General features: G+C 65.8%; 53 protein-coding genes (2 of these 53 only partly in view). 39 read left to right on the forward strand and 14 right to left on the reverse strand.

What is annotated here, in order from left to right:
- The 4 genes from AC07O3_RS16220 to AC07O3_RS16235 form a co-directional block, all read right to left on the reverse strand.
- A protein-coding gene (locus tag AC07O3_RS16220) for a DMT family transporter (protein ID WP_435467331.1) crosses the window boundary here: on the reverse strand, nucleotides 1–436 show its 5' portion. Its footprint begins 542 nt before the window's first position; 436 of the gene's 978 nt are visible here — the first part of the coding sequence; the start codon lies at nucleotides 434–436; its stop codon lies beyond the left edge, outside the window.
- Entirely contained in the window at nucleotides 433–1,290 is an 858-nt protein-coding gene (locus AC07O3_RS16225) for a 3',5'-nucleoside bisphosphate phosphatase (RefSeq protein WP_093058607.1), read from the reverse strand. Before AC07O3_RS16225 ends, AC07O3_RS16220 begins: the two co-directional genes overlap by 4 nt.
- A gap of 97 nt (nucleotides 1,291–1,387) precedes the next feature.
- Complete coding sequence (locus tag AC07O3_RS16230; protein ID WP_495339795.1) at nucleotides 1,388–2,440, reverse strand: transporter; 1,053 nt, start codon at nucleotides 2,438–2,440, stop codon at nucleotides 1,388–1,390.
- Nucleotides 2,441–2,449: 9 nt separating this feature from the next.
- Complete coding sequence (locus tag AC07O3_RS16235) at nucleotides 2,450–4,081, reverse strand: inorganic phosphate transporter (RefSeq protein WP_495339796.1); 1,632 nt, start codon at nucleotides 4,079–4,081, stop codon at nucleotides 2,450–2,452.
- A gap of 145 nt (nucleotides 4,082–4,226) precedes the next feature.
- On the opposite strand from AC07O3_RS16235, the gene ppk2 reads away from it, so the two are divergent.
- Together ppk2 and AC07O3_RS16245 are read left to right on the forward strand one after the other, a co-directional pair.
- On the forward strand, nucleotides 4,227–5,153 hold the full coding sequence (gene ppk2 / locus AC07O3_RS16240) for a polyphosphate kinase 2 (protein ID WP_093058610.1): 927 nt from the start codon (nucleotides 4,227–4,229) through the stop codon (nucleotides 5,151–5,153).
- Between the two features lie 77 nt (nucleotides 5,154–5,230).
- Nucleotides 5,231–6,274, forward strand: a complete 1,044-nt coding sequence (locus AC07O3_RS16245; protein WP_093077229.1) for an extracellular catalytic domain type 1 short-chain-length polyhydroxyalkanoate depolymerase — start codon at nucleotides 5,231–5,233, stop codon at nucleotides 6,272–6,274.
- Nucleotides 6,275–6,286: 12 nt separating this feature from the next.
- On the opposite strand, the gene AC07O3_RS16250 is transcribed toward AC07O3_RS16245, so the two are convergent.
- Nucleotides 6,287–7,216, reverse strand: a complete 930-nt coding sequence (locus AC07O3_RS16250) for an AraC family transcriptional regulator (protein ID WP_093058612.1) — start codon at nucleotides 7,214–7,216, stop codon at nucleotides 6,287–6,289.
- A 124-nt stretch (nucleotides 7,217–7,340) separates the two neighbouring features.
- Between AC07O3_RS16250 and AC07O3_RS16255 the strand changes: the two genes are divergently transcribed.
- The 9 genes from AC07O3_RS16255 to AC07O3_RS16295 all read left to right on the forward strand — a co-directional run bounded on the left by AC07O3_RS16255 (nucleotide 7,341) and on the right by AC07O3_RS16295 (nucleotide 16,841).
- Entirely contained in the window at nucleotides 7,341–7,727 is a 387-nt protein-coding gene (locus AC07O3_RS16255; protein WP_495339797.1) for a hypothetical protein, read from the forward strand.
- A gap of 64 nt (nucleotides 7,728–7,791) precedes the next feature.
- Nucleotides 7,792–9,255 (forward strand): MFS transporter, encoded by a 1,464-nt coding sequence (locus tag AC07O3_RS16260; RefSeq protein WP_495339798.1) that lies wholly within the window; start codon nucleotides 7,792–7,794, stop codon nucleotides 9,253–9,255.
- Between the two features lie 53 nt (nucleotides 9,256–9,308).
- Nucleotides 9,309–9,632 carry a nucleotide pyrophosphohydrolase gene (locus AC07O3_RS16265; RefSeq protein WP_093058615.1) on the forward strand — a complete coding sequence of 108 codons (324 nt, stop codon included), beginning with the start codon at nucleotides 9,309–9,311 and terminating at the stop codon, nucleotides 9,630–9,632.
- 123 nt (nucleotides 9,633–9,755) lie between these two features.
- Complete coding sequence (gene urtA, locus AC07O3_RS16270; RefSeq protein ID WP_093058616.1) at nucleotides 9,756–11,024, forward strand: urea ABC transporter substrate-binding protein; 1,269 nt, start codon at nucleotides 9,756–9,758, stop codon at nucleotides 11,022–11,024.
- 92 nt (nucleotides 11,025–11,116) lie between these two features.
- On the forward strand, nucleotides 11,117–12,664 hold the full coding sequence (gene urtB / locus AC07O3_RS16275) for an urea ABC transporter permease subunit UrtB (protein ID WP_093077223.1): 1,548 nt from the start codon (nucleotides 11,117–11,119) through the stop codon (nucleotides 12,662–12,664).
- The gene (gene urtC / locus AC07O3_RS16280) at nucleotides 12,661–13,881 is read left to right on the forward strand and encodes an urea ABC transporter permease subunit UrtC (RefSeq protein ID WP_495339799.1); all 1,221 of its coding nucleotides are present in this window, start codon (nucleotides 12,661–12,663) and stop codon (nucleotides 13,879–13,881) included. The genes urtB and urtC overlap by 4 nt, the downstream gene beginning before the upstream one ends.
- Nucleotides 13,878–14,756: an urea ABC transporter ATP-binding protein UrtD gene (gene urtD / locus AC07O3_RS16285; protein WP_093058619.1), complete on the forward strand. Its 879-nt coding sequence runs from the start codon at nucleotides 13,878–13,880 to the stop codon at nucleotides 14,754–14,756. Before urtC ends, urtD begins: the two co-directional genes overlap by 4 nt.
- Nucleotides 14,757–14,768: 12 nt before the next feature.
- Nucleotides 14,769–15,461, forward strand: coding sequence for an urea ABC transporter ATP-binding subunit UrtE (gene urtE / locus AC07O3_RS16290; protein ID WP_015866784.1), 693 nt, complete (start codon nucleotides 14,769–14,771; stop codon nucleotides 15,459–15,461).
- A 132-nt stretch (nucleotides 15,462–15,593) separates the two neighbouring features.
- The gene (locus tag AC07O3_RS16295; protein WP_093077219.1) at nucleotides 15,594–16,841 is read left to right on the forward strand and encodes an MFS transporter; all 1,248 of its coding nucleotides are present in this window, start codon (nucleotides 15,594–15,596) and stop codon (nucleotides 16,839–16,841) included.
- Here the strand turns inward: AC07O3_RS16295 and AC07O3_RS16300 are convergent.
- Entirely contained in the window at nucleotides 16,831–17,511 is a 681-nt protein-coding gene (locus tag AC07O3_RS16300) for an anti-sigma factor family protein (protein WP_495339800.1), read from the reverse strand. The genes AC07O3_RS16295 and AC07O3_RS16300 overlap by 11 nt on opposite strands.
- A complete protein-coding gene (locus tag AC07O3_RS16305) occupies nucleotides 17,498–18,070 on the reverse strand; it encodes a sigma-70 family RNA polymerase sigma factor (protein WP_495339801.1) in 573 nt (190 codons plus the stop codon). The genes AC07O3_RS16300 and AC07O3_RS16305 overlap by 14 nt, the downstream gene beginning before the upstream one ends.
- Nucleotides 18,071–18,236: 166 nt before the next feature.
- Between AC07O3_RS16305 and AC07O3_RS16310 the strand changes: the two genes are divergently transcribed.
- From AC07O3_RS16310 to AC07O3_RS16405, 20 genes are all read left to right on the forward strand, one after another.
- Entirely contained in the window at nucleotides 18,237–19,481 is a 1,245-nt protein-coding gene (locus tag AC07O3_RS16310; RefSeq protein WP_495339802.1) for a YVTN family beta-propeller repeat protein, read from the forward strand.
- An 85-nt stretch (nucleotides 19,482–19,566) separates the two neighbouring features.
- A complete protein-coding gene (locus tag AC07O3_RS16315; RefSeq protein WP_495339803.1) occupies nucleotides 19,567–20,577 on the forward strand; it encodes an aldo/keto reductase in 1,011 nt (336 codons plus the stop codon).
- A gap of 72 nt (nucleotides 20,578–20,649) precedes the next feature.
- Nucleotides 20,650–22,134 (forward strand): efflux transporter outer membrane subunit, encoded by a 1,485-nt coding sequence (locus AC07O3_RS16320; protein ID WP_495339804.1) that lies wholly within the window; start codon nucleotides 20,650–20,652, stop codon nucleotides 22,132–22,134.
- A 4-nt stretch (nucleotides 22,135–22,138) separates the two neighbouring features.
- Nucleotides 22,139–23,365 carry an efflux RND transporter periplasmic adaptor subunit gene (locus tag AC07O3_RS16325; protein ID WP_495339805.1) on the forward strand — a complete coding sequence of 409 codons (1,227 nt, stop codon included), beginning with the start codon at nucleotides 22,139–22,141 and terminating at the stop codon, nucleotides 23,363–23,365.
- The gene (locus tag AC07O3_RS16330) at nucleotides 23,362–26,532 is read left to right on the forward strand and encodes an efflux RND transporter permease subunit (protein WP_495339806.1); all 3,171 of its coding nucleotides are present in this window, start codon (nucleotides 23,362–23,364) and stop codon (nucleotides 26,530–26,532) included. Before AC07O3_RS16325 ends, AC07O3_RS16330 begins: the two co-directional genes overlap by 4 nt.
- A 51-nt stretch (nucleotides 26,533–26,583) precedes the next feature.
- Entirely contained in the window at nucleotides 26,584–27,306 is a 723-nt protein-coding gene (locus tag AC07O3_RS16335; protein WP_097198403.1) for a heavy metal response regulator transcription factor, read from the forward strand.
- Nucleotides 27,303–28,700 carry a heavy metal sensor histidine kinase gene (locus tag AC07O3_RS16340; protein WP_495339807.1) on the forward strand — a complete coding sequence of 466 codons (1,398 nt, stop codon included), beginning with the start codon at nucleotides 27,303–27,305 and terminating at the stop codon, nucleotides 28,698–28,700. Before AC07O3_RS16335 ends, AC07O3_RS16340 begins: the two co-directional genes overlap by 4 nt.
- Nucleotides 28,701–28,816: 116 nt before the next feature.
- Nucleotides 28,817–29,755, forward strand: a complete 939-nt coding sequence (locus AC07O3_RS16345; protein ID WP_093178105.1) for a VTT domain-containing protein — start codon at nucleotides 28,817–28,819, stop codon at nucleotides 29,753–29,755.
- A gap of 99 nt (nucleotides 29,756–29,854) precedes the next feature.
- The gene (locus AC07O3_RS16350; protein WP_258353452.1) at nucleotides 29,855–31,084 is read left to right on the forward strand and encodes an MFS transporter; all 1,230 of its coding nucleotides are present in this window, start codon (nucleotides 29,855–29,857) and stop codon (nucleotides 31,082–31,084) included.
- A 44-nt stretch (nucleotides 31,085–31,128) separates the two neighbouring features.
- The gene (locus AC07O3_RS16355; RefSeq protein ID WP_495339808.1) at nucleotides 31,129–32,115 is read left to right on the forward strand and encodes a hypothetical protein; all 987 of its coding nucleotides are present in this window, start codon (nucleotides 31,129–31,131) and stop codon (nucleotides 32,113–32,115) included.
- Between the two features lie 59 nt (nucleotides 32,116–32,174).
- Nucleotides 32,175–33,566, forward strand: coding sequence for a cache domain-containing protein (locus AC07O3_RS16360; RefSeq protein WP_258353454.1), 1,392 nt, complete (start codon nucleotides 32,175–32,177; stop codon nucleotides 33,564–33,566).
- Nucleotides 33,563–34,204, forward strand: a complete 642-nt coding sequence (locus AC07O3_RS16365) for a response regulator (RefSeq protein ID WP_495339809.1) — start codon at nucleotides 33,563–33,565, stop codon at nucleotides 34,202–34,204. The genes AC07O3_RS16360 and AC07O3_RS16365 overlap by 4 nt, the downstream gene beginning before the upstream one ends.
- Before the next feature lie 324 nt (nucleotides 34,205–34,528).
- On the forward strand, nucleotides 34,529–34,777 hold the full coding sequence (locus AC07O3_RS16370; protein ID WP_495339810.1) for a hypothetical protein: 249 nt from the start codon (nucleotides 34,529–34,531) through the stop codon (nucleotides 34,775–34,777).
- A gap of 610 nt (nucleotides 34,778–35,387) precedes the next feature.
- Nucleotides 35,388–37,463, forward strand: coding sequence for a DUF2254 domain-containing protein (locus AC07O3_RS16375; protein ID WP_495339811.1), 2,076 nt, complete (start codon nucleotides 35,388–35,390; stop codon nucleotides 37,461–37,463).
- A gap of 228 nt (nucleotides 37,464–37,691) precedes the next feature.
- A complete protein-coding gene (locus tag AC07O3_RS16380) occupies nucleotides 37,692–38,315 on the forward strand; it encodes a DUF938 domain-containing protein (RefSeq protein WP_495339812.1) in 624 nt (207 codons plus the stop codon).
- Between the two features lie 16 nt (nucleotides 38,316–38,331).
- Complete coding sequence (locus tag AC07O3_RS16385) at nucleotides 38,332–38,547, forward strand: hypothetical protein (RefSeq protein ID WP_495339813.1); 216 nt, start codon at nucleotides 38,332–38,334, stop codon at nucleotides 38,545–38,547.
- Between the two features lie 71 nt (nucleotides 38,548–38,618).
- Nucleotides 38,619–40,295 (forward strand): tannase/feruloyl esterase family alpha/beta hydrolase, encoded by a 1,677-nt coding sequence (locus tag AC07O3_RS16390; RefSeq protein WP_495339814.1) that lies wholly within the window; start codon nucleotides 38,619–38,621, stop codon nucleotides 40,293–40,295.
- 193 nt (nucleotides 40,296–40,488) lie between these two features.
- Nucleotides 40,489–40,779 (forward strand): HU family DNA-binding protein, encoded by a 291-nt coding sequence (locus AC07O3_RS16395; RefSeq protein WP_093058078.1) that lies wholly within the window; start codon nucleotides 40,489–40,491, stop codon nucleotides 40,777–40,779.
- 126 nt (nucleotides 40,780–40,905) lie between these two features.
- Nucleotides 40,906–41,433 (forward strand): C40 family peptidase, encoded by a 528-nt coding sequence (locus AC07O3_RS16400; RefSeq protein WP_093058079.1) that lies wholly within the window; start codon nucleotides 40,906–40,908, stop codon nucleotides 41,431–41,433.
- Between the two features lie 14 nt (nucleotides 41,434–41,447).
- On the forward strand, nucleotides 41,448–41,975 hold the full coding sequence (locus tag AC07O3_RS16405) for a YcxB family protein (protein WP_495339815.1): 528 nt from the start codon (nucleotides 41,448–41,450) through the stop codon (nucleotides 41,973–41,975).
- A 31-nt stretch (nucleotides 41,976–42,006) separates the two neighbouring features.
- Here AC07O3_RS16405 and AC07O3_RS16410 read toward each other — a convergent pair whose 3' ends face one another.
- The 5 genes from AC07O3_RS16410 to AC07O3_RS16430 all read right to left on the reverse strand — a co-directional run bounded on the left by AC07O3_RS16410 (nucleotide 42,007) and on the right by AC07O3_RS16430 (nucleotide 47,787).
- Entirely contained in the window at nucleotides 42,007–42,681 is a 675-nt protein-coding gene (locus tag AC07O3_RS16410) for a DUF2894 domain-containing protein (protein WP_495339816.1), read from the reverse strand.
- Nucleotides 42,674–43,324, reverse strand: a complete 651-nt coding sequence (locus AC07O3_RS16415) for an OmpA family protein (protein ID WP_426393196.1) — start codon at nucleotides 43,322–43,324, stop codon at nucleotides 42,674–42,676. The genes AC07O3_RS16410 and AC07O3_RS16415 overlap by 8 nt, the downstream gene beginning before the upstream one ends.
- Nucleotides 43,324–45,681: a DUF802 domain-containing protein gene (locus AC07O3_RS16420; protein ID WP_495339817.1), complete on the reverse strand. Its 2,358-nt coding sequence runs from the start codon at nucleotides 45,679–45,681 to the stop codon at nucleotides 43,324–43,326. Before AC07O3_RS16420 ends, AC07O3_RS16415 begins: the two co-directional genes overlap by 1 nt.
- Nucleotides 45,678–46,412, reverse strand: a complete 735-nt coding sequence (locus AC07O3_RS16425) for a DUF3348 domain-containing protein (protein WP_495339818.1) — start codon at nucleotides 46,410–46,412, stop codon at nucleotides 45,678–45,680. The genes AC07O3_RS16420 and AC07O3_RS16425 overlap by 4 nt, the downstream gene beginning before the upstream one ends.
- 124 nt (nucleotides 46,413–46,536) lie before the next feature.
- Nucleotides 46,537–47,787 carry an FAD-dependent oxidoreductase gene (locus tag AC07O3_RS16430; protein ID WP_495339819.1) on the reverse strand — a complete coding sequence of 417 codons (1,251 nt, stop codon included), beginning with the start codon at nucleotides 47,785–47,787 and terminating at the stop codon, nucleotides 46,537–46,539.
- A gap of 215 nt (nucleotides 47,788–48,002) precedes the next feature.
- On the opposite strand from AC07O3_RS16430, the gene AC07O3_RS16435 reads away from it, so the two are divergent.
- From AC07O3_RS16435 to AC07O3_RS16470, 8 genes are all read left to right on the forward strand, one after another.
- Complete coding sequence (locus AC07O3_RS16435; RefSeq protein ID WP_489017655.1) at nucleotides 48,003–50,078, forward strand: carbon starvation CstA family protein; 2,076 nt, start codon at nucleotides 48,003–48,005, stop codon at nucleotides 50,076–50,078.
- Between the two features lie 4 nt (nucleotides 50,079–50,082).
- Nucleotides 50,083–50,289, forward strand: coding sequence for a YbdD/YjiX family protein (locus tag AC07O3_RS16440; protein WP_093058085.1), 207 nt, complete (start codon nucleotides 50,083–50,085; stop codon nucleotides 50,287–50,289).
- Nucleotides 50,290–50,415: 126 nt separating this feature from the next.
- A complete protein-coding gene (locus AC07O3_RS16445) occupies nucleotides 50,416–51,219 on the forward strand; it encodes a class I SAM-dependent methyltransferase (protein WP_495339820.1) in 804 nt (267 codons plus the stop codon).
- A 157-nt stretch (nucleotides 51,220–51,376) separates the two neighbouring features.
- Nucleotides 51,377–51,796, forward strand: coding sequence for an SEL1-like repeat protein (locus AC07O3_RS16450; RefSeq protein ID WP_093058086.1), 420 nt, complete (start codon nucleotides 51,377–51,379; stop codon nucleotides 51,794–51,796).
- Nucleotides 51,797–51,895: 99 nt separating this feature from the next.
- Nucleotides 51,896–52,591, forward strand: a complete 696-nt coding sequence (locus AC07O3_RS16455) for a hypothetical protein (protein WP_495339821.1) — start codon at nucleotides 51,896–51,898, stop codon at nucleotides 52,589–52,591.
- Nucleotides 52,592–52,613: 22 nt separating this feature from the next.
- Entirely contained in the window at nucleotides 52,614–53,276 is a 663-nt protein-coding gene (locus AC07O3_RS16460; RefSeq protein ID WP_495339822.1) for a phosphoribosyltransferase, read from the forward strand.
- Nucleotides 53,267–54,040 (forward strand): hypothetical protein, encoded by a 774-nt coding sequence (locus AC07O3_RS16465; RefSeq protein ID WP_495339823.1) that lies wholly within the window; start codon nucleotides 53,267–53,269, stop codon nucleotides 54,038–54,040. Before AC07O3_RS16460 ends, AC07O3_RS16465 begins: the two co-directional genes overlap by 10 nt.
- Before the next feature lie 66 nt (nucleotides 54,041–54,106).
- Nucleotides 54,107–54,841, forward strand: coding sequence for a hypothetical protein (locus tag AC07O3_RS16470; protein WP_495339824.1), 735 nt, complete (start codon nucleotides 54,107–54,109; stop codon nucleotides 54,839–54,841).
- A 29-nt stretch (nucleotides 54,842–54,870) separates the two neighbouring features.
- Here AC07O3_RS16470 and metC read toward each other — a convergent pair whose 3' ends face one another.
- Together metC and AC07O3_RS16480 are read right to left on the reverse strand one after the other, a co-directional pair.
- Nucleotides 54,871–56,085, reverse strand: coding sequence for a cystathionine beta-lyase (gene metC, locus AC07O3_RS16475; protein ID WP_495339825.1), 1,215 nt, complete (start codon nucleotides 56,083–56,085; stop codon nucleotides 54,871–54,873).
- 34 nt (nucleotides 56,086–56,119) lie between these two features.
- Nucleotides 56,120–56,639 carry the 3' portion of a Bug family tripartite tricarboxylate transporter substrate binding protein gene (locus tag AC07O3_RS16480; RefSeq protein ID WP_093058090.1) on the reverse strand. It continues 491 nt past the right edge of the window, so only the last 520 of its 1,011 coding nucleotides appear in the window; the start codon falls outside the window, past its right edge; its stop codon occupies nucleotides 56,120–56,122.

A 56,639-nucleotide genomic window follows, 5' to 3' on the forward strand; every position in this document is an offset into this window, starting at 1 on the left:
GCGTGGTGGCGGCCAGCAGCGTGATCACCAGCGGCGCAATCAGCACGATCGACGTGAACTCGGCCAGCGGCATGTAGCGCAGGCTGAGGAAGGCCAGCGTGCTCGACACCAGCAGCAGCGCACCGCGCAGCAACTGGTAGCGCGGGTGCCGCGTGCGCAGCAGCGCCGTGCCATGCAGCGGCAGGAGCACGGCCGTGGTGGCCACGGCCTGGAATGCGTAGCGGAACCACACGCCCATGAGGATGGGCACGCCCGCGGTGGATGCTTTGGTTGCGGTGTCGAGCGTGGCGAAGCAGGCCACGGCCACCAGCACAAGGCCGATACCAGCGAGGATGCGGCCCGATTCGGTGTCGCGCGTCTTTTGCGCCGCGAGGCGCGCATTCGCCAGCGCAACGGTTGCCGCGTTGTCGATGCCGGTCCCGGGGTTCTGGCTCACTGCTGGATGCGGTCGCCGAGCAGTTCCCACACAGGAGTGAGCGCGCCAGGCAACGGCGGCAGCTTGCCGAGATCGCAATGACTCTCGTCGGGGCTGTGGAAATCGCTGCCGCGCGAGGCGGCGAAATCGAATTCGAGCGCCTTGTCGGCGTACTCGACATATTCGGCCGGCGTGTGGCTGCCGGTGACGACCTCGATCGCCTTGCCGCCATGCGCCTTGAATTCGAGGAACAGCGCGTATTCCTCGTTGGCCGTGAACTTGTAGCGGCCAGGGTGAGCGATCACGGCCATGCCCTTGGCTGCGGTGATCCAGTGCACGGCGTCCTTCAGCGAGGCCCAGCGGTGCGGCACGTAGCCGGGCTTGCCTTCGGTGAGGAACTTGCGGAACACCTCGGGCGTGTCGCGGCAGTGGCCCTGCTCGACGAGAAAGCGTGCGAAGTGCGTGCGTGAAATGAGTTCGGGGTTGCCGACGAACCTGAGCGCGCCTTCGTATGCACCGTGGATGCCGACCTTGGCCAGACCTTCGGACATTTCCTGCGCGCGCTTGCCGCGGCCGCCGCGTGTGTCGTAGAGGCCTTGCGACATCGCTGCGTCGTTGGCATCGAAACCCAGGCCGACGATGTGCACCGTTTCGCCCGCGAAGGTTACCGAGATCTCGGTGCCGGTGAGGTAGCGCATGCCGTTTGCACGCGCTGCTGCTGCTGCGCGGTGTTGGCCGCCGACCTCGTCGTGGTCGGTGAGGGCCCAGAGCTCGACCCCGTTGGCAGCCGCGCGCGCGGCCAGTTCTTCGGGCGTCAGTGTGCCGTCGGAGACCACGGAGTGGCAGTGAAGATCGGCATTGAGAATGGAGGACACCCTCGCATTCTATGGGGTCTGGAACATCGATGCGGGCGCATGGATGCTGCGCAAGTTGCTATTAAATAAATAGCATTACTGTGCCGCTGCATGCGGCTCAGCGCTTCTTGCGAAAAGCCGCCCAGGCCGCCACCGCAGTGAAGCTTGCGACGATTGCCACCACGATCCAGAAGCCGTGCTTGTGGTCGGCCAGCGGAATGCCGCCGACGTTCATGCCGAACAGGCCGGCCAGGATGTTGATCGGCAGCGCCAGCACCGTGACTACCGTCAGCACGAACAGGCTGCGGTTGTTGTCCTCGTTCACGTTGGCGGCTATTTCTTCTTGCAGCAGCTTGATGCGCTCCTGCAGTGCCTGCATGTCGCGCAGCACCACCGAGAACTCCTCGGTCGAGCCGCGCAGCGCCTGCGCGTCGTGCTCGGCCATCCAGGCGGGAGGCCCTTGCAGCAGGCGGAACAGCGCGGCAGGCTCGGGCGCGAGCAGTCGCTGCAGCCGCACCAGCAGCCGCCGCAGCACGCCCAGCCGAGCGCGCTTGTGGTCGAGGCGGCCGGCCAGCAGTTCGTCTTCGATGCGGTCGATGCGCGAGGTGACGCCGCGCACGATCTTCACGAGCACGTCGGCCTGCGCGCGCAGCAGGTGTTCGAGCAGCTCGGTGCTCGAACGCGGCGCGTCCCCCGCCTTCACGGCCGTGCGCAGCGTGTCGACCGAGCGCAGCGGCTTGGTGCGCGCCGTGACCACGAGGCGCGGGCCCACGCTGATCCACAGCGTGGAGATGTCGGAGGGCTCGAAGCTGAATTCGAAGTGCACGTCGTTGATGACGGCGATCAGCGAATCGTCGGCGCGTTCGATGCGCGTGGAGGGCAGGCCTTCGTGCAGCGTCTCGTAGAAGGTGTCCGGGAGGTTCGCGTGCCGCACCAGCCAGCGCTCGGCATGCGCATGGCTCAGGTTGAAGTGCAGCCAGACGTAGGACGGGTTCTCTTCGCCGCTGCCTTCATCGCCTTTGTCGCGTTGTTCGACCAGCCATGCCGCCGCCTGCGCGGAGTCGATGACCCGCGCGGGCTCGGGTGCGGAGGCGTCGAACAGGTAGCCGGAGATCAGTCCGGCTTCGTCGCCTCCGTAAGACTGGGAGGCGAGGTCATGGAATGCCGACAAGATGCGTGATCAGAAAATGCGGGTGAACAACCAGTAGAGCGACCCCGACAGCAGCATCGCCACCGGCAGCGTCAGCACCCAGGCCAGCGCGAGGTTGCGCAGCGTGGACATCTGCAGGCCCGAGCCGCTGGCCGTCATGGTGCCGGCCACGCCGGACGACAGCACGTGCGTGGTCGACACAGGCAGCCCATACATGTCTGCTGCGCCGATGGTGATCATCGCCACCACTTCGGCCGAGGCTCCCTGCGCGTAGCTCAGGTGCGTCTTGCCGATCTTCTCGCCCACGGTGACCACGATGCGCTTCCAGCCGATCATCGTGCCCAGGCCCAGTGCGATGGCCACCGCGACCTTGACCCACAGCGGGATGAAGCGCGTGGCGCTGTCCAGTTCCTGGCGGAACGTATTGACGCGCAGTTTTGTCTCGTCGTCGAACTTGGCCGCGCCGCTCTTGTCGAGGTGGCGGATGGCTTCGGAGGCCAGGTACATGTCATTGCGAACGTTGGCGACGGCATCCGCGGGAACGCCGGCCAGTGAGCCGTGCTCGCGCACCTGCTGTCCGATGCTGCCGGCGGTCACTGCCAGCGCGGGCACCACCGAAGGACTGAACTCGCGGGTGCGCACATAGGTGGAGAGCGTGTCGCGCGCCGCGGCGGGCTCCAGCGCGGGCAGCGAGGTCGGCACGCTGCGGTTCAGTGCGTTCTGCGCCATCTCGGCCACGGCCGCGAACTTCACGGTCTCGTTGGCGGGCATCGCGCGGTTCAGCGCGTAGGCCATAGGCACCGTGCCCACGAGGATCAGCATGATCAGCCCCATGCCCTTCTGACCGTCGTTGGAACCATGCGCGAACGACACGCCCGTGCAGGTCAGGATCAGCAGGCCGCGGATCCACCATGGCGGCGGCTCGCTGCCCTTGGGTTCTTCATACAGTGCGCGGTTCTTCACGAAGGCTCGCAGCGCCAGCAGCAGCAGCGCGGCGCAGCCGAAGCCGACCATCGGCGACAGCAGCAGCGAGTAGCCCACCTTGGTGGCCTGCGCCCAGTCGACGCCGCTGGTGCCGTCGCGGCCGTGCATCAGCGCATTGGCCACGCCCACGCCGATGATCGAGCCGATCAGCGTGTGCGACGAAGAAGCCGGTAGCCCCAGCCACCACGTGCCCAAGTTCCAGATGATGGCGGCGATCAGCAGCGCGAACACCATCGCGAAGCCTGCGCCCGAACCCACCTGAAGAATGAGCTCCACCGGCAGCAGCGCGATGATGCCGAAGGCCACCGCGCCGCTGGACACCAGCACGCCCAGGAAGTTGAAGAAGCCCGACCACACCACAGCGAAGTTGGGCGGCAGCGAATGGGTATAGATGACGGTCGCCACGGCGTTGGCCGTGTCATGGAAGCCGTTGACGAACTCGAAGCCCAGCGCAATCAGCAGCGCCACGCCAAGAAGCATGTAAGGCACCCAGGTGGTGACGGGCGCCCCGGAGGACGTCACGTCGCCCACCAGGCTCCAGGCCGTGAAGAGCAGGCCGGCGGCCAGCAGCCCCACGAAGGTGATCAGCGTGAGCGGACCGGGCTTGGAGTCGAGCTTGGGCCGTTGCGCGGCGGGCGCGGACGGCAACTCGGCATGCGGGGCTGCAAGCGTGTTCATGGGCGTTTCTGGGTGTTGGAATAGCTGCAGATGGTGTTCGCGGTGTGTGACAACTCCGTGTCAACGGGCCCAAAACCGTCACGCAGCCGTCATATACGGCGAGCAGCATGCTTTTTCCTGCCCCTTTCACTCTTTCCGCCCCACCATGCCGACCAGCGCACTTCCCGACCACGAAGACCTGATGCAACGCATCGCCCGCGACCTGATCGACAGCTACGACGAAGAGCTCGAGCTGGAGATCGAAGACCGCAACATCGACGGCCTCGACCCCGCCTCGGCAACGCCGACCTCCGCCGACAAGGCCGCCCGCCAGGCCTACTTCAAGGAGCTGTTCCGCCTGCAGGGCGAGCTCGTCAAGCTGCAGGACTGGGTGCAGCACAGCAAGCAGAAAGTCGTCATCCTGTTCGAAGGCCGCGACGCGGCGGGCAAGGGCGGCGTCATCAAGCGCATCACACAGCGCCTGAACCCGCGCGTGGCCCGCGTGGCCGCGCTGCCGGCGCCCAACGACCGCGAACGCACGCAGTGGTACTTCCAGCGCTATGCCGCGCACTTGCCGGCAGCGGGCGAAATGGTGCTGTTCGACCGCAGCTGGTACAACCGCGCCGGCGTCGAGCGCGTGATGGGCTTCTGCACCGACGAAGAGTACGAAGAGTTCTTCCGCACCGTGCCCGAGTTCGAGAAGATGCTCGTGCGCTCGGGCATCAAGCTCATCAAATACTGGTTCTCCATCACCGACGACGAGCAGCACATGCGCTTCCTCGGCCGCATCCACGATCCGCTCAAGCAGTGGAAGCTCAGCCCGATGGACCTCGAAAGCCGCCGCCGCTGGGAGGAATACACCAAGGCGAAGGAAATCATGCTGGAGCGCACCCACATCCCCGAGGCGCCGTGGTGGGTGGTGCAGGCAGTCGACAAGAAGAAGGCGCGGCTGAACTGCATCAGCCATCTGCTGGGCCAGATGCCGTACCAGGAAGTGGCGCATCCGCCGGTCGAGCTGCCCGCGCGCGTGCGGCACGACGACTATCTGCGCCAGCCTGTTCCGGCCAACATGATCGTTCCGGAAATCTACTGATGTGTGCCGGGGCGGTAAGGCCGCCCCTTGTCGGGTGTTGTTAGGCCGGCCGGCGCTTTGCGTTCACACTGCGCGCCATGGCCCGTTCTTCCACCGCTTCCGTCTTTGCCCGCGCCTACGAGCGCAACCTGCGCGCGCTCACCAAGGCCACGCTGAGCAACAGCAAGCGCATCGCGGGACAGGTCCAGCGCGCCGCGGCCAAGCGGCTCAAGCCGCCGCCCGGCAAAGGCGACTGGCTCAGCGGCATGGCGATGGGCCCGGGCGGTGCACGCGGCTATCACCTGTTCCGGCCGGCCGGCTTGCAGCTGAAGCCGGGCGAGCGGCTGCCGCTCATGGTCATGCTGCACGGCTGCGGCCAGACCGGGCGCGACTTTGCCGCGAGCACGCGCATGAACGCGCTGGCCGTGCGCCAGCGCTTCCTGGTGCTCTATCTCGAGCAAGACCGGCTCGCCCATCCGCAGGGCTGCTGGAACTGGTACGAGCGTCGCTCCGGCAAGGCCGACGCCGAAGCCGCGACGCTGATGGCCGCCATCGACCAGGCCTGCATGCTGTACCCCGTGGACCGCGATCGCGTGGCGCTGGCGGGGCTCTCGGCCGGCGCGAGCATGGCAGCCTTGCTGGCCACGCGCTACCCGAATCGCTTCCGCGCCGTCGTCATGCATTCGGGCGTGGCGCCCGGCGCGGCGAAATCGCCGGCCACGGCCCTTGGCGCAATGCGCGGACAGAACGTGCCGCCGATGCCCTCCACGGCAGTCGGCAAGGCGATGGGCGCCGCGGCTGTCTTCGCCACCTTGCCGCCGATGCTGGTGCTGCACGGCGATGCCGACGCAGTCGTTGCGCCGAGCAATGCAGTCAACAGCGCCGCGGTGTGGGCCACCGCGCTGGGCGCGAAGCCCGGGCTGTCGCGCAACATGCAGCGCGGCAAGCGCCGTTCGATGCGCGTGACCGACTTCAAGCGCAAGGGCCGCACGCTCGTCACGTTGTGCGAGATCGCGGGGCTGGGCCATTCGTGGAGCGGCGGCGCATCGAAGCTGCTGTTCAGCGACCCCGAGGGGCCTGACGCCACGCGCATGACATGGGCCTTCGCGGCCGCGCAGTTCAAGGCCGCGGCGAAGGCCTGAAGAGAAGGGCGGCTATGCAGCGACAGCGCCTTCGCGCGCCGCTGCCCGCCAGGCACCGGGCGCCATCCCTTTCTCTCGCTTGAAGGCTTTGCTGAACGCCGCCTCCGACTCGTAGCCCACCGCCCCTGCGATCGCGCCCAGGGCAGCGTGGCCTTGCCCCAGCATGTTGCCGGCTTTGAACATGCGCCACTGCGTGAGGTACTCCAGCGGCGCCTGCCCCACCCGCTCGCGAAAACGCTGCGCGAAGGCCGAGCGCGACAGGCTCGCGACGGAAGCAAGAGCCTCTACCGTCCAGTCGCGCGCGATGTCCTTGTGCATCGCACGCAAGGCCGGGCCAATGCGCGCGTCGGCCAGTGCGGCGAGCCAGCCCGTCTGAGATTCGCCGTTGGCCGCGACGTGCGCGCGCACGGCCTGCACGAACACGATGTCGGCCAGCCGGCTCACGAGCAGGCTGGAGCCCAGGCCCGGCTCGCCGGTTTCCATGGCCAGCAGCTGCAGAGTGCCTTGCAGCGCAAGGGCGCGGGCCTGCTCCATCTTCACGTGCAGCAGTACCGGCAGCAGATCGAGCAGCGGCCGCGCGGCGCGCTGGTCGAAGTGGAACCAGCCGCAGATCACCGACGCCGCCGTACCCGTGCCGCCAAGCTCCACCAGCCCGCCGATGCGGTCGCGCACGACCGAGGCACAGCTCACGGTCGGCGTGTTCGGATGGTCGCGCAGGATGTAGGGTGTGCCATGCGCGAGCACATAGCAGTCGCCTGTCGCAAGCGCCACCGGCTGCGCCATGCCCTCGATCTCCAGCAGGCAGCCGCCGCGCACCACCAGCCCGAAGCGCGCGCTCTCGCCGCCCGCCAGGCTCACGCCCCAGGGAGCGCCGGCTTCGAGGCGGGCATACAGGGCGCTGCGCACGCGCATGGCGGCGAAGACGTCGTCGAGCGGATCCATGAAGACTCCTGTGGCGGTGGACGAATGGACAAGATTGTCGGCTTCCCAGGCATTCACTGTCCACCGATGGAGGCAGAAACTGCGGCCTCACTCTTCCCAGACACAGAAACAACAGGAGCAGAACATGAACGCCAGAACAGAATTTGCCGAGCTCGCCGACCGCTACGTCGCCGTCTGGAACGAACCCGATGCCGACGCGCGCCGCGCCGCCATCGCCGGCCTCTGGGTGCCCGACGGCGAGCACTACGTGCGCACGCTGCAGGCCAAGGGCTACGAGGCGCTGCAGCAGCGCGTTACCGGCTCGCACGAGAAGAACGTGCGTGACGCCGGCTTCCGCTTCGTCCGCGCGGGCGACGCCCAGTTCCTGCACGACGCGGTGATGTTCCATTGGCACATGGTCCCGGCAGCCGGTGGCCCGGTGGCCGCGCTCGGGCTGGAGTTCCTGGTGCTGGCCGAGGATGGCCACATCGCCACGGACTACCAGTTCATCCTGCCGACGCCCGCCGTCTGAACCCCGACGATGACCTCCGGGGTCATTGCCGCAGTACCGCTTCCTCCCAACACTCGAGCCCATCATGACGCAGTCAAACATCGCTGCTTCGGCAGCATCGCTTTCTTCCACAGGAAGCCAGAGCACGGGCGCGACGAAGCCCGGGCGGCTGGGCTTGTGGGTCATGCTCAGCGGCACCTTCCTGGTGGTGCTGGACTTCTTCATCGTCAACGTCGCGCTGCCGTCGATGCAGCGCGAGCTGCTGGCGAGCGCGGGCACCTTGCAACTGGTGGTGGCCGGCTACGGCCTGGCCACCGCAGCGGGCCTGATCACCGGCGGCCGGCTCGGCGACCTGTTCGGTCGCCGCCGCATGTTCATGCTGGGCCTGCTGTTGTTCACGCTGGCTTCGGCCGCCTGCGGCTTTGCGCCGAACGCCGAACTGCTGGTGGCGGCGCGCGTGCTGCAGGGGCTGGCCGGCGCGCTGCTGCAGCCGCAGGTGCTGGCGATGATCGGCCTGGCATACACAGGCGAAGACCGGGCGCGTGCCTTCGCGGCCTATGGGCTCACGCTGGGGCTGGGTGCCACGCTCGGGCAGCTCGTCGGCGGCTTGCTGATCCATGCCGATGTGGCGGGTCTGGGCTGGCGCAGTTGCTTCCTCATCAACGTGCCGATCGGCCTGCTGGCGCTGATGCTTGCACCGCGCGTCATTCCGCCGCTGGCGAACAGCGGCAACAGCAGGCTCGACCTGACCGGCATGCTGCTGGTGGCTGCGGGTTCGGTGGCCGTGGTGCTGCCGCTGGTGGAAGGCCGCGAACAGGGCTGGCCACTGTGGAGCTGGGTGTGCCTTGCAGCGGCGCTGCCGCTGCTCGCAGCCTTTGCATATCAACAGCGCCGGCTCGCTGCACGCGGAGGTGCGCCGCTCGTGGCACCGGCGCTGCTGGCCAACGGTCGCTTCGTCACGGGCCTGCTCACCACGCTGGCCTTCTATGTGGGCAATGCCTCGCTGTACTTTGTGCTCGCGCTGTACCTGCAGCAGGGCCTGGCGCTCGATGCGCTCACCTCGGGCGTCGTTTTCACGTCGCTGGCGGTCGGCTTTTTCGCGACGTCGATGGCGGGTGCGCGGCTCGTGCGGCGCTTCGGAGGCAAGCCGCCCATCGCGCTCGGTGCGCTGGTGCTTGCTGCAGGGCACGCATTGCAGTTTGTCAACGTGGCGGGCTGGGCGGGGCATTCGCACGTCGTGGCGTGGATGGTGCCGTTGCTGCTGGTGCAAGGCGCGGGGCTCGGCATGGTGATGGCGCCGCTGGTGTCCACCGTGCTGGCCGGGCTGCCGCCGCAACATGCGGGCGTGGCCTCGGGCGTGCTGTCGATGGTGCAGCAGGCGAGCAATGCGCTGGGGGTGGCGTTGATCGGCATCCTCTTCTACGGGCGGCTGGGTCATGGGGCCGATGCGGCGGGGTATGCGAGCGCGTTCGGGGCGGCTCTGATCTATCTGACGGTTTCAGCGCTGCTCGTGGCTGCGCTCCACCATCGCGGAAGCCGGCGGGCCTGATCGGGCGCGGCGGTGGCCGTGCCAAACTCTCCTGTCCTCACGACAGGACAGACATGGCCACCGATATCCAGCAACTGACCCAAGACCTGCGCGACTTCGCCCAGGTGCGCCAATGGGAGATGTTCCACTCCCCCAAAAATCTGGCCTCCGCGCTTTCCGTGGAGGCCGCCGAACTGCTTGAACACTTCCAGTGGATGAGTGAAGCCAAGAGCCGCAATCTGACCGCCGCCAAGCGCGCCGAGATCGGCACAGAGATCGCCGACGTCTTCCTCTACCTGCTGCAGCTCGCCGACAAGCTCGATATCGACGTGATCGAGGCAGCAAAGAGCAAGATGCTCGCCAACGCCAGCAAGTACCCCGTGCCGCCACCTGCCTGAGCCCTGAGTACCTCCGTGTACGCCACCCGGCGTATTTCCCCTTCCTGGTGCATTCCGCAGACTCCCTCCCACGCCAGCAAAGCGCTGGCGACAAGGTTCAACCAACCCGGAGCAGGAGTCCACATGCAACGTCGTTTCACACTCAAGGCGCTCACCGCCGCCGTCGCGCTGGCCAGCATTTCTGCTGCGCCCGCTTTCGCTGCCGACACCATCAAGGTCGGTGTGCTGCACTCGCTGTCGGGCACGATGGCCATCTCTGAAACCGTGCTGAAAGACACGGTGCTGATGGCCATCGACGACATCAACAAGAAGGGCGGCGTGCTGGGCAAGCAGCTCGAGCCCGTGGTGGTCGACCCGGCCTCCAACTGGCCCCTGTTCGCTGAAAAGACCAAGCAGCTGCTCGGCCAGGACAAGGTGTCGGTGATCTTCGGCTGCTGGACCTCGGTGTCGCGCAAGTCGGTGCTGCCGGTGGTCGAGGAAATGAACGGCCTGCTGTTCTACCCGGTGCAGTACGAGGGTGAAGAACTCTCGAAGAACGTGTTCTACACGGGCGCCGCGCCCAATCAGCAAGCCATTCCGGCCGTCGACTACCTGATGAGCAAGGAAGGCGGCGGCGCCAAGCGCTGGGTACTGCTGGGCACCGACTACGTGTACCCCCGCACCACCAACAAGATCCTGCGCGCCTACCTCAAGAGCAAGGGCGTGAAGGACACCGACATCGACGAGAAGTACACCCCCTTCGGCCACAGCGACTACCAGACCATCGTTGCCGACATCAAGAAGTTCTCGGCCGGCGGCAAGACTGCAGTGGTGTCGACCATCAACGGCGACTCCAACGTGCCCTTCTACAAGGAACTCGGCAACGCCGGCCTGAAGGCCAAGGACGTGCCCGTGGTTGCCTTCTCGGTGGGTGAAGAAGAGCTGCGCGGCGTGGACACCAAGCCGCTGGTCGGCCACCTGGCCGCATGGAACTACTTCATGTCGATCAAGAACCCGACGAACACGGCGTTCATCAAGCAGTGGAGCGACTACGCCAAGGCCAAGAACATCGCCGGCCACAAGGACAAGCCGCTCACCAACGACCCGATGGAAGCCACCTGGATCGGCATCCACATGTGGAAGCAGGCGGTCGAGAAGGCCAAGTCGACCGACACCGACAAGGTGATCGCAGCCATGGCCGGCCAGACCTTCACGGCTCCCTCGGGCATCGTGTCGAAGATGGACGAGAAGAACCACCACCTGCACAAGAGCGTGTTCATCGGCGAAATCAAGGCCGATGGCCAGTTCAACGTGGTGTGGAAGACGCCGGGTCCTGTGAAGGCGAAGCCGTGGAGCCCGTACATCGAAGGCAACGACAAGAAGCCTGACTACCCCGCTGGCAAGTCGATGTAAGTGTGTTTCTCCCTCCCCAGTGGGGGGAGGGAGCCAACCCAACTTCCATTCTCATGATGCTTCGACGAACCCTTCACTGCGCACTCGCCGCCATGCTGCTCATGGCATCGGCCGCCCACGCGCTGACCGCCGACGAAGCCCGGGCCATCGCCTCCGGCGAATCCGAAGCCCGCATCGCCGCACTCAACAAGGCCGTGCTCACGGCCGACGACAAGACCACCGCCTTCATCCAGGCCATGTCCGACGACGCGGTCAAGTACACCGAAGACAAGGTCTTCGTGATGAAGGACGACAAGGGCTACGACCCCGTCACCGGCGCCGAGCTGAAGGTGCCCGACACCGCCGAAGACGTCGTCAACAACAACCTCATGCGCGGCGCGCTCGATGCCGCGCAGGCTGCTCTCAAGCTCACGAGCAAGGACGACGCGGTGCGCGCCGAAGCCGCGCAGGCGCTCTTCAAGGAGCCCGACGAATCGCGCGTGCCCATGGTCGAGAAGGCGCTGGCCGCCGAGACCAATCCGAAGATCAAGGCGCAGCTCGAACTGGTGCGCGCCGCCAGCATGCTCACCAGCGCCGACAAGGCCAAGCGCCTCATCGCCGCCAAGGAGCTGGGCAACAACCGCAACCCCGACACCAAGCTGCTGCTCAACCAGCGCCTGGCCGACGAGACCGAAGCGGACGTCAAGGCCGCCATCGTCGCGTCCATTGCCAGCATCGACGGCGCGCTGGTCTGGGGAGACCGCATCAACGCCGTGTTCAGCGGCATCAGCCTGGGCTCGGTGCTGCTGCTGGCCGCGCTCGGCCTGGCCATCACCTACGGGCTGATGGGCGTGATCAACATGGCGCACGGCGAGCTGATGATGATCGGCGCCTACGCCACCTACGTGATGCAGGGCATCTTCCAGAAGTACGTGCCCGAGGCGGCCTTCGGCTTGTACCTGGTCGCTGCCATTCCGGTCTCGTTCCTCGCGTCGGCGCTCGTGGGCGCGGTGCTGGAGCGCGGCGTGATCCGCTTCCTGTACGGCCGACCTCTCGAAACGCTGCTCGCCACCTGGGGCATCAGCCTGATGCTGCAGCAGCTCGTGCGCACGCTGTTCGGCGCGCAGAACGTCGGCGTCGAAAACCCCGGCTGGATGAGCGGCGGCTTCACCATGCTGAGCAACGTCACGCTGCCGTGGAACCGCATCTGCATCATCATCTTCGCCGCTCTGGTATTGCTTGCGATGGGCTGGCTCATCGGCAAGACGCGCCTGGGCCTGTTCGTGCGCGGCGTTACGCAGAACCGTCCGATCGCCTCGTGCATGGGTGTGAACACCGCGCGCATCGACACCTACGCCTTCGCGCTCGGCTCCGGCATCGCGGGCCTTGCCGGCTGCGCGCTGAGCCAGATCGGCAACGTCGGCCCCGACCTGGGCCAGAGCTACATCGTCGACAGCTTCATGGTGGTCGTGATGGGCGGCGTCGGCCAGCTTGCGGGCACCGTGTATGCGGCGCTGGGGCTGGGCATTCTCAACAAGTTCATCGAAGGCTGGGCGGGCGCGGTGCTCGCGAAGATCGCGGTGCTTGTCTTCATCATCATCTTCATCCAGAAGCGGCCGCAAGGCATCTTCGCTATGAAAGGCCGGAGCGCTGAGGCATGAGCAAGGTCGTACTTCCAACCAAGGGGCCGCTGCTGAGCGGCAAGGGCTGGACGGCCTTCTTCGTCGCGCTGATCGTGGTGTGCGCCGTGGCGCCGGTGCTCAACATCTGGGTGCCGGTCGACAGCCCGCTGCACATGAGCGACTACGCGGTGGCGCTGGTCGGCAAGATCATGTGCTACGCCATCTGCGCGCTGGCCATGGACCTGATCTGGGGCTACACCGGCATCCTCTCGCTGGGCCATGGCCTGTTCTTCGCGCTCGGCGGCTACATGATGGGCATGTACCTCATGCGCCAGATCGGCCGCGACGGCAACTACAAGAGCGACCTGCCCGACTTCATGGTGTTCCTCGACTGGAAAACGCTGCCCTGGCACTGGACCTTCAGCGACAGCTTCATTGCCACGCTGATCCTGATCGTCGCGGTGCCGGGCCTCATCGCCTTCGTGTTCGGCTTCTTCGCCTTCCGCTCGCGCATCAAGGGCGTGTACTTCTCGATCATCACGCAGGCCATGACCTTTGCGGCCATGCTGCTGTTCTTCCGCAACGAGACGGGCTTCGGCGGCAACAACGGCTTCACCGACTTCAAGCGCATCCTGAATATTCCGATCGCCACGCAGGAAATGCGAATGACGTTGTTCGCGCTCACCGGCGCCACGCTGCTGGGCTTCTTCCTGTTCGCCAAGTGGCTCATCGGCAGCAAGTTCGGCCGCGTGCTGCAGGCCATTCGCGACGCCGAAACGCGCGTGATGTTCTCGGGCTACAACCCGCTGCCGTACAAGCTCACGATCTGGGTCATCTCCGCCATCATGTGCGGCGTGGCCGGCGCGCTGTACGTGCCGCAGGTCGGCATCATCAACCCGGGCGAGATGAGCGCGGCCAACTCCATCGAGATCGCCATCTGGGCCGCCGTGGGCGGACGCGCGACGCTGATCGGCCCCGTCATCGGCGCCTTCATCGTCAACGGCGCGAAGAGCTGGCTCACCGTGGCCTACCCCGAGTACTGGCTGTACTTCCTGGGTGCCTTGTTCATTGCTGTCACGCTGTTCCTGCCGAACGGCATCGTGGGGTTGGTGCGCAAGTGGGTGTCGAGGGAGAAGAAGCCGGTGTCGCCCGAGCCCGTGCAGGATGCTGCACGGCGCTCGGTTGCGGCGGAGCAGGGCGTCGAGCCCGATGCGCTGGGCTCGCTGCCCGTGGACGCGAAGGGAGCACGCGCATGACGCCCGACCTGATGGAAGCCGGCGCCGAGCGCGCGGCACGCGCCAGCGGCATTCACTACGCGAGCGGCAGCACCGAATCGGGCGGCCGTGCCGCAGACTTCGGCCGCCACGTCACGCCGGGCGAAGTCGACGTCACGCACGGCCGCATCCTCTACCTCGAAGACGTGAGCGTGAGCTTCGACGGCTTCAAGGCCATCAACAAGCTGTCGCTCGACATCGCGCCAGGCGAGCTGCGCTGCATCATCGGCCCCAACGGAGCGGGCAAGACCACGATGATGGACATCATCACCGGCAAGACGCGGCCCGATTCGGGCACCGTGTTCTTCGGCAGCACCATCGACCTGCTGCGCCACCGCGAAGCGGACATCGCGCAATTGGGCATCGGCCGCAAGTTCCAGAAGCCGACAGTGTTCGAGCACCTGACCGTGTTCGAGAACCTCGAGCTCGCGCTGAAGACCAACAAGGGCGTGCGTGCCTCGATGCTCTTCAGGCTCGACTCGGCACAAAGCGACCGCCTGGCCGAGGTGCTGGAAACCATTCACCTCGCCGACAGCGTGTCGCGTCTGGCCGGCAACCTGAGCCATGGCCAGAAGCAGTGGCTCGAAATCGGCATGCTGCTGATGCAGGACCCGAAGCTGCTGCTGCTCGACGAGCCCGTCGCAGGCATGACCGATGAAGAGACGGCGCGCACCGCCGAGCTGTTCCTCACCCTCAAGGGCAAGCATTCGCTGATGGTGGTGGAGCACGACATGAGCTTCATCCGCACCATCTCCGAGATCGTCACCGTGCTGTGCGACGGCTCCGTGCTGGCGCAAGGCACGCTGGACGAAGTGCAGGCCGACGAGCGGGTGATCGAGGTCTATCTGGGCCGCTGAGGAACCGAACCCATGCTGACAGTCAAGAACATCCACCAGTACTACGGCGGCTCCCACATCCTCCGGGACGTGAGCTTCGAGGCAACGCTCGGCAAGGTCACGGTATTGCTGGGCCGCAACGGCGTAGGCAAGACCACGCTGCTGAAGTCGCTCATGGGCCTGGTGCCTATCAAGAGCGGCAGCATCGAACTCGAAGGCAAGCCCATCCACAAGGCCACGCCTTACGACAGGGCAAGAGCCGGCATCGGCTTCGTCCCGCAGGGCCGCGAGATCTTTGCGCGGCTCACGGTCGAGGAAAACCTGCGCATGGGCCTGGCCTACAAGAGCGGCAGCACGCCCATTCCGTCGGAGCTGTTCGACCTGTTCCCCGTGCTCAAGCAGATGATCAACAGAAGAGGCGGCGACCTCTCCGGCGGGCAGCAGCAGCAGCTTGCGATCGCCCGGGCCCTCGCGCCCAAGCCCAAGCTGCTGATCCTCGACGAGCCTACCGAAGGCATCCAGCCCAGCATCATCAAGGACATCGGCCGCGTCATCCGCATGCTGGCCGACCGCGGCGATATGGCCATCGTGCTGTGCGAGCAGTACTACGACTTCGCCCAGGAGCTGGCCGACGACTACCTCGTGATGGAGCGCGGCGAGGTCATTGCCCGCGGCCTTGGCAAGGACATGGAAGCGCAGGGCGTGCGCCAGCTCGTCGCCATCTGAACCCCTTGGGCAGGGCTTCGAAGCCCTGCCAGTACAAGGCCTTGGGCAACTGCGTATCGGCAGAAATTCAGGGTTTACCCTAAAATCCGGCTTCTGCCCGCGGCCGCCGGGCACCTTCCCAGGAGCCTGGCCTTGAACGCCTCCCCACCCGCGCTGGACAGCGCGGACACCGATATTTCCGTTTCTTCTTCTCCCGCCGCGCCCGTCAACTTCCTGCGCGCGGTGCTCGCACTTGGCGTCGGCGGCTTTGCCATCGGCACCGGCGAATTCGTCATCATGGGCCTGTTGCCCGAAGTGGCGAAGGACATCGACGTCAGCATCCCGCAGGCAGGCCACGTCATCAGCGCCTACGCGCTCGGCGTGGTCATCGGCGCGCCCGTGCTCGCTGTGCTCGCCGCAGGCTGGCGCCGCCGCGCGCTGCTGATCGCGCTCATGGCCGTGTTCGCGGCCGGCAACTTCGCCAGCGCCGCGGCCCCCAACTATTTGCTGCTGAACCTGCTGCGCTTTGCCACCGGCCTGCCGCACGGCACCTACTTCGGCGTGGCCGCGCTCGTGGCCGCTACGCTCGCGCCACCGGGGCGCCGCGCGCGGGCCGTGGGGCTTGTCATGCTTGGGCTCACCGGCGCCACGCTGGTCGGCGTGCCCATCGCCGCCTGGCTGGGCCAGATCTTCGGCTGGCGCGCCGCCTTCGTGTTCGTCGGCGTGATCGCGCTGGTGGCCATCGCGCTGCTGCGCCGCGACATCCCCGACCTCGCAGCGCCCGCAGGCGCCAGCCCTTGGCGCGAACTCGGCGCGCTCAAGCGCAAGCAGGTGTGGTTCACGCTCGGCATCGGCGCCATCGGCTTCGGCGGCATGTTCTCGGTGTTCAGCTACATCAAGCCCACGCTCATCGAAGTGGCAGGCATGCCGCTGGGCGGCGTGCCCTTCGTGCTGGCGCTGTTCGGCCTGGGCATGGTCACCGGCAACCTCGTGGGCTCGCGCCTGGCCGACAAGTCGCTCATGCGCACCATCGGCGGCCTGCTGGTCTATGCGGCGCTGGTGCTCGCGATGTTCACCTTCGCGGCGCACAACGTCTTTACCGCGGCGTTCAACGTGTTCCTCATCGGCACCACCGTGGCCATCGGCCCGGCGCTGCAGATCCGCCTGATGGACGTGGCCGGCGATGCGCAGACGCTCGCCGCCGCGCTCAACCACTCGGCCTTCAACATGGCCAACGCGCTCGGCGCGTGGCTCGGCGGCGTGGCCATTGCCGCGGGCCTGGGCTGGACCTCGACCGGTTGGGTCGGCGCCTTGCTGGCGCTGGCGGGCATGGGCGTGTTCGGTTGGGCGATTGCGAGCGCGCGTGCCGAAGCGCGCCGGCCCGAAACGGTTACTTGCTGAGGGCTGCGCCCTCGGGCGCGCCGTGTTGGCGCAGCAGCGACGCGAAGCGGCGAAGCTCCGCCGCGTTCAGGTCCGACACCGCCCACGCTTGCATGCCGCCCTGGGCCCATCGCGCCAACTGGTAGCCCTGGCGCGTGGAGAACACGGGGCCCTGTGCCTTCGCATCGGCCGCCGGCCAGACGAACACATTGATCACGTGCGGCCCTGAGCGATACACCAGCGCTGCCACGGTGCGCCCATCGAGGTAGTCGAGCCGCCCGCCAGTCAACGGAAAGCCTTCCGCAGCCAGGTCGGTCACCGGCGGTGAAAAGTCGAGCTTGCCGGCGAACCACGGCTTCACCGTGTGCTGGTCGGACGAGGCCACGTCGGCCAGGTGCGAGGCCATCAGCGAGCGCACGTGGTTTGCGGTGACGGCTTCGGCGAGCGCGTCCTGCGGCGGCACCGGCGTCGCGAGCAGCATCAGCGCAAGGCCCCAGGCCGTTGCCGCGCCCGTGCCGAACCATGCCAGACCTTGCCACAAGCCGCGACGAGGCTGCTGCACCGGCGTGGGTGCGGTCACTGCCTCGGCGCGCACCGCCTGCCCGATGCGCTCGGCCAGCCCATCCGGCGGCGTGTGCCGCACGGCGTGACGCCGGATCAGCGTTCCCAGTTCTTCTTCAGACATTGACATGGTGGATCTTTCCTCCAGCGTCGCCAGCAGGCCGTTCGTCGCGCAGGCTGTCGCGCAGCAAGGCCCGCGCGCGCGACAGCCGCGACATCACCGTGCCCAGCGGCACGCCGGCGATGCGCGCGATGTCCTCGTAGCGCATCTCTTCGAGCTCGCGCAGCACGATCACTTCACGGTACACCGGCGGCAGCGCGTCGATGGCGGCATTGATGCGCTCGCCCTGTGCGCGCTGCTCCCATTGCCGGGCCGGATCGCTGGCCTGCGCTGAAGAGTGGCCATCAGCCGCCTCGCTGTCGCGCAGTTCGTCGAATTCGACCTGGTCGGCCAACTGCCGGTTCTGCCGCATCCAGTCGTAGCAGGCATTGCGCACGATGCCCAGCAGCCAAGGCCGCGCGCTCTCGCCGCGCAGCCCGTCGAAGAAGCGGAACGCACGCAGGTACGCCTCCTGCACCGCATCGTCGGCCAGCTGGTCGTCGCGCAACAACCAGCGCGCAAGATTCCACGCCGCATCGAGATGCGGCAACGCTGCGGCTTCGAACTGGCGTGTGCGATCGGTCGTCAACAGGCTCAATGGGCTCCTTCTTCCTGCATGACGGAGTGGCCCGGCGCTTTATTCCATCTTTTTCCATCTTTTTTACCGACCCGCGTGGAATAAGCAGGGCACGCCATGCGTCATGCCCTGTGCGGATTCTGCTTGCTTCCGTTCAATTCCCCAGGAGGTTTTCACCATGCTCGCCATTCCCGGTTTCGCACGCATCCTCGTACTGCTCTCGGCTCTGGCCGCCTCGGCCGCCCCCGCCCTGGCCGCCGGGCCCAAGGCCTACGTCGGCAACTTCAAGGACAGCACCGTCAGCGTGATCGACACCGGCACCGAGCGCGTCGTCGCCACCGTGCCGGTGGCGGCCGGGCCGGACGGCATCATCGTCGCGCCGGGCGGGCGAAGCGTGTTCGTCAGCGGCTCCAGTGCCTCGACCGTGAGCGAGATCGACGCTTCAACTGACCGCGTCGCGCGCAACATCGACGTCGGCAAAGGCCCGCAAGGCCTGGCCATGACGGCGGACGGCAAGTGGCTGCTGGTGGCCGTCAATGGCGACGATCGCGTGGCCTTCGTCGACACCACGGCCCACGGTGTGAGCGCCACCGTGCCGGTGCCCAAGCCGCACACCATCGCCATCCGGCCCGACGGGCGTCAGGCCTACGTCGCGTCGCAGGAGCCCGGCCATTTCGCGCTGGTCGTGATCGACATGACCACCCGCAGCGTGGTCACCGAGATCCCGCTCGACAAGCCACCGCGCGACCTGGAGTTCGGCCACGACGGCAAGGCGCTGTACCTCACGCTGGCTGGCGTGCCCGCAGTGCAGGTGCTCGACCCCGCCACCAACCAGTGGAGCGCGCCGGTTCCTACGGGCGTGTCGCCGCACATCGCACAGCACTTCGCGGGCATGGCCAGCGGGGTGGTGGTGGTGCAGGGCCCGGGTGAAGTCATGCTGTTCGACCCGGCCACGCGTGCGGCGGTGCGCAGCATCGGCGTGGGCAAGCAGCCGCATTGGCTCGATCTGTCGGCGGACGGCAAGAAGCTGTGGGTGAGCAACGAAGGCTCGAACGACGTCAGCGTGGTCGATCTTGCGGGTGGGCCGGTGCACACGGTGGCGGTGGGCAACGCGCCGCGCAAGGTCGCGGTGCAGCGCACGGCAGCTTCCGAAGGCGCGCACGCAGGCGGCTCGGCGCACGTGGCCATCCGGAACTTCGCCTTCGAGCCCGCGCAGATCACGGTCAAGGCCGGTCAGCGCGTGAGCTGGCAGAACGACGACGGCGCGCCGCACGGCGTGGTCTTCAAGGATGGCGGCACCGGCATCGATCTGCTGCTGCCCGGCAAGACCTTCGCCCGCACCTTCGACAAGCCGGGCACCTACGACTACGTGTGCTCGGTGCACCCTTACATGACGGCGCGCGTGACGGTCATTTCCCCCTGACCTGCGCGCAGGCGATGCGGTGCCTATGATGGTTGAGCGGGCCAGGCATGTGCACGGCCCCTTCGCTTCCAAGGAGCCAACCCCCATGAGCATTCCCACCACGCGGCTCGGCCGCACCGGCCTTACCGTGTCCCGCCTTGCCCTCGGCACCATGACCTTCGGCCTGCAGACCGACGAGACGGTGTCGTACCAGATCCTCGACAAGGCTGCCGAAGGCGGCATCAACTTCCTCGACACCGCCGACGTGTACCCGCTCGGCGGCACCGTCGAGACCACCGGTCGCACCGAGGAAATCATCGGCCGCTGGTTGCAGAAGCAGGGCCCCGCGGGCCGCCGCCGTTTCGTCGTCGCCACCAAGGCGGTCGGCAAGGTCGGCCCCAACAGCTGGGACCAGGGCGCGTCGCGCAAGCACCTGCTGGACGCCATCGACGCCTCGCTCAAGCGGCTGCAGACCGACCACGTCGACCTGTACCAGCTGCACAGCGACGACCGCGAAACGCCGCTCGAAGAAAGCCTGGAGGCGCTCGACGTCATCGTGAAGTCGGGGCGGGCGCGCTACATCGGCGTGTCGAACTTCCTGGCCTACCGCCTGGCACGCGCGCTGGGCAAGGCCGAGCTGCACAAGCTCACGCGCTATGTGTCGGTTCAGCCGCGCTACAGCCTGCTGTTCCGCGAGATCGAGCGCGAGCTGCTGCCGCTGGTTGGCGAAGAGGGGCTGGGCGTGATTCCCTACAACCCGCTGGCGGGTGGCCTGCTGACGGGCAAGTACAAGCCCGGAGCCAAGCCGGAGGAAAACACCCGCTTCACGCTCGGCACCGCCGGCAACATGTACCAGGACCGCTACTGGAACGAGCGCAGCTTCAACACCGTGACGCAGCTGCACAAGCTGGCCGACGAGGCGGGCGTGTCGCTGGCAACGCTGGCCGTGGCGTGGGTGATGGCGAATCCGCTGATCACCGCGCCGCTGCTCGGCGCGAGCCGGCCCGACCAGCTCGACGCGACGCTGGCCGCCGCCGAATACAAGCTCGATCCGGCGCTGAAGCAGAAGCTCGACGAGCTGACTGCCGAGTACCGCAAGGGCGATGCCCCGCGCTGACGCTGAAACTGTCAGAACTGTCAGTTAGTCGACAGCGAGGGGTTTGATGAGGGTGCCTAGAGTGCCTTCATCATGGTTCTTTCCGACGCACCTCCTCTCTCGCGCGCGGCCCTCGCGCTGGCCGTCATGGTCCTCGCAGGCTGCGCTGTCGGCCCCGACTACGTCCGCCCGCAGATGGACGTGCCGGTCGCCTACAAGGAAACAGGCGGCCCCTGGAAAACCGCTGCCCCGCAGACCATCGACGCCAGCCACCCCTGGTGGGATGCCTACGGCGACAGCACACTCAGTGCGCTGGTCGTGCAGGCCAACGCGGCCAACCAGAACATCCGCGTCGCCGAGGCGCAGTACCGCGAGGCGCAAGCCATCACCGCGGCAGCGCGCGCCAACTTCTTCCCGACCGTCGGCATCAACGCCGGTGCCACCCGTGCACAAAGCAACAGCACCGGCACCGTCAAGCTAGGCACCACCGACACCCTCGGCCTCGCCGCCAGCTGGGAGCCCGACATCTGGGGCGCGGTGCGCCGCTCGGTCGAGGCCGGCAGCGCGAGCGAGCAGGCCAGCGCCGACGACCTGGCCGGCGCGCGGCTCAGCATCCAGACCACGCTCGCGCAAGACTATTTGCAGATCCGCGTGATCGACCTGCAGCGCGACCTGTACGCCAGCACCACCACCGCCTACGCCAAGGCGCTCGAACTCACACAGCACCAGTACGCGGCCGGCACAGTGCTGCGCTCCGACGTGGCGCTGGCAGAAAGCCAGCTCAAGACGGCCCAGGCCCAGGCCGTGGACCTCGACGCCCAGCGCGCCCTGCTCGAACACGCCATCGCGGTGCTGACGGGGCAGGCGCCCGCGTCGTTCTCGCTGCCGCCGCTCGAATCGTCGTCGCAGCCGCCCACGGCCGAAACGCTTTCTTCGGCCGCCGCGCTGCGCGTGCAGCTCCCGGTCACGCCAACGGGCCTGCCTTCGGAGCTGCTCGAACGCCGCCCCGACATCGCTGGCGCCGAGCGCCGCGTGCAGGCAGCGAACGCCAACATCGGCGTGGCCAAGGCCGCGTACTTCCCGCAGATCGTGCTCAGCGCCAGCGGCGGCTTCAGCGCTGCCACGCTGGGCACGCTGTTCAACACGCCCAGCCGCGTGTGGTCGCTCGGCGCGGCGCTGGCGCAGACCGTGTTCGACGGCGGCTTGCGCAAGGCGCACACCGACCAGGCCGTGGCCACCTACGACGCCTCGGTCGCGCAATACAAGCAGACCGTGCTCGGCGGCTTCCAGCAGGTGGAAGACAACCTTGCCACCCTGCGTGTGCTCGACAACGAATCCGCCCTGCAGGCCGATGCCGTGCGCGCCGCGCAACTTGCCGAGCGCCTGGCCCTGAGCCAGTACCGCGCAGGCACCGCCACCTACCTCAGTGTGGTGACGGCGCAGACGCTCTCGCTCACCAACCAGCGCACGGCCGCGCAGGTGCTCGGCCGCCAGCTGGCAGCCAGCGTCTCGCTGATCGCGGCCACGGGCGGCGGCTGGAACGCCGCCGATGCCGCACAAAAGACTTCCGGAAATTGACGCCATGACGACGACCGCAGACACCACCACAACGCACCCCCTGTTCCAACGCCGCTCCACCTGGCTCGCGGCCGCCACGCTCGTGGTCGTGCTGGGCGGCGGCGCCTGGGCGCTCACCCACCACGCGGCCAATGCCGCCAAGCCCGATGCGCCGAAGACGCCGCCGGTGCAGGTGACCACCGCACGCGTCACGCCGCAGACCGTGCAGGTCTATCGCTCGGGCATCGGCACCGTCGCCTCGATGGCCACCGTTACCGTCAAGGCGCGCATCGATGGCCAGCTCGACAAGGTCGGCTTCGTCGAAGGGCAGGACGTGAAGGCCGGCCAGCTGCTCGCGCAGCTCGACCCGCGCACGCTGCAAGCCCAGCTCGCGCAGGCGCAGGCCACCAAGGCGAAGGACCAGGCCACGCTCGTCAATGCGCGCGCCGACCTCAAGCGCTACACCACGCTGCTCTCGCAAGACGCCGCCACCCAGCAGCAGGTCGATACGCAGAAGGCCCTGGTCAACCAGCTCGAAGCCACCGTGCAGAACGACGCCGCGCAGGTGCAATTCGCCGAGGTGCAGCTGAGTTTCACGCGCATCTCGTCGCCCATGAACGGCCGCGTCGGCGCGAGGCTGGTGGACCCAGGCAACATCGTTCACGCGACCGACACCAGCGGCCTCGTCGTCATCAACCAGATCGACCCCATCGCCGTGCAGTTCACGCTGCCCGAAGACGCGGTGCAGGACATCAACCGCGTGCAGCAGCAAAGCGCGCAGCCACTCTCCGTGGTGGCCTTTGACCGCAGCGGCGCGCAGATGCTGGGCACCGGCACGCTGATCTTGCTGAACAACCAGATCGACACCACCAGCGGCACCGTGCAGCTCAAGGGCAGCTTCGCCAACCCGCAGCACACGCTGTGGCCCGGCCAGTACGTCAACGTGCGGCTGCAGCTCGACCGCCGGCCCGATTCGCTCACCGTGCCCGCCGCCGCCATCCAGCGCGGACAGGACAACACCTACGTCTGGGCCGTCGATGCAGAGAACAAGGCCGAGAACGTGCCCGTGCACGTGGTGCAGATCGCCGACGGCACGGCAGTTGTAGACAAGGGCCTGACGGCCGGCCAGCGCGTGGTGGTCGACGGCCAGTACAAGCTCAAGCCCGGCGCCACCATCGTCGAGCCACCGCCCGCCGCCAAGAATGCAGATGGCAAAGATGGCAAGAAGGCCGCCAGCGGGAGCAGCAATTGAGTATCTCCGCCGCATTCATCAAGCGCCCCATCGGCACCACGCTGCTGGCGCTGGCCATCCTGCTGGTCGGCGCGGCGGTGTTTCCGCTGCTGCCGGTGGCGCCGCTGCCGCAGGTCGACTTTCCGACCATCCAGGTTTCGGCCAACTTGCCGGGCGCGAGCCCGGAAACCATGGCCTCCAACGTTGCGCAGCCGCTGGAGCGGCAGTTCTCGCTGATCGCGGGGCTGTCGCAGATGACGTCCACAAGCGGCCTGGGCTCCACGCAGATCACGCTGCAGTTCGATCTCGACCGCAGCATCGACGCCGCCGCGCTCGACGTGCAGGCCGCCATCAACGCATCAACCGGCCAGCTGCCCGCCAACCTGCCGAGCCCGCCCACCTTTCGCAAGGTGAACCCGGCCGACGCGCCCATCCTGATTCTCTCGGTGCAGTCGAAGACGCTGCCGCTCACCGAGGTGAACGACTACGCCGACAACATCCTCGCGCAGCAGATCTCGCAGATCTCCGGCGTGGGCCTGGTCAACATCGGCGGTGTGCAGAAGCCGGCCGTGCGCATCCAGGTCGACCCGGCCAAGCTCGCAGCGCTTGGCCTGAGCCTTGAAGACGTGCGCACCGTGCTTGCCTCGGCCACCGTCAATGCGCCCAAGGGCACCATCGACGGGCCGAACCAGAGCTTCACCGTCTACACCAACGACCAGTTGCTGAAGGCCCAACCGTGGAACGACGTGGTGCTGGCCTACCGCAACGGCGCGCCCATTCGCGTGCGCGACCTGGGCGTGGCGGTCGATGGCCCCGAGAACGCCAAGATCGCCGGCTGGGCCTACGCAGGTGCCGCCGCGCCCGAAGGCAGCAACGTGCAGAACGGCCGCTCCATCGTGCTCGCCATCACCAAGCAGCCCGGCGCCAACGTCATCGAAACGGTAGACCGCATCAACGCCGCGCTGCCGCGGCTGAAGGCGTCGATTCCGCCCACGGTGGACGTCAACGCCATCATCGACCGCACGCAGACCATTCGCGCCTCGGTGAAAGACGTTGAATTCACGCTGCTGCTGACCATCGCGCTCGTGGTGGGCGTGATCTTCGTGTTCCTGCGCAACGTACCGGCCACGCTCATTCCCAGCGTGACGGTGCCGCTCGCGCTGCTGGGCACGGTCGCGGTGATGTACCTGCTGGGCTACAGCCTCGACAACCTCTCGCTCATGGCGCTGACCATCGCGGTCGGCTTCGTGGTGGACGACGCCATCGTGATGCTCGAGAACATCTACCGCTACGTCGAAGAGGGCATGTCGGCCGTCGAGGCCGCCTACAAGGGCGCGAGCGAAATCGGCTTCACCATCATCTCGATCTCGGTGTCGCTGGTGGCGGTGTTCATTCCGCTGCTGCTCATGGGCGGCATCGTTGGGCGCCTCTTCCGCGAGTTTGCGGTAACGGTCACGCTCACCATCGTGGTGAGCGTGGTGATCTCGCTCACGCTCACGCCCATGCTGTGCTCGCGCTTCCTGAAGAACGAGCACGGCAACAAACACGGGCGCCTGTACCAGCTGTTCGAGCGCGGCTTCGACGCGATGCTCAACGGCTACAAGCGCGGGCTGCACGTGGTGCTCGACCACCAGTTCATCACGCTGATGGTGTTCATTGCCACGGTGGCCGCCACCGGCGTGCTGTTTGCGATCATCCCGAAGGGCTTCTTCCCGCAGCAGGACACCGGCTTCATCTCGGGCTTTGCCGAGTCGGCTCAAGACGCATCCTTCGCGTCGATGAACGCCCGCATGCTCGAGCTGGCCGACGTGGTGCGCAAGGACCCTGACGTGACCGGCTTCGGCATGAACGGCAGCTCGTCCACCTACAACACCGGCAACTTCTTCATCAGCCTGAAGCCCAAGGACGAAGGCCGCACCGCCACCGCCGACGAGATCATCACGCGCCTGCGCCCGCAGCTCGCCAAGGTGCAGGGCGTGAACCTGTTCCTGCAGGCCGGGCAAGATATTCGCGTGGGCGGACGCGCCTCGCGCACGCAGTACCAGTACACGGTGACCGACGCCAACCTCGACGAGCTCAACACCTGGGCACCCCAGTTGCTCGCGCGCTTCAAGCAGCTGCCCGAAATTACCGACCTGGCCTCCGACCAGCAGAACGCCGCGGCATCCGCTGTGCTCACCATCGACCGCGACCGCGCGTCGAGCTTCGGCATTTCGCCCGCCACCATCGACGCCACGCTGTACGACGCCATCGGCCAGCGCCAGGTGGCGCAGTACTTCACGCAGCTCAACAGCTACCACGTGGTGCTGGAGGTAACGCCCGAGCTGCAGCAAGACCCGTCGCTCTTCAGCAAGCTGTACCTCAACTCGCCGCTCACCGGACAGCAGGTGCCGCTGTCGACCTTCGTGAAGGTGGACACCAGCAAGACGGCCTACCTGTCGATCAGCCACCAGGGCCAGTTCCCGGCGGTGACCATCTCGTTCAACCTCGCGCCGGGCCATGCGCTGGGCGACGCGGTGAACGCCATCAACAAGGCGCAGGCCGAGATGGGCCTGCCGCAGTCGCTCACCGGTTCGTTCCAGGGCACGGCGCAGGCCTTCCAGGATTCGCTGGCCTCGCAGCCCTACCTGATTGCGGCGGCGCTGGTGGCGGTGTACATCGTGCTGGGCCTGCTGTACGAGAGCTACATCCACCCGCTGACGATTCTGTCGACGCTGCCCTCGGCCGGCGTGGGAGCCTTGCTGATATTGATGGCAGGCGGCTACGACCTGAGCGTGATTGCGCTGATCGGCATCATCCTGCTGATCGGCATCGTGAAGAAGAACGGCATCATGATGATCGACTTCGCGCTCAAGGCCGAGCGCGAGCAGGGCATGTCGCCGCACGACGCCATCTACCAGGCCTGCCTGCTGCGCTTCCGCCCGATCATGATGACCACCATGTGCGCGCTGCTCTCGGGCCTGCCGCTGATGCTGGGCCACGGTTCGGGCTCGGAGCTGCGCCGGCCGCTGGGCTACGCGATGGTCGGCGGGCTGATACTCTCGCAGGCACTCACCCTGTTCACCACGCCGGTGGTCTACCTGTACCTCGACCGTGCCCACTACTGGTACATGAATCGCAAGGAAGCGCGCAAGGCCCGCAAGGCAGCAAAGGAAGGCAAGGCCCCGGTGCCGGCCGAGGCGCACTGATGAGCGCCGGCTGACACTACGGACGGGGACGGAGACAGAGACAAAAACGCCATGAAGATCCTGATAGTCGAAGACGAGCTGAGAACCGCGGACTACCTCTCCAAGGGGTTGACCGAGCAGGGCTGCGCCGTCGACATGGCGCACAACGGCATCGACGGCCAGCACCTGGCGCTCACGCACGACTACGACGTGATCGTGCTCGACGTGATGCTGCCCGGGCAGGACGGCTTCTCGGTGCTGCGCGCGCTGCGTGCCGTCAAGCAGACGCCGGTCATCATGCTCACCGCGCGCGACAGCGTGGAAGACCGCATCAAGGGCCTGCACGAAGGCGCGGACGACTACCTCGTCAAGCCCTTCTCGTTTCTCGAGCTGCTGGCGCGGCTGCAGGCGCTGAACCGGCGCGGCCGCAAGCAGGAGCCGATGCAGCTGCGCATTGCCGACCTGCAGGTCGACCTGCTGGCGCGCAAGGCTTCTCGTGGCAGCGGTGGCGGCAACACGCGCATCGACCTCACGGCCAAGGAGTTTGCGCTGCTCGCCGTGCTGGCAAGGCGCCAGGGCGAGATCCTGTCGAAGACCGCCATCGCCGAGCTGGTGTGGGACATGAATTTCGACAGCAACACCAACGTGGTCGAGGTGGCCATCAAGCGGCTGCGCGACAAGATCGACGTGCCCTTCAGCCCGAAGCTGCTGCACACCATCCGCGGCATGGGCTACGTGATGGAAGTGCGCGACGGCGACAGCAACACCGCCGAGGGGGAGGGCGCCGCACCGTGAAACGCTCGATCACCGCGCGGCTGGTCATCATGTTCGCCGCGGCGGCGCTCGCGACCTTTGCGCTGACCGGCTTCGCGCTGCACAGGGTGCTGATTCGCGAGCTGGACCGGCACCAGTACGAAGAGCTAGACACCACGCTCAAGAGCCTGCAGTTCTGGATCAAGGCCATCGATACCCCCGAGCGCTGGACCCGCGTGCAGGCGCGCATGGATGCGCTCACGCCAGAGGACGGCAGCGTGCGCTTCTGGGTGCTCAGCGACGATCCGCGCTTCCAGTACGGCAAGGGCCTGGCCGAAATCGACGGCCTCACGCGCGAGGCCAACGGCCACACCAGCAGCATCGTGCTGCCGGGGCAGGAGAGGCCGTTTCGCACGCTGTCCGTGCACATCGAGCCCCATGCGCAGCGGCCGGCCGTGCGGCTGATCGTCGGGCGCAACACCGAGCCTTATGCGCGCACGCGCCAGACCTTTCTGACCGCGCTGGCCGCGCTCGGGCTGGGGTCGGCGCTGGTGGTGGCCATTGCCGGCTACTGGATCGCGCGCGTGGGCCTGCGGCCGCTGGAGCGGCTTTCGGCCGAGGCGCAGGCGCTGCGGCCGAAGACCTTGTCGCAGCGGCTGCAGTCGGGGGCCTTGCCGGTCGAGCTCTCGGCGCTGGCCGAGGCCTTCAACGGTGCACTGAACCGGCTCGAAGAGGCCTACGGCCAGCTCGAATCGTTCAACGCCGACGTGGCGCACGAACTGCGCACGCCGCTGGCCAACCTCATCGGCAGCACGCAGGTGGCACTGTCGCGCCAGCGCAGCGCGGGCGAGTTCCAGGAGGTGCTGCAGGCCAACCTCGAAGACCTGGAGCGCGTACGCTCCATCGTCAACGACATGCTGTTCCTCGCGCGCGCCGACCGCGGCGAAGTGGCGACCGGGCTGGTGCTCACGCCCGTGGCGCAGGAAGTGCGCAAGACCATCGAGTTCTTCGAGTTCGTGCTCGACGAGACGCGCACGCAGGTCGCCATCGAGGGCGACGTGCTGGCCGAGGCGCGGCTGGAAAGCGCGCTGTTCCGCCGCGCCATGTCGAACCTGCTGCAGAACGCCATAGAGCATTCGAAGCCGGGGGCACAGATTGCCGTGACGCTGCGCGAAGAAGCCGCCTCGACGTGGATCACCGTGTCGAACCCGGGCGCACCCATCGACGAGCAGCATCTGCAGCACCTGTTCGATCGGTTCTACCGCGTCGATGCCGCACGCAACGACGGCGGCGAGCATCACGGCCACGGGCTGGGGCTGGCCATCGTGAAGGCGGTGGCGAGCATGCACGGAGGCCAGGTGAGCGCATCGAGCGAAGGCGGCCTGAACACCTTTGGTTTCAGCGTGGCGCGCCCCCCTGAAAAACTCGCTGGCTGAAGCCGCCCGCCAATGGCCTGTGCCCAGTACGTTCTTGGGCCATGCCCGAGAATCGCGGTTCGCATGAACCGCACGCAACCACCGCAAATTCATCCAGCATCCGGACAAGGGCAGCCATGGCGCAGCTGATGTCCCTGCTCGTGCAGAACGCGATCCTGGTGGTGTTTGCCGCCAGTTTTGCCGCACGCCTCGGGCTGCCGGTGCCGGCGGCCGCGGTGCTGGTGGTGACGGGTGCGCTGCTGGCGGCGGGCGATGTCTCGGTGCCCGGCGTGGTGGCGGCCGCGGTCGTCGCCAACCTGCTGGGCGACGGTGCGTGGTTCTATGCCGGACGGCGCTTCGGCTACCGCTTCATGCGCCTGCTGTGCCGCATCTCGCTGTCGCCCGACACCTGCGTGCGGCGCGGCGAATCGCTCATTACCGACTGGGGCGGCATGTCGCTCGTGGCCGCCAAGTTCGTGCCGGGCGTGTCGGTGGTGGCGCCGCCCATGGCGGGAGCGCTGGGCATGTCGGTGCGGCGCTTCATCGGCTTCGACATTGGCGCAGCGCTGGTCTGGACGGGGCTCTTCCTCGGGCTGGGCTGGGTGTTCCGCAACCAGATCCAGGAAGTGCTGGCCGTCATGGCGCAGGCCGGCGGCATTGCCACGGCCGCGCTGGGGGTGCTGTTGCTGGTGATCCTCGCGGTGCGCTACTGGCGCCGGCGGGCCTTCATGCGGCTCACGGGCATGCCGCGCATCTCGGTGGAAGAGCTGCACGACTTGCTGAACGGGGAAGAGCCACCGCTGGTGATCGACGTGCGCGGCCAGGCCGGCATGCAGGTCGACCCGCGCCGTATTCCGGGCGCAGAGGCGTACACGCTCAAGGCGCTGCAGCAGCGCAGCCTCGACCTGTCGCATGCATCCGGGCGCGTCGTGGTGCTGTACTGCAACTGCCCCAACGAGGTGTCGGCCGCGCAGGCTGCACGCGTGCTGCTGGCGCGCGGTGCGCGGCGGGCCCTGCCGCTGACCGGTGGGCTCGACGCATGGGTGGCCTCGGGCCGGCCCACCAGCGTGGACTGACCTCGCGCCTGCAGTAATCGGCCCTGCGTGCTAAGGTGCCCGGGCTTCGGGTTAACCCCTAAGCCCACCCCCCTTCGCAACTGGCAACCGGGACTCCTCGTGTCTTCTTCCGCTCCCACAGCCTCTCCGGCCGCTTCGACCGCAACAGGCCTCACGCCCGCGCTCACGCTGGTCTTCGCCATCGCCTGCGGCCTGTGCGTGGCCAACATCTACTATGCCCAGCCGCTGATCGGCCCCATCTCCGACACGCTGCAGCTGCACGCCGGGCTGGCCGGCCTGATCATGACGCTCACCCAGCTCGGCTACGGCGCCGGCCTTCTGCTGCTGGTGCCGCTGGCCGACGTGGTCGAGAACCGCAGGCTCATCGTCGGTGCGCTGTTCGGCGCGGTCGTCGGGCTGGTGGGCATTGCGCTCTCGGACTCGGCCGTTACCTTTCTTGCGGCCTCCTTCGTAGTGGGCACATGCGCGGTCGCTGCGCAGGTGCTGCTGCCCTTTGCCTCGCACCTCGCGCCGGAGGCCACGCGCGGCAAGGTGGTCGGCAACATCATGGCCGGGCTGCTGGGCGGGATCATGCTGGCGCGGCCCTTTGCCAGCGTGGTGGCATCGGCGCTGGGCTGGCGCGCGGTGTTCTGGTTGTCGGCCGTGCTGATGGCCACCCTCATCGCCGTGCTGTGGCGCGTGCTCCCGCAGCGGCAGCCGCATGCCTCGGTGGGCTACGCGCGCACCATGGCCTCGCTGCCCGGCATCGTGTGGAACACACCGCTGCTGCGCCGGCGCGGCTTCTACCAGGGAATGATGTTCTCCGGCTTCCAGGCCTTCTGGACGGCCGTGCCGCTGGCGCTGGTGCATGAGTTCGGCATGGGGCAGCGCGGCATTGCGCTGTTCGCACTGGCCGGTGCTGCCGGCGCGCTGATGGCACCGCTGGCGGGCCGGCTGGCCGACAGGGGGCTGACGCGGCCCGCCACAGGAGCCGCCATCGTCGTCGCACTGCTTTCCTTCGTGCTCGGCGCAATCGCCATGCACTACCACTCGCTGGCCGGGCTGGTCGCGGCGGGCATCCTGCTCGACGGGGCGGTGCAGCTGTGCCAGGTGCTCAACTTCCGCAGCCTGTTCATGCTGGCGCCCGAACTGCGCGGCCGGCTCAATGGGCTGTTCATGACCTTCATCTTCATCTGCGCCGCGGTGGCCTCGGGCATTGCGGCGGCGGTGTATGCCTTCCACGGATGGAGCGGCTTGTGCCTGCTGGGCGGCGGCTATGTGCTGCTGGCGCTGCTCTACTACGCGACCGAGTTCCGCCAGCAACCTTCGGCCGTGGCCGTCGGCAGGTAGCAGACGCAAACGACCGTAGACTCGTTCGCTTTGCGTTGCATTCAATGAGCTCGCCGATTTTTTCGCGATCCATTCAGGTAACCCAAACCGACGCGAGCGGTATCTGGCCCATCTTGCTGCTTTGCACGGCGTACTCCGTATTGATCGTCGGTGCGGCGTCGTGGGCTATCGACCCGGATGCGAAGGGGTGGTACATCGCGCTTGGCATGGTGGTCATGCTTGCGTTCATAGCGTTGTGGCTGGTGGGCCTGGTGTTCGTCGTGCGTGCATGGATCTGGGTCGAGAAGCATTGGCTGCAATCGGCCAAAGGCCGGGCAAAGCCGTTCAACGAATGCACCCACGTCGACGTCGGCGAAGGCGGTTTCTCCGTGCAAGGGCTTGGCCACGTCGATTGGATCGACGTGCTGGCCCTCGAAGGGATTCCTGACAGCGACAGCTATCTGATCGTTCACACACGGCCATTCAAGAAGCTGATGTTGACGGCACCTGTCGATGAACTGGCGCCGGTCATCAACCACTATCTCGCGCTGAGAAGCAGCGTCAAGGCAACGCGAACGGACACTCTGCAAAGCCGCGCCATGGTTTTTTGCTGGCGATGCTTTCTCGCCTGGATCTGGGCGGGGTATGCGTTGGCTGGCGCCGCAGGCATCGCGTTGCTCCTCAACGTGTCAGATGCAGGATTCATGAAAACCATGGTGGGCCTCTGCGTGCTCATGCCACTGATCGCGTGGCTGGTCTGGGCCATTCCTGTCTCGCAGATCAGCACTTTTTCGCATTCGCGAGTGCGAGCCTTCGAACTCGACGGCACGCGGCTGCGCAGCATCGACGGTGCTTGGAAATTCGACCTGCTGCGAGCTCGCGTCAGCCGTCGCCGTGCCAGCGGTATCGGCTACGAATTCACTTTCCTGACCGTTCGCCCGGAGTCTGGAAAGAGGCTCGATCTGATACTGGAAGGCGGAGCCGATCAGGATGCGTTGCTGGACGCCTTGAGCGATCGAGGCTTGCTGCCTGCGATGAACCCGCAAGGCTGAACGACCGGGCCCCACGGGGGAGCCAGGGCGAAAGTGCTCAGTGGTAGCCTTGCCACCCGATGAATCTCCGCACCAAGATCGTTGCGCTGGCCGTTGCACCTTTGCTCATCGCACTGGTGCTGGTGGCCCTCGCGGTGCGCCACCAGGAGCATGACCTCGCCCAGCGTGAGCGTGCCCTCATCGAGCGCAGCTACATGGACCAGCGCCGTAGCGAGCTGCGCAGCTATGTCGAACTGGCCGTGAGCAACCTGCTGCCGCTGTACGAGTCAGGCCAGGACGACGAAGCCACCCGCAACGAGGCCCTGCGCCGCCTGGCCTCGCTCAACTACGGCGACGACGGCTACTTCTTCGTGTACGACCTGGAGGGCAACTCCCTCATGCACTCGCGCCAGCCCGAGCTGGTCGGCCAGAACCTGTGGGAGCTGCGCGACTCGCGCGGCCGCTACACCATCCAGGAGCTGATAAAGGGCGCGAAAGAAAACGGCGGCGGCTACGTCGAATACGAATGGCGCAAGCCGTCGAGTGCGCAGATGGCGCCCAAGCTCGGCTACGTGACCGCCATGCCGCGCTGGAACTGGATGGTCGGCACCGGCCTGTACCTCGACGACATCCAGTCGACCATGGACACGCTGGACCGGCAGATGAACGCCAACGTTACCGCCACGCTGCTGTGGATTGCCGGCATTGCCGCGCTGTGCCTCGGCGTCGTCAGCGCCGCCGGCCTGCTGCTGAACCTGAGCGAGCACCGCACCGCAGAAGCCAAGCTGCGCCTGCTCGCGCGGCGCGTGGTGCAGTCGCAGGAAGAAGAGCGCGGCCACCTCGCGCGCGAACTGCACGACGGCACCAGCCAGACGCTGGTGTCGGCCAAGCTGCTGATCGAATCGGCAGTCGAGTCGCTCGACCGCCAGCGTCAGCCCACACCACCCGCGCTGGCCAAGGCGCTGCAGCGGCTCAACGATTCGCTGATTGAGGTGCGCCGCATTTCGCACCGCCTGCGCCCCGCCTTGCTCGACACCCTGGGCCTGCCCGCCGCGCTGGAGCGGCTGGTCGACGAGTTCAGGGAAGAGGGCGGCGTCGACGCGTCGATGATGATGGGCGGCGAATCTTTCGAGCTGCAGCCCGAAGTGAAGACCGCGCTCTTCCGCCTCACGCAAGAGGCGCTGACCAACGTGCGCAAGCACGCGAATGCACAGCACGTGAACATTGCGCTGCACTTCGACGAGGAAGAAGGCGTGCGGCTCGAAGTGAGCGACGACGGCACCGGCTTCGACATACAGGCCGTGCAACTCGACCCTCGGCGCGGCATTGGCCTGCGCAACATGCGCGAGCGCATGGAGGCCATCGGCGGGCGGCTCATCATGTGCAGCAACGCCGGGCGCACATCCATCGAGGCCGAAGTGCCGACCCGCAGCGCAAGGGCTGCCGAAGAAGCGCCCGCATCCATAACATGACGACGACGAAGACCATCAGACTTTTTCTTGTCGACGACCATCCGCTGGTGCGCGACGGCCTGCGCGCCCGGCTCGGCTCCATGCCCAACCTGGAGATCGTCGGCGAGGCCGGCAGCGCGGCCGAAGCGCTCGCACAGGTAGACAGCGTGCGGCCCGACCTCATGCTGATGGACGTCGGCATGAAGGACATGAACGGCATCGAGCTCGCAGCCCTGCTGCTGCAACGCCAGCCCGCGACGCACATCGTGATGCTCAGCATGTACGACAACCCCGAGTACGTGCAGAAGGCACTGCAGGTGGGCGCGCGCGGCTACGTGCTGAAAGACGCGCCTGCGGCGGAGATAGTCGCGGCCATCGAGGCCGTGTCGGCGGGCGGCACCTTCTTGAGCCCGGCCGTGTCGAAGAAGCTGTTTCGCACGCAGGAGCCGCGGCCTTTGCTAACGCCGCGCGAGAGCGAGATTCTTTCGGCGCTGGGGCGAGGGGAGTCGAGCAAGCAGATTGCCCGTGACCTGGGGCTGAGCGTGCGCACGGTGGAGGCGCACCGGCAGAGCATCAAGCGGCGGCTGGGCATCGAAGGGCAGGCGGAGCTCATCAAGTACGCGGTGGAGCATGCGCGGGAGTTTGGGCAGCGCTCGTGAACTTCAGCGACTGACTGTCAGAGCTTTGTGTATTGGCGCTGCCGCCCGGCGAATACCTGAGCTATTCGAGAATTTCTCGGCAGAATTTTCTTCCTGCGCCGGGCTGGTTTTCTCTACAGTGAATGCCCTTGTGATTGAACGACCCGCTATGTGGGCGAACCCTCAACCAGATAAATGAATGAACCGCTTCGCTTCACGGCGGGCCATTGGTGCGACATGCATCGATGCGAACGTGAGGCACAAAAGGCGACGGCCAAGGTGTTCGCGCACCTTGACCGTCTGACCAAGTGACGTGCAACAACTTTGGAAAGAGAGCACACCAAAATGGCTGAACGAATTATGGCCGGGCCTGCAAGGCAGGCATCTGCGGACGCGACCACCACGGCACGGGATCCGTCCGATCTTCTTGAGAACAAGCTGGAGCAGTTGAACTCACTGCTGTGGTGCTTCTACGGCGCCGGGGATGGATGGTTCCAGGAGGCGGGCGAGGCGCATCGGGAGAATCTGCTTTGGATTGCTTCTGATTTGGCGCGGGAGGCTGTGGAGTTGTTTCAGGAGTGTGGGGGTGGGTGACGGGGCCCAGCCCTAAGCGTTTCGTCGAATGTCTGTAGCTGCTTCAGGCTGATACTCGCTTGGTGTAATTTGTGCAGCTAGCCACGGAAGATCAATCTCTTAGATCTGCCTCAGATCGACGATCGCGAGGCTGCTAAGGGAGCTAGTACCTATCGCAATGCTTGGTGAAGATCATGTAGTCAAGTTTTTCAACACAATAGGCTGTTAGCAGTCATCGCAAGACCAGTATTGACCAAGCTGTCGAAGACTGATCAATTGACCACGCTGGCGAGCGGTCGATCACCAAGACCTCTAGCGGCAATCATCTGGCGATGATGCTGCGGCCGAAAATATCGGGCGCGTCAGGGATGGCGAAGGCGGATGCTATTACCTCTAGAGGCACCGTGATATGAACAAAGAGCGAATCATCGATGTTTAGTGCCGTGACTTTTGGATCAAATTGAAGGTGGCTTCATTGAAAAGAGCTTTAGAACAGTCAAAAGATCGATTCACCAAGTTCTTTTTCCCGCGTTTCGTCCGATGGCGTCTTCGGACGCAGTTGTTTGGACGGCAAATCCGGGCTTGGCTAGGAGCGTGCGTCGTAAGCATTTGTTCAATTGGAGTCAGCGTAGTGCTCCTGTCCGTTCCAGAACTAAGGACGAGCTTAGATAGCTTTCAGCCACTCGAGGCCGTACTGTCTGCAATTGGGGCTACCTACGGAACGATCCTAGCCCTTGTTCTCACGCTTTCAGTCATTCCCATCCAGCGCGCAGCCGAAGTCTGGTCGTCTTCCATCATGCGGCTCTACCGCCGCGACCGCGCCACCTACGTGATGTTTGTCGTCCTCAGCATCTGTTGTGTATCGAGCTTTGCCTTCTCGGTACGGGGCCTTTTCCCAATTCCCGTCAGCGTTGTGGTCGCCATTTCGCTGGCAGCGGTTGGTATCAATCTCGATGTACTCCGGTGGTATCACGGCCACGTATGTCAGCTTCTCGATCCCACGCATTCAATCGGCTTGGCACTAAGAGAGGCACGGCGTTCGATCGATCGAATCCGAGCACAAGCAGTGGAGGTCGCACGCCTTCAATTTCAATTGTTCGATGCAGAACAAAGGAGGGGTGTGAGACCTGAAGCCTTAGAGACTATGGTCTATCCTGGTCTACCGGGCCATCCTGGTGCTATCAACTCGTGGATAGCAGATCTATCCGAAATTGCCACACGAGCAGCGGGGCGTGGAGAGAGGGAGGTTGCGAGAACAGCGGTGCTGGCTATTGGTAACATCACAAATCACTACCTGACGTCCAGAAAGCTGAACTTAAGGATCACTGCGGCACCTGGCACGATGTTCCTGGCAAGAGCCTCTGATGTGGATGTCATCACGAGCCGAGCCTACGAAGCTCTTCAGGAAGTGAGTGCCATCGCAGTGGAGCATTCCGACGAAACTACCGCGATTCGTGTATCTGAGGTTTATCAAGAGATAGCAATTCACACGGCTCTACTTGGCGCACCATCGTTTCGACAGGGTTCGGCGCCACTTACCTACGCTCCATTGCACTACGCATTCGAGTGTGTAAAACGCGCGCAGTCTAAGGGGCTAGATGAAGTCGTCTTTCAGAGTGCAGAGATTCTGGCGAAGGTATCGGAGGTCAGCCCAAAGGATGTGGCTGCCTCGGACATTCATGTTCCAGTAATCGATGGGCTATCGCAGATCGCCCTGTACTTCTACGTTAAGAGCGGAAGTTGGTCGATAGCGGAGGCCGTCAATAGGCCAATGTTCCGCATCTTGTTTCAGCTTCTTCACCGACAAGACAGAAATTTCGTTTCAGTCTTCCGTCACACGCTAAAAAAAATGGAACTACTCGCGCTCGCCGCTCTTGCCAACGAGGCGGCGGCAGGCAGGATGACCATGACGTATCCGCTCAACCAAGCCTATGGGTTAGTCAACGAAAACTCGATCGCGTATCTAGTTGAGAAGGCTGCCATTGAGCTTCCGAAGGTGAATGAAGAGCGCAGGTGGATCAATCCGTACAACGAATTCGTTGACGTCGTAGAAGTCGTTTCAGAGCACCTCAGAAAGATGGCACAGACCTGTGAGTTCGGTGACAGCTTTCTTCTCTGGCAGATCGATCAATCAATCAGGCATATCGCCAAGGTGTTCGCCCAGCTTGTCGCTCAACCCCTTCGTGCGGATCATGGGGATGAAGCTGAGCTTACAAAATCGCTGAGTTCTACCTTGTCTTTCTATTGGGTCGCCTTCCGCGACAAGAAGACTGTGAGCGGCCAGCGAGCTGACGAATGTTGCGAAGCCTTGATGATGATTGGCGTGATGTTTCTGAACCAGCAGAGGCCCGACGTCCTGAGGACTTGCATATCAAACATCTGGTCGATCATCGAGTCCTACTGTCAGATCGAAAAATCTGTCGACCCATACAAGTTGGGCGACCTACTTGCCCACCTATGGGGTATCAGACTTCTACTGGCCGCGCGGAAAGACGACGCTTTAATCAAAGATGTGGATAAGAAGCTAGAGACAAAGCCGCAGTCACTCACCGACCCACAATGGGATAGCGCTCAGGAGGCCATCCTGCTCCGGCGCGATCAACTCTACGAAAGGTTGCACGAGGATAATCACGGGATGGGGCAAGAAGGCGAGGATCTACTTGGACGCCTGCTGCGAGAGGCTCGTACAAAAATCAGTGATCCATAGTCTATGAGTCAATTTGACGAATTCGTGAAGACTAATCGGCAGTTGTGTTAACGCTTGGGGTGTGCGCAACGCTGACGAGGCCGATCGGCCAGATGGAGAGCAATGTTGTCCAAGTCAGGATTCCGTATAGCTGCAAGCGCAGCAATGCGGACGTCGTCGAACGAGCGGCAAGCATTCGGAAGGCCCTGCCCCAGTTTCTTTTAGACCATCTCATCCAAGTACCGTCGAATGCCCGACCTTTCCCATAGTCCCGCTGCCGATCGCAACAAGCAGCCTATCCTCGATGCATTGACCCGCATCCTCGGCGAGCGCGGTGCCATTCTGGAGATCGCATCTGGAACGGGCCAACACGCCGCGTGGTTCGCAGGAGCAATGCCCCAATGGATCTGGCAACCCACTGACGCAGATGACCGCATGCTCCCTGCGCTCGCAAGCCGAGTCACAGAAGCCGCGCTACCCAATCTCCGCCCACCGCTCCTGCTCGACGTGATGGCCCCTCAATGGCCATCGCAGAGCCCCGCATTCACTCAAGAAGAAAAGTTCGACGCAATCTACTGCGCCAACATGCTGCACATCGCACCTTGGCCCACATGCGCCGCCCTGATGCAAGGGGCCGCGCGGCATCTGCGTTCTGGTGGGTTGCTCATCACGTACGGGCCTTACTTCGAAGAAGAAGTCCCAACGGCGCCGAGCAACCTGGCGTTCGACGAAGACTTGCGCGCCCGAAATCCCGCATGGGGCATTCGTCGCCTGAAAGACGTGGCAGCAGAGGCGCACCGATCAGGCCTCGCGTTGCGCGAGCGGCACGTGATGCCCGCGAACAACTTGCTGTTGGTCTTCGGCTTCCAGTGAATGCAGCGTACGTGCCATGAACGTAGTTCTTCGAATTCTTTTCATCGCCGTAGGCGCACTGCTGCTTGGGTTCATTTCGAACGTCATCCTGGTCGGCATCGGCCATTGGCATGAAATGAACGTGGCACGCAGTGAGTACGACCTCTCCGATTCCTTCATGATCGCCATATTCGTGCAGGCACTTTGTGTCGTTGCCGGTGGGTTGATTGGCAATCGGCTGTACCGGCGGTAGCGCGGCCGATGGCTCAACATGTGCCTTGGGCGCATTGCCGCCCGTCCAACAACAACTCAGACAGGCGACAAATGGCAACTCCAGATTTCCGCAGGCGCAGCGCATCGTTCAGCCTGGCCGCATTGGCCACCGCAGCCGCACTCACCGGATGCGCCTCTGTCAGCGAGCCCGCAATCACGCCCGCCCAGACGGCCCAGGCGCAAGCCGCGTGCACGGCGCTGCAAGACATGAAGATCGCGGCCTCCGCCATCGGCAAGCCGAGCTCGGGCGCGGTCGTTCAATCTGCGAGCTTCGTCCCCGCCAATGCCGCGGACAACCCCAATGGCGAGTACTGCGCGGTCAAGGGTGTCGTGCTGCCCGTGAGTGCCTCGGCGCCCAGCCTCGAGTTCCAGGTCAACCTTCCCACCGCATGGAACCGCCGTGCGCTGCAGATGGGCGGTGGTGGCTATGACGGCACGCTCGTCACCGGCCTGGGCGCTTACACCGCGCAGCCCAACGGCACACCCAACGCGCTGCGCCAGGGCTATGTCACGCTGGGCAGCGACGGCGGGCACAAGGGCACGGGCAACTTCGACGGCAATTTTGCGCTGAACGACGAGGCGCTTCTCAACTACGGCCAGCAGTCGGTAAAGAAGACGCACGACGTGGCGCTGGAGATCATCCGGCAGCGCTATGGTGCGGCGCCACGGCGCTTCTATTTCATCGGTGGATCGCAGGGCGGGCACGAGGCGCTCGATGCCGCGGCGCGCTATGCCGCCGACTACGACGGGGCCATTGCCAACTACCCGGCGTACAACATCACGATGCTGCAACTGGCGTCGCTGCATGTCGGCAAGGCGCTGTATGCCAATGGCGGCGCGGGCTGGATGAACCCGGCCAAGAAGACGCTGCTGGTCAACGCGGTGTATGCCGCCTGCGACGGGCTCGATGGCGCCAAGGACGGGATCATCGGCAATGTCGCGGCCTGCAACGTGGTCTTCAGCATCGACAAGGTGAAGGCCACGCTGCGTTGCGTTGGTGGCGCTGACAACGGCGACTTCTGCTTGTCTGATGCGCAGATTGCTGCCGTGCGGCAGATCGCATCGCCCTATGACGCAGGGTTTGCGGTTGCGGGGCAGCAGGTGTTTCCGCGCTGGCCAGTGCTCGAAGGTGCGGTGTTCTCGGTGTCGTCGTTCGGCGCATCGCGCGTGCCATCGAACCCGCCGGCCGCCACCGATGCGTTGCTGTTTTCCATTGGCGCGGCGCACGCCAAGTATTTCGCTACGCGCAACCCGTCGCTCGATGCGCTGCGCTATGAGCCGGCGCGCTACAGGGCACGGCTGCAGCAGCTGGGCAGCATCACCGACGTGACGACGGTGAGCCTCGAAGCCTTTCGCGCCAGGGGCGGCAAGCTGATCCTCACTCACGGCACGGCAGATGATTTCATCAGCCCCTACAACACCGAGGACTACTACCGTCGCCAGGTCGCCGCCTTCGGCCAGGCGGGTGTCGATTCATTCATTCGCTTCTACAGCGTGCCGGGCTTCGGCCACGGCATGGGCCCGTACCGGCTCGGCTACGACGGGCTCGCGGTGCTCGACAACTGGGTAGAGAAGGGGCAGGCGCCCGAAACGATTCCCTCGGTCGACAACAACCAGAACGCCAACCGCTCGCGGCCGATGTGCCGCTGGCCGGCATGGCCGGTGTTCACGGGGGCGGCGGGTGCGTCGATGAACGACGCGGCTAACTTCAGCTGCAGGGCGTCCTGACATCGTTGGTACTTTCCATCGGGTTTTGTGGTCGAGTTTCGTGCACCATCGTGCATCGATCACGATGTTTCACTTTTGAAACGCATGCGTGTCTCGATCCCCCGGTGGGGCGTTTAAAGTTCGAGCCCGGTGCGTTTTCGCGTCACGGACTTTTCCCCCAACCGTTTTACTGATTGAAGAAAGAACCCCCGTTTTGAACAAGACCGACCTCATCGCCGCTATCGCCACGGACACGAACCTCAGCAAGGCTGACGCCGCCCGCGCGCTCGATTCCGCCATCGACAACCTGTCGCGCGCCCTCGCCAGCGGCGACACGGTACAACTGATCGGCTTCGGCACTTTCGCCGTGGCAAGCCGCCCCGAGCGCACGGGCCGCAACCCGTCGACCGGCGAGCCGATGACCATCAAGGCCAGCAAGGCGCCCAAGTTCACCGCCGGCAAGGCGCTGAAAGACGCTGTCAACACGCCTGCAGCAGGCCAGTAAGCGCTTTTTCTTCTCTTCCCTCCGTTGCGTCGGCGCAGCAGCGCGGGCCTCGGAGGGCCTCATCTTCAGGAAGCCGTCGCATTCCGCGCTAGAGTTCGTGCACGTTCACGAGCCCAGCCATCCGACATGTACGACGCGCCTGTGCCAACAACGCAACAATCCCGCACATTGCAGCAGTGGCTGCTTCGGCTCCTTTTCACGGGGGCCTGCCTCCTGGTTCTGGGCTGTGCAAGCCCATCGGGGCCACGACAAGGGCCGGGGCCTGCCGTCAGCAGCACGTTGACGGACGAACAATCGAACAGCGTCGCAATCCATGCCCTCGGCCTTGTCGGTACGCCGTATCGCTATGGCGGCAACACGCCTGATGGCGGCTTCGACTGCAGCGGGCTCATCGGGTACGTGTATCTCAACAGCGTGGGCGAATCGCCGCCGCGCACCGTTGCGCGGATGAGCGGCTTCGGCAGCCCGGTGTCGATGTCCGAGCTTCGCACGGGTGATCTCGTGCTCTTCGGCCCGTCCACGCCGTCGCATGCGGGCATCTATGTGGGCGGGGGGCGCTTCGTGCATGCGCCATCGACTGGCGGCGTGGTGCGGCTTGATCGGCTGGATGGCGTTTATTGGTCGCGCCAGACGGTGCAGGCGCGGCGGCCTTGAGTCCGGCAAGCAGCATGTCGGCAGCATCGTTCACCCTCACTCCGACAGACTTCGCGCGCCTTCAGAAGGTCGTCGGACGCCGCGTTGGCCGCAAGCCGGGTTTGTCGTCCACCCTGTTCATGTTGCGCGCGGCGGTATGGGTGGGCGTCGGATTACTGGTCGCGGCGTACGTGCGCGTGCTGGACGACTATGCCGAGCTGCCGCATCTCCGGTTCATGGCGTACCTTGTGATGATCGTCTTCCTGCTGCTGGTGTCGCTGCCCCATGTTTCCCAGGCGCTCTGGCGCAAGCACATGTTCGCCCCCAATGGCACGTTTCTCTCGCCCCAGACCGTCAGCATCACGGACAGCGCGCTGACGATCCAGTCCGCAACGATGCGGTCAGAACTTCTGTGGGCGGGCTTCATGGCCCGCGAGGAAGACGACGTGAACCACTATCTCTTTACCGATGAGATGCAGGCGGTCGTGCTTCCTCGTTCCGCCGTTGCATCGTTTGCCGACGAGTTCGAGCGCCTGACTTCGCATCTGAAGAACAAGCCCTGAGGTGAGGGCTCCGCTTCGGTTGACTCCGGCCTCAGCTGGCCTTGCCGCGACCGCTCTTCTTCGGGCTTTCGGCGCGCGGGCTCGCCGCACTTGCTGCTGCAGCAGCGCCATTCAACTGATCGGCCCACGACAGCGCATCGACATACGACATGAACCGGTTCAGGTACTCCGGCGAGAGGTCGCGCATCAGCGTGAGCGAGCGGTGCACGAGGTGATGCGAGTTGAGGGGGCCGGCGTTCTCGGGTACCTTTGCCAGTGACTGCGTCAGACGCCGGTCGGCGCTGAGCTTGGACCAGGTGCTCTTGAAGTAGCGGATCGACTTCAGCTCGGTGGAGGGCGACGAGGCAGAAGAGGCAGAAGAGGTGGCGGGCGTCGCCTTGCCTGTTGCGGCCGGGCTGTCATCCATGACCGGCGCGTGCTGGGCGATGTGGTCGACGAGCGCGGCGAGCGCACCGCGTTCAGTCGTTGCTGCTTGCGGCTTCGCAACGTCTGCAGGCGCTGCTTTCTGAAGATCCTCGCCATACGCCGCCAACAGCGCGACCACCTTGTCGTCGAGCATGCGCCGCGCTTCGCCGCCGTGCGCAGTCGCGCGCCTGGCCATCGCCTCGATGACACGAAAGCGCACAGGGTCGAAGCGCTGATCGCCACGCGCGATCGCTGCGGCGACCATCGCGCCGGTGTCGCGGCAAGCCTCTTGATCAGTCACGGGGCTTCGCGTTGGCGTTGGAAGGGCGCGGCGTGGGCGCCATCTCCACACGCCGGTTCTTCGAGCGCCCGTCGGCATCTGCATTCGACGCCACTGCCTGCTCGGAGCCGAATGCGGCCGCAAAGATCGACGACGACGGAATGCCGGCCTCGATCAACGCACGCGTCACTGTCAGCGCACGCTGCGCCGACAGCTCCCAGTTGTCCGCAAACTGGCGTGCGTTGTCGCGCATCTGCCGGTCGTCGGTGAAGCCGCTCACCATCAGGATTTCGTCGCGCGACTTGAGGTATGCGGTCAGCGGTGCAGCCAGGCTCTTCAGCAGTTGCCGGCCTTCGGGCTGCAGCTCCGCGGAGTTGAAGGCAAACAGCACGCTGCCGTTGATGCCGATGCGCCCGTTGGCCAGCGTCACGCGGCCGGCCGCGAGCGGCCCTGCAAGGGCCTGTTCGAGCGTCTGCAGGCGCTTGGCCTCGGCCTGCCGTTGCTTGACTTCAGTTTCCAGCTTCGACGCAAGCTCCAGCTGCATGCCCAGCGCGCACACCAGGATGAGCACAAAGGCCCCGAGCAGGCCGGCCATCAGGTCGCCGAACACCGCCCATACCGGCACGCCCGGCTCGTCGAAGCTGGCGTCGAGCTCTTCGCGCATCATGCTTCGCTATCCACCGGCGCTTGCTGCTGCCTGCTGGCGATCTGCTGCATGTCTTCGACGATCTGCTTCTGCGACATGATGCTCAGGTCGATCACTTCACGGGCCTGCGCCACGTAGTAGGCCAGCTGTTCATCGCTGCGCGCAATGGATTTGCCCAGCGCGCCTTCGATGCGCTGCAGGTGGCCCACGAGCTTGTCGTTCGACTGGCTGAACATCTGCACTGCGAGGCCGAAGGCTTCACCCAGGCTGGCCACTTCGACGGCGCTGCCGGTGATCTGCGCGGCAACGGCGGCCATCTTCTCGGACTCGGCATCGGCCTTTTCAGTGAAGCGGCTGCCGACGCGCTCCAGCAGGTCCGCCGATGCGGACACCAGCGTGTCGATGGCCGTGCGCTGTTCGGTGGACGCGTGGTTCACTGCATCGAGCAGGGTGGCCAGCGTTTCGAGGATGCGGCTGCGTTCCTCCAGCATTGCGTTGTCGCGCGTCATGCTGTCGGCGAGCTTCTGGCGCAACTCGGTCACCACTTCGGCTGCGGCACGGGGTGCTTCGGCGGCAGCTTGCAGGAGCTGCGCGATTTCGGCCACGGTGTTCTTCGCATGCGCCTCGGTCTGTGCCGTCATGTCGCGTGCGGTCTGCGCCACTGTGTCGAAGAGCTGCTGCTGCTGGCTTGCGTTGTGTGCGTTGACCTGTTGCCATTCCTGTTGCAGCGATGCGGCCATGGCCGTGAGCGATTGCGTCCATGCCGAGAGGCGTTGCTCGTCGCGCGATGCCATCTGGGACATCACTTCGGCCGCGGCCTGCGGTGCTTCGGCTGCGGCTTGCAGTAGCTGGGCGATCTCGGCGACGGTGCTCTTCGCATGCGCTTCGGTCTGCGCGGACATTTCGCGCGCGGTCTGCGCCATGGTGTCGAGCAGCTGTTGCTGCTGGCTCGCGCTGTGCGCGCCGGCTTGTTGCCATTTGTCTTGGAGCGACGCGGCCATGGCTGTCAGCGATTGCGTCCAAGCCGAGAGGCGTTGTTCGTCGCGCGATGCCATTTCGGTTTGCAGCTTTGCGTGCGCCTGGTCCACGGTGCCCAGCAGCGAGGCGGAATGCTGCTCGAAGGTGGCCGCGGCTGCCGACAGGGCCTGGTGCGAATCGCCCGACAGCTTCTCGCTGACGCGCTGATGCTGCGCGAGCGCGTTGCCCCAGGTGTTCGACACGCTGCTCACGGTGCTTTCGAGGCGGGCGGAAACGCTGTCTACCAGCGCGGCTGAGCGCTGTTCGAAGGTCTGCGCGAAATGGTCGTGCGAGCCGCGCAGGTCTTGCGACAGCGCTTCGGTCGTGCGCTGGTGTTCGGCGAGCGCGGTCTTCCAGGTGTCTGCCACGCGGGTGGTGGTGGCCTCGAAGCGGCTCGAGAGGCCATCGAGCTGCTGTTGCACGGTTTGCGAAATGGTGTCGTGCAGCGTGGCGGTTTCGCGTGCGATGCCGGCCATGGTGGCCTCGACGACAGGCTGTATCGCCGCGCTGGCGACGCGTGCGCTTTCGGTCAGGCTCTGCTTCAGCGACTGGTCGACGGAAGTGGCGAGGCTGCCGTACACGGCTTCGGCCTTGCTGTGGAAGCGGTCCTGGCTGCTGACGAGGCGTTCGTTCAGCGCCTGGGTCTGCCGCTCCATCGCGTGCATCATGGCCTGCAGCTGGCCGACCAGCTCGGGCATGCCGTGGGCCTGCTGCTGCAGCAGCTTGAACGACTCTTCACGCTGATGGCTGAGCGAGAAGACGCGCAGCACGGTCGCGATCTTCGTGTCGAGCATCTGCCCGGCCTGCAGCCGCTCGCGCCGGCTCAGTGCCGAGGCAAGGCCCAGCATGGCCGATGCGGCCACGCCTGCCACCGAGGTGCCGAAGGCAAGGCCCAGGCCCTTCACGGGGGCGGAGAGCGAATCGCGAATGGTCTGCAGGTCGGTCGAGCTCTCCAGCGCCAGGCCGGTGCCCTTGAGCGTGACCACCATGCCCATGAAGGTGCCGAGCATGCCAAGCAACACGAGGAAGCCGGCAAGGTAGGGCGTCATCGCCGGGCCGGGCAGGCCGACGCGCTCGCCCTCGATGCGCAGGCGCACGGCGTTCTGCAGCGAAGGATGCAGCTGGCCGAGCCAAGTGCCGAGGCTCTCGGGCGGGGAAGAGAGCTCTGCCACGGCGTGCGTCAGCGTGGCCGTAGCCTGCTGAAAGCGGTGCAGCTCCAGCGCGCCCATGATGTAGAACGCGCCGACGATCACGGTAACGGCCAGCGCCAGCGGGTTCGTGCCGATGTATCCGGCGCCCACCCAGCCAACGACGGCCAGGCCTGCGACAAAGACAGCGTATTGAAGGAATCGGGTCATGTAGTTCTGGTGGCCTGGGTGCGAAGGGCTTCGAGCAGCCCTTCGACCGGTTGAAATCGAAAGTCCAGTTCGGCGAGCAGCACGTCCTGGGCGTCCTTGCGGAACACGGCCAGCCACGCTTCGTCGGGCTGGGCACTGTTGTCTTTATCTGTCTCTGGTTCGCCGTCCGGCAGGTCCGGCACGTCTGGTGCCTGGCTGGCCTTGCGCAGGCGCTCGAAGTGCTTTTCGAGGATGCCCGGCACGGCCGACAGCAGGCTGTGCTCTCGCGCCTCCAGCACCTGCGCCATGACCACGTCCACGGACGCGAGCCGGGCCATGGACGGCGACTTTGCCGCCAGCGCCGAGCGCAGCCGGCTGCGCAAAGAGCCGACGCCTGCTTCCATCGCCTGTTGCCGGGCGAGATAGCGTCGGCGGTAGGGGGTGAAGTCTGGCGTCGCGTCCTTGCTGGTGCCGAAGGTGGTGTCTTGGACGATGGCGTTTGCCAGCGCGGTTCGCACGCGTTGGCATTCGCTTTCTTCGGTGTTGCGGGGAGCGCGCGTGCTGGCCTGTGTTGTTGCCGGTGCGCCATCGAGCGCTGCGGACAGCGAGATGGCATCGGTCCAGCCGAACCACTGGCTCAATCGGTCAGCGGTGGGTTGCGCGGGTTCGCGAGCGTCGATGTCGGTCAGTCGTGAAAGCAAGCGAATGAGCGCCGAGCCGTTGAAACCTGTGCGCCTTGAAACTTGCCCCATAACCTCCTGAACGCGCTTGAACGCACCTCTTCGAAAAACCTCGCAGTCTACAACAGGGCCCTCTCTCGAAGGCCTCCCTGGCTGCCTCGCCAGACCTCGGCTGTGTAACGAAATGCCAGCTTTTTCATTTTGTGCGCGGCGAAGTTACGTGCTCGGGCCGCACGCCCATTCCCACGGCCCGTGCCGGGAGCCTGCGTAGGAGCGGCCATCGTGCCAGCAGCCGCAGCGGCCAGGGCACGTGCCCAACCGTGGCCGTCAGCTCGCCGTCGAGCACTGGCATCAGCACTCGGTCTTGTATGAGGCGCTGCACGGCCTGCGTCACGCGCACGGGCCATTCCCTGCGGCGCTGCAGCTGGGGCAGCAGGGTGTCGATCTCCTTCTCGGTCGCCGCGCCGGCCAGCGCAGTGGCCAGCAGGTTCGCGGCAGCCACGGCGTCCTGCACGGCGAGGTTGATGCCGACGCCGCCCACCGGCGACATTGCATGCGCGGCGTCGCCGATGCACAGCAGCCCGCGGCATGACCAGGCCTCGAGGCGGTCGACCGTCACTTCGAGCAGCTTCACCGCGTCCCAATCGGGCAGCGCCTCAGGCAGCCGCGCGGCGAGAAAGGGCGCGATCTTGCCGATCGCTTCATGGAATGCCCCGATGCCCCGGGCCTGCAGCGCATCGTGGCCGCCCTTGGGTATCACGAAGGCGCATTGCCAGTAGTCGCCGCGGTTCAGTGTCACCAGAAAGCGCCCACCCGCGACGTGGCCCGCAGTGGCCGATGGGTCGCCGGCCTGCCTGGGAATGGCCATCCACAGCACGTCGATGGGCGCGCCATAGCTGATGTGCGGCAGCGCGGCGGCATCGCGCAGCGCGGAGTGCCGGCCGTCGGCCGCCACCACCAGCGAGGCGTGCAGCTCGACATCCTGCGGCTGGCCCGCGCGGCGGCCTCGCCGCACCTTCACGCCGTTGACGCGGCCCTTGTCTTGCAGCAGGCCGATGGCCTCGGCATCTGTCCACAGTTCGAAGCCCGGGTAGCGCCGGGCCTCGTCGCACATGAAGTCCAGAAACTCCCACTGCGGCATCAGCACGAGAAACCTGCTGTGCGCGGGCAGATGGGTGAAGTCGGCCACGGGGATGCTGCGGCCTTCGATGGTGGCGCGCAGTTCCTCGATGCGGTCGTGCGGGCGCTGCAAAAAGGCTTCGAGCAGGCCCAGCTCGTGCAATATCTCCAGCGTGGACGGATGCACCGTGTCGCCGCGAAAGTCGCGCAGAAAGTCGAGATGCTTTTCCAGCACGACGACGGGCACGCCGGCCCGGGCCAGCAGAAGGCCCAGCACCATGCCGGCAGGACCGCCACCTGCGATGCAGCAGCGTGGTTGTGTGTCCATGGCTTCTATCTTTTCGCTCCCTGATGACGGGCTCGATCTTCGCGCGTGGTCCGGTTCATGCATGTAGGCCCGCAGGCATTGCACAGCGGCCCGGCGCTTGCCGTATCCGGGTTTTCCATTACGCAAAGCCACGCGCCCGCCCTGCGCAGTCCGACGGATGCGCCCGCGCCGCAGCCCGGCAAAACTCCTCGGGTCAATAACGAGGAGACATCCGCATGCACAGCATCCGACGCCATCTGGTGTGGCTGGTCGTGGCCGTGGTCGGCGCTTTCGCGCTAGGCACCGTGGCCCTGACCCGAGGCGAAAGCGTCAACGCCCTCTGGGTGGTGGCCGCCGCGATCTGCACCTACCTGATCGCCTACCGCTACTACAGCCTCTTCATCGCCGACAAGGTGCTGGGCCTGGACGGCAACCGCAAGACGCCGGCGCACCGCCACAACGACGGCCTCGACTATGTGCCGACCGACAAGAACGTGCTGTTCGGCCACCACTTCGCGGCCATCGCAGGGGCCGGTCCGCTGGTGGGCCCGGTGCTCGCCGCGCAGATGGGCTACCTGCCCGGCCTGCTGTGGATCCTGGCCGGCGTGGTGTTCGCCGGTGCGGTGCAGGACTTCATCATCCTGTTCATTTCCACGCGGCGCGACGGCCGCTCGCTGGGCGACCTAGTCAAGCAGGAGATGGGCGTGGTGCCCGGCATGATCGCGCTGTTCGGCACCTTCATGATCATGATCATCATCCTCGCGGTGCTGGCGCTGATCGTGGTGAAGGCGCTGGCCGAATCGCCGTGGGGCACCTTCACGGTGGCTGCGACGATTCCGGTGGCACTGTTCATGGGCGTGTACCTGCGCTACATCCGACCGGGGCGCATCGGCGAGGTGTCGCTGATCGGCTTCGTGCTGCTGATGCTCGCCATCTTCGGCGGGCAGGCCGTGAGCCAGAGCGCCGAATGGGCGCCGCTCTTCACCTTCGACGGCAAGGCGCTCACGTGGATGCTGGTGGGCTACGGCTTCATCGCCGCGAGCCTGCCTGTGTGGCTGCTGCTGGCGCCGCGTGACTACCTGTCGACCTTCTTGAAGATCGGCACGATCATCGCGCTGGCCATCGGCATCGTGTTCGTGATGCCCACGCTGCAGATGCCGTCCATCACGCAGTTCGCGCAGGGCAACGGCCCGGTGTGGTCGGGCAGCCTGTTCCCGTTCTTGTTCATCACCATCGCCTGCGGCGCGGTGTCGGGCTTTCATGCGTTGATCTCCTCGGGCACCACGCCCAAGATGCTCGACAACGAGCGCCACGCGCGCTTCATCGGCTACGGCGGCATGTTGGCCGAGTCGTTCGTTGCGGTGATGGCGTTGGTTGCGGCCTCGTGCATCGAGCCGGGCATCTACTTTGCGATGAACAGCCCCGGCGCGCTGGTCGGCACGACCGCGCAGCAGGTGGCGGCCACGGTGTCGAGCTGGGGCTTCGTGATCACGCCTGAGATGCTGGTGCAGACCGCCAAGGACGTTGGCGAAACCACCATCCTCGGCCGCGCAGGCGGCGCACCGACGCTGGCCGTGGGCATGGCCCACATCCTCCATCAGGTGATCGGCGGGCAAGCCATGATGGCCTTCTGGTACCACTTCGCGATTCTGTTCGAGGCGCTGTTCATCCTTACGGCCGTGGATGCCGGCACCCGCGCGGGCCGCTTCATGCTGCAAGACCTGCTGGGCAGCTTCGTGCCCGCGCTCAAGCGCACCGATTCGCTGCCGGCCAACCTCGTTGCCACGGCGCTGTGCGTCGCGGCCTGGGGCTACTTCCTGTACCAGGGCGTGGTCGATCCGCTGGGCGGCATCAACACGCTGTGGCCGCTGTTCGGCATCTCCAACCAGATGCTGGCCGCAGTGGCGCTGATGCTGGGCGTGGTCGTGCTGTTCCGCATGAAGCGCGAGCGCTATGCGTGGGTGGCCATTGCGCCGGCCGCATGGCTGTTGGCCTGCACGCTCACGGCCGGCTGGCAGAAGATCTTTTCGGCCGACCCGAAGATCGGGTTTCTCTCGCACGCCGCGAAGTACACCGATGGCATCGCCAACGGCGTGCTGGTGGCGCCGGCCAAGACGCCCGAGGCCATGTCGCGCATCGTGTTCAACGACCGTCTCGACGCGGCGCTGTGCGCGCTCTTCATCTTCGTGGTGCTGAGCGTGCTGGTGTACAGCATCAAGGCCTGCCTCGCGGCGCGTGCGGCCAACCGGCCGACCACCAAAGAGACGCCGTTCGAGCCCGTGGGCGCGGCAGCCGCAACGGCTGCCCACTGACGCCATGGGCCTCGCATTGCCGGAAGCCGGGCGCTACTTTGCGCGCTCGCTCAAGCAGTCGCTGCGGCTCATGGTCGGGCTGCCCGACTACGACGCCTACCTGACGCACATGGCGGCCACCCACCCTGACCGGCCGCCGATGAGCTACGAGGCCTTCTTCCGCGAGCGGCTGGAGGCGCGCTATGGGGCGGGCAAGGGGCGCTGCTGCTGAGCCTGGCGCGGCATTGCGTTACAGGTCTTTCCGATCGAAGCCCCGTCTCTAGGGATGTACGGGCCGGTTCCCGGGGCCTAGAGTCCCGTCCATGTCCGCAGCCTTGTGGCTGGCATGGAGGGCGATATGTCCCAGGATCCGTTTGCAGAGTTCAAGGGCCGCCAGCGCGAGATGTGGTCGACCTTTGCGCCGACCGCCATGTTCACGACCCCGGTGGCCGGGCATCTCGTCAGGTTCGCGCAGGTAGCGCAGGGCGAGGCGGTGCTGGACGTCGGCACCGGAACGGGCGTGGTGGCCATCACGGCGGCGCGCCGGGGCGCACGCGTCACGGGGCTCGACCTGACGCCCGAGCTGCTCGAAGCCGCGCGCGACAACGCCGGCGTCTCCGGGCATGGGGACATCACCTGGACCGAAGGCGATGCCGAGAACCTGCCGTACGCCGATGCCTCCTTCGACGTGGTGCTGAGCCAGTTCGGCCACATGTTCGCGCCGCGTCCGGAAGTTGCCGTGGCCGAGATGCGCCGCGTGCTGAAACCCGGCGGCCGCATCGCTTTCGCCACATGGCCGCCGGAGGATTTCGTGGGGCGCATGTTCGCCTTCATCGGGCGCAACTCGCCGCCCCCTCCGACCGGCGCGTCGCCGCCGCCGCAATGGGGCAACCCGGGCATCGTCGCGGAGCGCCTGGGGCCGCACTTCGAGGCGCCGTTCTTCGGGCGCGGCACCATGCAATTTCCGGCCCTGAGCATCGAGCACTTCCGCTTGTTCCTCGAGCGCTCGGTCGGCCCGATGCGCAAGCTCGTGGAAGGTCTCGCGGGCGATCCGCAGAAGCTGGCGGCACTGCGGTCCGAGTTCGATGCGCTTGCCGAGCCGTACTACGTCGACAACGTGGTGCACCAGAACTACCTGCTGACGCGCGCGCGGGCACGCTGAGCGCCGCCGGGCCGACACGCCGGGGCCGTTGCAGGAGTTGCCGCATCGAGCCGTCATTGGGCTCAGGCGCCGACTGAGGCGGCCTGTGTCAATTCCAGCTTCTTTCTTTGGCGCGGCGGCGCGACGATGTCTTCCATGTCAATCGTGGAGAACATCGATGCAACCCGAATTCAACCAGCTTGCCGGCCTGTCGTTGCGCTGGCGGGTCTTGCTCTCGGCGGCGCTGCTCCTGGCGGCCGCGCTCTGCGCGGCCAGTCCGCTGGACGCCGGCACGCAATTGCAGGCCGAGCAGCGCTTCCAGCTCGCGCTGGAGGCACAGGCCGCGCGCGACTACCGCTCGATGCTCGAACAACTGCGCCAGGCGGCCAACGAAGGCCATGCCGAGGCGCAGGAGATGCTCGGCATGGTGCTGATGACCGGCCCCGCGCTCTACGGCACCGCCGTGAAGGCCGACCGCTGCGAGGCGGGCATGTGGATGCGCCGCGCGGCGGTGCAGGGCAGCGAAACGGCGAAGGTGCAGCTGACCTTCCTGAACCGGCTGCGCGCCTCGCCTGCGGGGAAGAGCGCCTGCGGCTGAATGCGTAGTGCCTGAGCGCGGCCATGCTTGCGCACTGGTCGCACAATGGCGCATGGCGACGAGGGCGTGCTGTCGCCCTCGACACAAGGACCGTCCTCCATGCGCAACGTGCTCGATTTCAGTTCCTGGCAAGGCCTGCTCACGACCCTGATGGGCCTGGTGCTGGTGTCTGTCGTGGCGGTCGGCATACGCCTGCTCGTGATGCACAGCGTGCAGCAGCGTCGCGAGCGCCAGAACCGGCAGATCAACGAGCGGCTGAAGACGCTCATTGCGGCCTACAAGGTGCTGGGCGGTTCGTTCACCGGCGACCTTGCCGTCGACCCCAGTCATCTGCGTGAGCTTCGGCAACGGGCAGGGGCTGCGGCGGCAGAGGATGCGGCTGCTCATGCAGACGTGTCCGCATCGGACCGCCGTCGCCGCATTCGCGATGCAGTGGAAGCCGCGCTGTCCGACGTGATCCTGCTGGGCACCGAGACGCACGTGCGCCTCGCCGCCAAGGCGGCCAGCGACATGGTTGCGGGCCGCATTGTCGAGACTGCAGAACTGGTTGTGGCACTGCGAACATTCATCCGCGACGTGCTCGACCTCGACCCCGTTCCTGCGGAACTGGGCATTCCCAGGCAAGGCCCCGTGCGGGCGAAAGGCACGCCTGCGCGTGGTGATCGTGGCGAAGGGGCCGGTGGTGGGCGTGGTGGCGGTGCGAAAGGTGACGGCGGTGGTGGCGGCGGCGCGGGGATGCGGTCCGAGACCGTTCTTGAAAGCAACGACGCCCACGCGCCGGGCAGCCGCGAATGAAGCGCGAACGAAGAGGGATGCGATGTTCAAGGATCGCTCCGATGCTGGCCAGCAACTGGCGTTATTGCTGAGCCAGTACTGCGATGCTCAGGGCTGCATCGTCCTCGCACTGCCGCGAGGCGGCGTGCCGGTGGGTGCTGAAGTGGCCCGCGCGCTGCACCTGCCACTCGATGTGCTGGTCGTGCGCAAACTAGGCCTGCCCGGCCATGAGGAATACGCCGCCGGCGCCATTGCAGTCGGCGGCATTCGCGTGACGGGCGAAGAAGCGCCCGGTATGGCGCGCACATTGAAACGGGAGCAGCGCGAACTGCAGCGGCGCGAGCGCGCATACCGGGGCGATCGCGCGCCGCTCGACCTGCATGACATGACGGTCCTATTGGTGGACGACGGACTGGCGACCGGCTTGTCGATGCGCGCAGCGGTGATTGCTGCAAGGGCACTCGGCGCAGCCTCGGTCATCGTGGCCGTGCCCCTGGGCAGCGCGTTCGCGTGCCATGCGCTGCAGACACCGGCCGACCCGTCAGCGCTGACCGGCATCGGCAGCATGAGCCCCGCCATGACCCATGCCGACGAGGTGGTGTGCCTGCACACGCCAGAGCCCTTCTTCGCCGTCGGTGCCTGGTACGAATCATTCGAGGCGCCCAGCGACGAAGAGGTGCTGCAGGCGCTGGCGCAATGGCGCTGATGATCTTTCTTCCCCGACGCCTCCGCACCGTAGACTCCTGTGTCACCAAAGAGTGGAGCGGAGTGATGGCCCAGAGAGAAGTACACAACGAGAGAGTGGAACGAAGTGCCTTCCACTTCGCAATGCGTGCGGGAGCATTGATTTCATGCGTGGCGCTGCTGGTTGCTACTGCCTTGGCGCTGGCAGGCTGCGCATCGCATGACCCGAATCTCAAGCGCATCTCCGGGGATTCCATCGAACTCCATGAGAAGCTGATGTTTTCCGCCATCGCAGGCGCAGCGCCCGGCGTGCGGCACTACCACGGCTTGTTGCCCGGCACCTACAAGGCCACCATGGAAGACAAGGCCGGTCGGTACTACTTCGGCAACGGTGCCCTGCTGGTGCTTGGCGGTCAGCAGAATGCCGATGGCACCACCGAGGAGCCACTGGCCGTGGGAGGGTTCTGGCTGGCGAAGGACAAGGGCGCATCTCCGCCAATGCGCCTGTTCTACCTGCCGAAGTTCCGGGATCAGGGCACGATGGTGAACGGCGTGATCGTGAACACCATTGTGCAAACTCCGGGGCTCTCGGTCGGACAGGCCGGCATTGCCGGTGCGCTGGGTGGCGCGATTGCCGGGGCGATCGTCGAGAGCGGTGCCGTGGGGTATGGCCCGAAGAACGGGGAGCCGATCTTCGTTCCGTTCAAACAGGTGCCGGATGAGAGTCTGCTCTTCACGCAAGCTGTGGCTAGCCGTACCCCGGCCAAGGCGGAAGAGGCGCGTTGAGACAGGAAGTACCTACAGGCAATGAAGAACGCACTCTCTTGACCAACGAAACCGAGCCTGGCGCCGATGCCCATCCATTCATTTGCCGCAACCGACCTCGTCTTCGATCACCAGAAACTCGGCGTGCTTCTGGTGTTTCCGACAGAGCAACTACCTCAGGCGCGGCTTCGTCCCAGCCCGGTCGACCTCGAGGAACTCGTCGACAGCCCGCATCCCTATCTGCGTGAAATGGCCGAACAGGCCTTGCAGCGGGACAACGGAATCAAGAATGCTCTGGACGCGATCGCGAGCGAGTTCGAATTTGCTCCGCTCACCACGCTGAAGCGATGGTGTCAGGCCAACGGCTTTGCGGCGCTTGCCTCGGAGTTAGGGCAACTGCCTGTCGCGGCGGCGGAAGGCACCTTCAAATTCAAGGGCTACCTTCCGACCAGGATCGATGAATCGGCAGCAACACGCTACGCCGCGTTGCTTCTCCTCATGGCTGTGCGTGCGATCTTCTTTGGCGAGCGAAGAGGTCTGGATCAGATCGTCGGCAGCATCGAGGCCAAGGGCTGGCGCTATGCCCGTGTGCTTCCAGAAGACTCTGCGCTCGTGGTCAGCGGCTTCATGACGCTGTCCGAACATTTTTCCGATCTGGGGATGGCGACGGTGCTCCGCTCATGCGCTCAGCGAATAGTCGATGCTGTTCATCCCGAAGACAGACCTGTCGCTGCGCTCGCAATCACTTATTCGTTGCTGGTGTCGACCGGTCGTGCCGCATTGGCCAAAAATCCTCAGCTACTTCTGAAGTTCGCTAGCTGAAGAATTCAGAGCTTCTTTTCGGTCGAGTGCTATGCCTTCTGCGCCGGAGCACTCATCGCATCGAACCCACGCGCCAGATCCGCCGTCAGATCTTCCGGCGCCTCCAACCCGATGTGCAACCGCACAACCGCCCCGCGCTTGCTCCAGTCCGTCACGCGGCGCGCCGCGCGCATGTTGGTCCATGCCACCAGGCTTTCATAGCCGCCCCACGATGAGCCACGCCCGAACAGCGTGAGCGCATCGACGAAGCGCTCGACCGCGGCGCTCTCGATGCCTGGCTGCAGCTCGATGGAAAGCAGCCCGTTCGTGCCGCTGCAATCGCGCTTCCAGATATCGTGCCCCGGATGCTGCGGCAAGGCAGGGCAGAACACGGTGGCCACTTCAGGCCGCTTCTGAAGCCAATGCGCCACTTCCAGCGCATGCCGCTCGTGCATCTGCAGCCTAGCCGACAGCGTGCGCATGCCGCGCAGCACCAGCCATGCGTCGTCGGGGCTCACGGTCATGCCGAATGCATCGCAGCGCTCGTTCAGCGGCCGCCATGCGGCTTCGGTGGTGGCGACTGTGCCCATCATCACGTCCGAGTGGCCCGAGAGGTACTTGGTGGCGGCCATCGTCGAGATGTCCGCGCCCAGCGCCAGCGGCCGGTACTGGCAGCCCGAGCCCCAGGTGTTGTCCGCCGCGAGCAGCGCGCCGCGTGCGTGCGTCAGCTCCGCGAGCTTCGGCAGGTCGCACATCTCGTAGACCAGCGAGCCAGGGCACTCCGCGTACACCAGCCGCGTGTTGGGCTCGAACAGTTCCTCGATGCCGCTGCCGTCCGCCGCGAAGAACGAACTGCGAATGCCGTACGGCTCCAGGAACGAATGCACGAGGTTGCGCGTGGGCTCGTACACGCTGTCCGACATCAGCACATGGTCGCCCGGCTTCAGGTACGACAGCAGCAGCATGCCGATGGCCGCGAGGCCGGTCGGAAAGAGCCGCGTGCGGTAGGCCCCTTCGAGTTCGCTCACTGCATCTTCTAGCGCAAAGGTGGTCGGGGTGCCGCGTGCGCCGTAGCTGAAGATGCGCTCGTCGTCGCGCCGCGCGCGTGCGTCGCGCATCGCGCCCACGCTGTCGAACAGCACGGTGCTCGCGCGCACCAGCGGTGTGTTGACGGGCGCGCCGCCGGCATAGGAAGGTGCCTTGCCGGTGCGCGTGAGCCGGGTGTCGAGGGAGAGTCCAGGGAAGTCTTTGTGCGAGTTGGACATGGTGTTCAAGCGTTGGCCAAGCCTCGATGGTGCGTCAATCTGCCTTCGCACCGGAAAGTTTGACGATGCGCGACCAGCGGTCGATGTCCTGGCGCAACTGCGCGGCGAAGGCTTCGGGCGAATTGGCCACCACTTCACTGCCACCGTCGTTCACGAGCTTGGTCACCTCAGGCATGCGCAGCGTGCGCACGATGGCTTCGTTCAGATAGGCCACGCGCTCGGGCGGTGTGCCGGCCGGTGCGAAGAAGCCGTACCAGTCTTCGAAGCGTGCACCGGCATAGCCCAGTTCCTCGAGCGTCGGTGCATTCTTGAAGACGCCGATGCGGCGCGGGCTGGTCACGGCCAGCACGCGCAGCTTGCCGTTCTGCACCAGGCCCGCGACCGAGGATGTCGAGGTCACGAGCACATCGACCTGTCCGCCGAGCAGGTCTGTGAGTGCGGGGCCGGCACCCTTGTAGGGAACGTGCGTCATGGCGATGCCGTCGTCCTTCGACAGCACCACGCCAACGAGGTGCGACAGCGTGCCGTTGCCGGGCGTTGCATACGTCACCTTG

It is taken from the genome of Variovorax sp. GW821-FHT09D05, from assembly GCF_059416325.1.

What these genes read in the sequence shown, in the direction of transcription:
- AC07O3_RS16235 (WP_495339796.1), bottom strand. Translation starts at nt 4,081, where the DNA reads ATGAACACGCTTGCAGCCCCGCATGCCGAGTTGCCGTCCGCGCCCGCC.
- ppk2 (WP_093058610.1), top strand. Translation starts at nt 4,227, where the DNA reads ATGCCGACCAGCGCACTTCCCGACCACGAAGACCTGATGCAACGCATC.
- AC07O3_RS16245 (WP_093077229.1), top strand. Translation starts at nt 5,231, where the DNA reads ATGGCCCGTTCTTCCACCGCTTCCGTCTTTGCCCGCGCCTACGAGCGC.
- AC07O3_RS16250 (WP_093058612.1), bottom strand. Translation starts at nt 7,216, where the DNA reads ATGGATCCGCTCGACGACGTCTTCGCCGCCATGCGCGTGCGCAGCGCC.
- AC07O3_RS16255 (WP_495339797.1), top strand. Translation starts at nt 7,341, where the DNA reads ATGAACGCCAGAACAGAATTTGCCGAGCTCGCCGACCGCTACGTCGCC.
- AC07O3_RS16260 (WP_495339798.1), top strand. Translation starts at nt 7,792, where the DNA reads ATGACGCAGTCAAACATCGCTGCTTCGGCAGCATCGCTTTCTTCCACA.
- AC07O3_RS16265 (WP_093058615.1), top strand. Translation starts at nt 9,309, where the DNA reads ATGGCCACCGATATCCAGCAACTGACCCAAGACCTGCGCGACTTCGCC.
- urtA (WP_093058616.1), top strand. Translation starts at nt 9,756, where the DNA reads ATGCAACGTCGTTTCACACTCAAGGCGCTCACCGCCGCCGTCGCGCTG.
- urtB (WP_093077223.1), top strand. Translation starts at nt 11,117, where the DNA reads ATGCTGCTCATGGCATCGGCCGCCCACGCGCTGACCGCCGACGAAGCC.
- urtC (WP_495339799.1), top strand. Translation starts at nt 12,661, where the DNA reads ATGAGCAAGGTCGTACTTCCAACCAAGGGGCCGCTGCTGAGCGGCAAG.
- urtD (WP_093058619.1), top strand. Translation starts at nt 13,878, where the DNA reads ATGACGCCCGACCTGATGGAAGCCGGCGCCGAGCGCGCGGCACGCGCC.
- urtE (WP_015866784.1), top strand. Translation starts at nt 14,769, where the DNA reads ATGCTGACAGTCAAGAACATCCACCAGTACTACGGCGGCTCCCACATC.
- AC07O3_RS16300 (WP_495339800.1), bottom strand. Translation starts at nt 17,511, where the DNA reads ATGTCAATGTCTGAAGAAGAACTGGGAACGCTGATCCGGCGTCACGCC.
- AC07O3_RS16310 (WP_495339802.1), top strand. Translation starts at nt 18,237, where the DNA reads ATGCTCGCCATTCCCGGTTTCGCACGCATCCTCGTACTGCTCTCGGCT.
- AC07O3_RS16315 (WP_495339803.1), top strand. Translation starts at nt 19,567, where the DNA reads ATGAGCATTCCCACCACGCGGCTCGGCCGCACCGGCCTTACCGTGTCC.
- AC07O3_RS16320 (WP_495339804.1), top strand. Translation starts at nt 20,650, where the DNA reads ATGGTTCTTTCCGACGCACCTCCTCTCTCGCGCGCGGCCCTCGCGCTG.
- AC07O3_RS16325 (WP_495339805.1), top strand. Translation starts at nt 22,139, where the DNA reads ATGACGACGACCGCAGACACCACCACAACGCACCCCCTGTTCCAACGC.
- AC07O3_RS16335 (WP_097198403.1), top strand. Translation starts at nt 26,584, where the DNA reads ATGAAGATCCTGATAGTCGAAGACGAGCTGAGAACCGCGGACTACCTC.
- AC07O3_RS16345 (WP_093178105.1), top strand. Translation starts at nt 28,817, where the DNA reads ATGGCGCAGCTGATGTCCCTGCTCGTGCAGAACGCGATCCTGGTGGTG.
- AC07O3_RS16355 (WP_495339808.1), top strand. Translation starts at nt 31,129, where the DNA reads ATGAGCTCGCCGATTTTTTCGCGATCCATTCAGGTAACCCAAACCGAC.
- AC07O3_RS16360 (WP_258353454.1), top strand. Translation starts at nt 32,175, where the DNA reads ATGAATCTCCGCACCAAGATCGTTGCGCTGGCCGTTGCACCTTTGCTC.
- AC07O3_RS16365 (WP_495339809.1), top strand. Translation starts at nt 33,563, where the DNA reads ATGACGACGACGAAGACCATCAGACTTTTTCTTGTCGACGACCATCCG.
- AC07O3_RS16370 (WP_495339810.1), top strand. Translation starts at nt 34,529, where the DNA reads ATGGCTGAACGAATTATGGCCGGGCCTGCAAGGCAGGCATCTGCGGAC.
- AC07O3_RS16380 (WP_495339812.1), top strand. Translation starts at nt 37,692, where the DNA reads ATGCCCGACCTTTCCCATAGTCCCGCTGCCGATCGCAACAAGCAGCCT.
- AC07O3_RS16385 (WP_495339813.1), top strand. Translation starts at nt 38,332, where the DNA reads ATGAACGTAGTTCTTCGAATTCTTTTCATCGCCGTAGGCGCACTGCTG.
- AC07O3_RS16390 (WP_495339814.1), top strand. Translation starts at nt 38,619, where the DNA reads ATGGCAACTCCAGATTTCCGCAGGCGCAGCGCATCGTTCAGCCTGGCC.
- AC07O3_RS16400 (WP_093058079.1), top strand. Translation starts at nt 40,906, where the DNA reads ATGTACGACGCGCCTGTGCCAACAACGCAACAATCCCGCACATTGCAG.
- AC07O3_RS16405 (WP_495339815.1), top strand. Translation starts at nt 41,448, where the DNA reads ATGTCGGCAGCATCGTTCACCCTCACTCCGACAGACTTCGCGCGCCTT.
- AC07O3_RS16415 (WP_426393196.1), bottom strand. Translation starts at nt 43,324, where the DNA reads ATGCGCGAAGAGCTCGACGCCAGCTTCGACGAGCCGGGCGTGCCGGTA.
- AC07O3_RS16420 (WP_495339817.1), bottom strand. Translation starts at nt 45,681, where the DNA reads ATGACCCGATTCCTTCAATACGCTGTCTTTGTCGCAGGCCTGGCCGTC.
- AC07O3_RS16425 (WP_495339818.1), bottom strand. Translation starts at nt 46,412, where the DNA reads ATGGGGCAAGTTTCAAGGCGCACAGGTTTCAACGGCTCGGCGCTCATT.
- AC07O3_RS16430 (WP_495339819.1), bottom strand. Translation starts at nt 47,787, where the DNA reads ATGGACACACAACCACGCTGCTGCATCGCAGGTGGCGGTCCTGCCGGC.
- AC07O3_RS16435 (WP_489017655.1), top strand. Translation starts at nt 48,003, where the DNA reads ATGCACAGCATCCGACGCCATCTGGTGTGGCTGGTCGTGGCCGTGGTC.
- AC07O3_RS16440 (WP_093058085.1), top strand. Translation starts at nt 50,083, where the DNA reads ATGGGCCTCGCATTGCCGGAAGCCGGGCGCTACTTTGCGCGCTCGCTC.
- AC07O3_RS16445 (WP_495339820.1), top strand. Translation starts at nt 50,416, where the DNA reads ATGTCCCAGGATCCGTTTGCAGAGTTCAAGGGCCGCCAGCGCGAGATG.
- AC07O3_RS16450 (WP_093058086.1), top strand. Translation starts at nt 51,377, where the DNA reads ATGCAACCCGAATTCAACCAGCTTGCCGGCCTGTCGTTGCGCTGGCGG.
- AC07O3_RS16455 (WP_495339821.1), top strand. Translation starts at nt 51,896, where the DNA reads ATGCGCAACGTGCTCGATTTCAGTTCCTGGCAAGGCCTGCTCACGACC.
- AC07O3_RS16460 (WP_495339822.1), top strand. Translation starts at nt 52,614, where the DNA reads ATGTTCAAGGATCGCTCCGATGCTGGCCAGCAACTGGCGTTATTGCTG.
- AC07O3_RS16465 (WP_495339823.1), top strand. Translation starts at nt 53,267, where the DNA reads ATGGCGCTGATGATCTTTCTTCCCCGACGCCTCCGCACCGTAGACTCC.
- AC07O3_RS16470 (WP_495339824.1), top strand. Translation starts at nt 54,107, where the DNA reads ATGCCCATCCATTCATTTGCCGCAACCGACCTCGTCTTCGATCACCAG.
- metC (WP_495339825.1), bottom strand. Translation starts at nt 56,085, where the DNA reads ATGTCCAACTCGCACAAAGACTTCCCTGGACTCTCCCTCGACACCCGG.